The sequence below is a fragment of the Streptomyces sp. NPDC019937 genome (assembly GCF_040631655.1).
GTDB lineage: Bacteria > Actinomycetota > Actinomycetes > Streptomycetales > Streptomycetaceae > Streptomyces.
In genome coordinates, this window is sequence record NZ_JBEYAL010000016.1 from 1 (window position 1) to 55541 (window position 55541).

General features: G+C 69.3%; 53 protein-coding genes, 3 pseudogenes and 1 riboswitch (1 of these 57 running past the window's edge). Of the genes and pseudogenes, 27 read left to right on the forward strand and 29 right to left on the reverse strand.

Annotated elements, in window-relative coordinates; translation table 11 throughout:
* Positions 1 to 420 (forward strand): transposase family protein (locus tag ABZ562_RS17750; RefSeq protein WP_361479883.1); only part of this gene is annotated, 420 nt, incomplete at its 5' end.
* A 69-nt stretch (positions 421 to 489) separates the two neighbouring features.
* Here the strand turns inward: ABZ562_RS17750 and ABZ562_RS17755 are convergent.
* Together ABZ562_RS17755 and ABZ562_RS17760 are read right to left on the reverse strand one after the other, a co-directional pair.
* Complete coding sequence (locus tag ABZ562_RS17755) at positions 490 to 921, reverse strand: VOC family protein (protein WP_361479886.1); 432 nt, start codon at positions 919 to 921, stop codon at positions 490 to 492.
* Positions 922 to 1346: 425 nt separating this feature from the next.
* On the reverse strand, positions 1347 to 2339 hold the full coding sequence (locus ABZ562_RS17760; RefSeq protein WP_361479889.1) for a 4,5-dihydroxyphthalate decarboxylase: 993 nt from the start codon (positions 2337 to 2339) through the stop codon (positions 1347 to 1349).
* A 125-nt stretch (positions 2340 to 2464) separates the two neighbouring features.
* Here ABZ562_RS17760 and ABZ562_RS17765 point away from each other — a divergent pair, with 125 nt between their 5' ends.
* Both ABZ562_RS17765 and ABZ562_RS17770 read left to right on the forward strand, forming a co-directional pair.
* Positions 2465 to 3082, forward strand: coding sequence for a helix-turn-helix domain-containing protein (locus ABZ562_RS17765; protein ID WP_361479892.1), 618 nt, complete (start codon positions 2465 to 2467; stop codon positions 3080 to 3082).
* Positions 3083 to 3513: 431 nt separating this feature from the next.
* A complete protein-coding gene (locus ABZ562_RS17770; RefSeq protein ID WP_361479895.1) occupies positions 3514 to 4749 on the forward strand; it encodes an epoxide hydrolase in 1236 nt (411 codons plus the stop codon).
* Positions 4750 to 4798: 49 nt separating this feature from the next.
* Here the strand turns inward: ABZ562_RS17770 and ABZ562_RS17775 are convergent, their stop codons facing one another.
* Positions 4799 to 5218, reverse strand: coding sequence for a hypothetical protein (locus tag ABZ562_RS17775; RefSeq protein WP_361479898.1), 420 nt, complete (start codon positions 5216 to 5218; stop codon positions 4799 to 4801).
* Between the two features lie 451 nt (positions 5219 to 5669).
* Here ABZ562_RS17775 and ABZ562_RS17780 point away from each other — a divergent pair.
* Positions 5670 to 5771, forward strand: a pseudogene (locus ABZ562_RS17780) (amino acid transporter); the annotation flags it as partial.
* Positions 5772 to 5939: 168 nt separating this feature from the next.
* On the opposite strand, the gene ABZ562_RS17785 reads toward ABZ562_RS17780, so the two are convergent.
* The gene (locus tag ABZ562_RS17785) at positions 5940 to 7181 is read right to left on the reverse strand and encodes an MFS transporter (RefSeq protein WP_361479901.1); all 1242 of its coding nucleotides are present in this window, start codon (positions 7179 to 7181) and stop codon (positions 5940 to 5942) included.
* A gap of 135 nt (positions 7182 to 7316) precedes the next feature.
* Here ABZ562_RS17785 and ABZ562_RS17790 point away from each other — a divergent pair, with 135 nt between their 5' ends.
* Positions 7317 to 8252 carry a LysR family transcriptional regulator gene (locus ABZ562_RS17790; RefSeq protein ID WP_361479904.1) on the forward strand — a complete coding sequence of 312 codons (936 nt, stop codon included), beginning with the start codon at positions 7317 to 7319 and terminating at the stop codon, positions 8250 to 8252.
* Between the two features lie 279 nt (positions 8253 to 8531).
* On the opposite strand, the gene ABZ562_RS17795 is transcribed toward ABZ562_RS17790, so the two are convergent.
* Positions 8532 to 8942, reverse strand: a complete 411-nt coding sequence (locus tag ABZ562_RS17795; protein WP_361479907.1) for a CorA family divalent cation transporter — start codon at positions 8940 to 8942, stop codon at positions 8532 to 8534.
* 616 nt (positions 8943 to 9558) lie between these two features.
* Positions 9559 to 10653, reverse strand: coding sequence for a YihY/virulence factor BrkB family protein (locus tag ABZ562_RS17800; RefSeq protein ID WP_361479910.1), 1095 nt, complete (start codon positions 10651 to 10653; stop codon positions 9559 to 9561).
* 167 nt (positions 10654 to 10820) lie between these two features.
* On the opposite strand from ABZ562_RS17800, the gene ABZ562_RS17805 reads away from it, so the two are divergent.
* Positions 10821 to 11087, forward strand: a complete 267-nt coding sequence (locus ABZ562_RS17805) for a DUF4235 domain-containing protein (RefSeq protein ID WP_361479913.1) — start codon at positions 10821 to 10823, stop codon at positions 11085 to 11087.
* Between the two features lie 157 nt (positions 11088 to 11244).
* Here ABZ562_RS17805 and ABZ562_RS17810 read toward each other — a convergent pair whose 3' ends face one another.
* A complete protein-coding gene (locus tag ABZ562_RS17810; protein ID WP_361479916.1) occupies positions 11245 to 11535 on the reverse strand; it encodes a GlsB/YeaQ/YmgE family stress response membrane protein in 291 nt (96 codons plus the stop codon).
* A 573-nt stretch (positions 11536 to 12108) separates the two neighbouring features.
* Positions 12109 to 12908, reverse strand: a pseudogene (locus tag ABZ562_RS17815) (cation:dicarboxylase symporter family transporter); the annotation flags it as partial.
* Between the two features lie 83 nt (positions 12909 to 12991).
* On the opposite strand from ABZ562_RS17815, the gene ABZ562_RS17820 reads away from it, so the two are divergent.
* Positions 12992 to 13576, forward strand: a complete 585-nt coding sequence (locus ABZ562_RS17820; protein WP_361479919.1) for a short chain dehydrogenase — start codon at positions 12992 to 12994, stop codon at positions 13574 to 13576.
* Positions 13577 to 13647: 71 nt separating this feature from the next.
* Here ABZ562_RS17820 and ABZ562_RS17825 read toward each other — a convergent pair whose 3' ends face one another.
* The 3 genes from ABZ562_RS17825 to ABZ562_RS17835 all read right to left on the reverse strand — a co-directional run bounded on the left by ABZ562_RS17825 (position 13648) and on the right by ABZ562_RS17835 (position 15219).
* Positions 13648 to 14343 (reverse strand): type 1 glutamine amidotransferase domain-containing protein, encoded by a 696-nt coding sequence (locus tag ABZ562_RS17825; protein ID WP_266300656.1) that lies wholly within the window; start codon positions 14341 to 14343, stop codon positions 13648 to 13650.
* A 363-nt stretch (positions 14344 to 14706) separates the two neighbouring features.
* Positions 14707 to 15042 (reverse strand): MOSC domain-containing protein, encoded by a 336-nt coding sequence (locus ABZ562_RS17830; protein ID WP_361479923.1) that lies wholly within the window; start codon positions 15040 to 15042, stop codon positions 14707 to 14709.
* 6 nt (positions 15043 to 15048) lie between these two features.
* Positions 15049 to 15219, reverse strand: coding sequence for a hypothetical protein (locus ABZ562_RS17835; protein ID WP_361479926.1), 171 nt, complete (start codon positions 15217 to 15219; stop codon positions 15049 to 15051).
* 196 nt (positions 15220 to 15415) lie between these two features.
* On the opposite strand from ABZ562_RS17835, the gene ABZ562_RS17840 reads away from it, so the two are divergent.
* The 3 genes from ABZ562_RS17840 to ABZ562_RS17850 all read left to right on the forward strand — a co-directional run bounded on the left by ABZ562_RS17840 (position 15416) and on the right by ABZ562_RS17850 (position 17586).
* The gene (locus tag ABZ562_RS17840) at positions 15416 to 16129 is read left to right on the forward strand and encodes an SDR family oxidoreductase (protein WP_361480381.1); all 714 of its coding nucleotides are present in this window, start codon (positions 15416 to 15418) and stop codon (positions 16127 to 16129) included.
* Between the two features lie 28 nt (positions 16130 to 16157).
* The gene (locus ABZ562_RS17845; RefSeq protein WP_361479929.1) at positions 16158 to 16697 is read left to right on the forward strand and encodes a hypothetical protein; all 540 of its coding nucleotides are present in this window, start codon (positions 16158 to 16160) and stop codon (positions 16695 to 16697) included.
* A 418-nt stretch (positions 16698 to 17115) separates the two neighbouring features.
* Positions 17116 to 17586, forward strand: coding sequence for a VOC family protein (locus tag ABZ562_RS17850; RefSeq protein ID WP_359008639.1), 471 nt, complete (start codon positions 17116 to 17118; stop codon positions 17584 to 17586).
* 143 nt (positions 17587 to 17729) lie between these two features.
* Here the strand turns inward: ABZ562_RS17850 and ABZ562_RS17855 are convergent, their stop codons facing one another.
* From ABZ562_RS17855 to ABZ562_RS17865, 3 genes are all read right to left on the reverse strand, one after another.
* Positions 17730 to 17984 (reverse strand): hypothetical protein, encoded by a 255-nt coding sequence (locus ABZ562_RS17855; protein ID WP_361479932.1) that lies wholly within the window; start codon positions 17982 to 17984, stop codon positions 17730 to 17732.
* Complete coding sequence (locus ABZ562_RS17860) at positions 17981 to 18814, reverse strand: IS5 family transposase (protein ID WP_361479935.1); 834 nt, start codon at positions 18812 to 18814, stop codon at positions 17981 to 17983. The genes ABZ562_RS17855 and ABZ562_RS17860 overlap by 4 nt, the downstream gene beginning before the upstream one ends.
* A 240-nt stretch (positions 18815 to 19054) precedes the next feature.
* Positions 19055 to 20059 carry a D-glycerate dehydrogenase gene (locus ABZ562_RS17865; RefSeq protein ID WP_361479938.1) on the reverse strand — a complete coding sequence of 335 codons (1005 nt, stop codon included), beginning with the start codon at positions 20057 to 20059 and terminating at the stop codon, positions 19055 to 19057.
* Positions 20060 to 20188: 129 nt separating this feature from the next.
* Here ABZ562_RS17865 and ABZ562_RS17870 point away from each other — a divergent pair, with 129 nt between their 5' ends.
* Positions 20189 to 20956 (forward strand): IclR family transcriptional regulator, encoded by a 768-nt coding sequence (locus ABZ562_RS17870; protein WP_361479941.1) that lies wholly within the window; start codon positions 20189 to 20191, stop codon positions 20954 to 20956.
* Between the two features lie 283 nt (positions 20957 to 21239).
* Positions 21240 to 21836 carry a helix-turn-helix domain-containing protein gene (locus tag ABZ562_RS17875; protein ID WP_361479944.1) on the forward strand — a complete coding sequence of 199 codons (597 nt, stop codon included), beginning with the start codon at positions 21240 to 21242 and terminating at the stop codon, positions 21834 to 21836.
* A gap of 61 nt (positions 21837 to 21897) precedes the next feature.
* Here the strand turns inward: ABZ562_RS17875 and ABZ562_RS17880 are convergent, their stop codons facing one another.
* On the reverse strand, positions 21898 to 22143 hold the full coding sequence (locus ABZ562_RS17880; RefSeq protein WP_361479947.1) for a hypothetical protein: 246 nt from the start codon (positions 22141 to 22143) through the stop codon (positions 21898 to 21900).
* 195 nt (positions 22144 to 22338) lie between these two features.
* Here ABZ562_RS17880 and ABZ562_RS17885 point away from each other — a divergent pair, with 195 nt between their 5' ends.
* Positions 22339 to 22869: a hypothetical protein gene (locus ABZ562_RS17885; protein WP_361479950.1), complete on the forward strand. Its 531-nt coding sequence runs from the start codon at positions 22339 to 22341 to the stop codon at positions 22867 to 22869.
* 29 nt (positions 22870 to 22898) lie between these two features.
* Here the strand turns inward: ABZ562_RS17885 and ABZ562_RS17890 are convergent, their stop codons facing one another.
* On the reverse strand, positions 22899 to 24149 hold the full coding sequence (locus ABZ562_RS17890; RefSeq protein WP_361480384.1) for an MFS transporter: 1251 nt from the start codon (positions 24147 to 24149) through the stop codon (positions 22899 to 22901).
* A 385-nt stretch (positions 24150 to 24534) separates the two neighbouring features.
* Here ABZ562_RS17890 and ABZ562_RS17895 point away from each other — a divergent pair, with 385 nt between their 5' ends.
* Entirely contained in the window at positions 24535 to 25362 is an 828-nt protein-coding gene (locus tag ABZ562_RS17895) for an MOSC N-terminal beta barrel domain-containing protein (RefSeq protein ID WP_361479953.1), read from the forward strand.
* Between the two features lie 25 nt (positions 25363 to 25387).
* Positions 25388 to 25708 (forward strand): VOC family protein, encoded by a 321-nt coding sequence (locus tag ABZ562_RS17900; RefSeq protein WP_361479956.1) that lies wholly within the window; start codon positions 25388 to 25390, stop codon positions 25706 to 25708.
* 135 nt (positions 25709 to 25843) lie between these two features.
* Here ABZ562_RS17900 and ABZ562_RS17905 read toward each other — a convergent pair whose 3' ends face one another.
* From ABZ562_RS17905 to ABZ562_RS17920, 4 genes are all read right to left on the reverse strand, one after another.
* Positions 25844 to 28264 (reverse strand): Orn/Lys/Arg decarboxylase N-terminal domain-containing protein, encoded by a 2421-nt coding sequence (locus ABZ562_RS17905; protein ID WP_361479958.1) that lies wholly within the window; start codon positions 28262 to 28264, stop codon positions 25844 to 25846.
* A 122-nt stretch (positions 28265 to 28386) separates the two neighbouring features.
* Positions 28387 to 28941, reverse strand: coding sequence for a gamma-glutamyl-gamma-aminobutyrate hydrolase family protein (locus tag ABZ562_RS17910; RefSeq protein ID WP_361479961.1), 555 nt, complete (start codon positions 28939 to 28941; stop codon positions 28387 to 28389).
* A gap of 224 nt (positions 28942 to 29165) precedes the next feature.
* Complete coding sequence (locus ABZ562_RS17915) at positions 29166 to 29648, reverse strand: molybdopterin-dependent oxidoreductase (protein ID WP_361479964.1); 483 nt, start codon at positions 29646 to 29648, stop codon at positions 29166 to 29168.
* Between the two features lie 174 nt (positions 29649 to 29822).
* Complete coding sequence (locus tag ABZ562_RS17920) at positions 29823 to 29951, reverse strand: hypothetical protein (protein ID WP_361479967.1); 129 nt, start codon at positions 29949 to 29951, stop codon at positions 29823 to 29825.
* Here ABZ562_RS17920 and ABZ562_RS17925 point away from each other — a divergent pair.
* A complete protein-coding gene (locus ABZ562_RS17925; RefSeq protein WP_361479970.1) occupies positions 29942 to 30067 on the forward strand; it encodes a hypothetical protein in 126 nt (41 codons plus the stop codon). The genes ABZ562_RS17920 and ABZ562_RS17925 overlap by 10 nt on opposite strands.
* Positions 30068 to 30240: 173 nt before the next feature.
* Positions 30241 to 31224 (forward strand): peptidase, encoded by a 984-nt coding sequence (locus tag ABZ562_RS17930; protein WP_361479973.1) that lies wholly within the window; start codon positions 30241 to 30243, stop codon positions 31222 to 31224.
* A gap of 95 nt (positions 31225 to 31319) precedes the next feature.
* Here ABZ562_RS17930 and cobF read toward each other — a convergent pair whose 3' ends face one another.
* The 3 genes from cobF to ABZ562_RS17945 form a co-directional block, all read right to left on the reverse strand.
* The gene (gene cobF / locus ABZ562_RS17935; RefSeq protein ID WP_361479976.1) at positions 31320 to 32093 is read right to left on the reverse strand and encodes a precorrin-6A synthase (deacetylating); all 774 of its coding nucleotides are present in this window, start codon (positions 32091 to 32093) and stop codon (positions 31320 to 31322) included.
* Between the two features lie 111 nt (positions 32094 to 32204).
* Positions 32205 to 32960: a CbtA family protein gene (locus tag ABZ562_RS17940; RefSeq protein WP_361479979.1), complete on the reverse strand. Its 756-nt coding sequence runs from the start codon at positions 32958 to 32960 to the stop codon at positions 32205 to 32207.
* 20 nt (positions 32961 to 32980) lie between these two features.
* On the reverse strand, positions 32981 to 33202 hold the full coding sequence (locus ABZ562_RS17945; protein ID WP_361479981.1) for a CbtB-domain containing protein: 222 nt from the start codon (positions 33200 to 33202) through the stop codon (positions 32981 to 32983).
* A gap of 36 nt (positions 33203 to 33238) precedes the next feature.
* Positions 33239 to 33380: riboswitch (cobalamin riboswitch) on the reverse strand.
* A gap of 145 nt (positions 33381 to 33525) precedes the next feature.
* Here ABZ562_RS17945 and ABZ562_RS17950 point away from each other — a divergent pair.
* Positions 33526 to 35499: an amino acid transporter gene (locus ABZ562_RS17950; RefSeq protein ID WP_361479984.1), complete on the forward strand. Its 1974-nt coding sequence runs from the start codon at positions 33526 to 33528 to the stop codon at positions 35497 to 35499.
* Between the two features lie 66 nt (positions 35500 to 35565).
* Entirely contained in the window at positions 35566 to 36855 is a 1290-nt protein-coding gene (locus tag ABZ562_RS17955; RefSeq protein WP_361479987.1) for an MFS transporter, read from the forward strand.
* Here the strand turns inward: ABZ562_RS17955 and ABZ562_RS17960 are convergent, their stop codons facing one another.
* From ABZ562_RS17960 to ABZ562_RS17970, 3 genes and pseudogenes are all read right to left on the reverse strand, one after another.
* Entirely contained in the window at positions 36856 to 37902 is a 1047-nt protein-coding gene (locus ABZ562_RS17960; protein WP_361479990.1) for an LLM class flavin-dependent oxidoreductase, read from the reverse strand.
* 53 nt (positions 37903 to 37955) lie between these two features.
* Positions 37956 to 38078, reverse strand: a pseudogene (locus ABZ562_RS17965) (dipeptide/oligopeptide/nickel ABC transporter ATP-binding protein); the annotation flags it as partial.
* Positions 38079 to 38457: 379 nt separating this feature from the next.
* The gene (locus ABZ562_RS17970; protein WP_361479992.1) at positions 38458 to 39417 is read right to left on the reverse strand and encodes a chlorophyllase; all 960 of its coding nucleotides are present in this window, start codon (positions 39415 to 39417) and stop codon (positions 38458 to 38460) included.
* Between the two features lie 404 nt (positions 39418 to 39821).
* On the opposite strand from ABZ562_RS17970, the gene ABZ562_RS17975 reads away from it, so the two are divergent.
* From ABZ562_RS17975 to ABZ562_RS17995, 5 genes are all read left to right on the forward strand, one after another.
* Positions 39822 to 41231: a family 2B encapsulin nanocompartment shell protein gene (locus ABZ562_RS17975; RefSeq protein WP_361479995.1), complete on the forward strand. Its 1410-nt coding sequence runs from the start codon at positions 39822 to 39824 to the stop codon at positions 41229 to 41231.
* 123 nt (positions 41232 to 41354) lie between these two features.
* Positions 41355 to 42497, forward strand: coding sequence for a family 2 encapsulin nanocompartment cargo protein terpene cyclase (locus ABZ562_RS17980; RefSeq protein ID WP_361479998.1), 1143 nt, complete (start codon positions 41355 to 41357; stop codon positions 42495 to 42497).
* Positions 42498 to 42515: 18 nt separating this feature from the next.
* Complete coding sequence (locus ABZ562_RS17985; protein WP_361480001.1) at positions 42516 to 43394, forward strand: geranyl diphosphate 2-C-methyltransferase; 879 nt, start codon at positions 42516 to 42518, stop codon at positions 43392 to 43394.
* A gap of 177 nt (positions 43395 to 43571) precedes the next feature.
* Positions 43572 to 47168 (forward strand): trypsin-like peptidase domain-containing protein, encoded by a 3597-nt coding sequence (locus ABZ562_RS17990; protein WP_361480004.1) that lies wholly within the window; start codon positions 43572 to 43574, stop codon positions 47166 to 47168.
* Positions 47169 to 47174: 6 nt separating this feature from the next.
* Entirely contained in the window at positions 47175 to 47531 is a 357-nt protein-coding gene (locus tag ABZ562_RS17995) for a CU044_2847 family protein (protein WP_361480007.1), read from the forward strand.
* 27 nt (positions 47532 to 47558) lie between these two features.
* Here ABZ562_RS17995 and ABZ562_RS18000 read toward each other — a convergent pair whose 3' ends face one another.
* Complete coding sequence (locus ABZ562_RS18000) at positions 47559 to 48458, reverse strand: LysR family transcriptional regulator (protein ID WP_361480010.1); 900 nt, start codon at positions 48456 to 48458, stop codon at positions 47559 to 47561.
* A gap of 80 nt (positions 48459 to 48538) precedes the next feature.
* Between ABZ562_RS18000 and ABZ562_RS18005 the strand changes: the two genes are divergently transcribed.
* Positions 48539 to 49801, forward strand: coding sequence for an MFS transporter (locus ABZ562_RS18005; protein WP_361480013.1), 1263 nt, complete (start codon positions 48539 to 48541; stop codon positions 49799 to 49801).
* A gap of 13 nt (positions 49802 to 49814) precedes the next feature.
* Here the strand turns inward: ABZ562_RS18005 and ABZ562_RS18010 are convergent, their stop codons facing one another.
* Complete coding sequence (locus tag ABZ562_RS18010) at positions 49815 to 50015, reverse strand: DUF4236 domain-containing protein (protein WP_361480016.1); 201 nt, start codon at positions 50013 to 50015, stop codon at positions 49815 to 49817.
* A gap of 157 nt (positions 50016 to 50172) precedes the next feature.
* On the opposite strand from ABZ562_RS18010, the gene ABZ562_RS18015 reads away from it, so the two are divergent.
* Together ABZ562_RS18015 and ABZ562_RS18020 are read left to right on the forward strand one after the other, a co-directional pair.
* Complete coding sequence (locus ABZ562_RS18015) at positions 50173 to 54297, forward strand: HPC2 multi-domain protein (RefSeq protein ID WP_361480019.1); 4125 nt, start codon at positions 50173 to 50175, stop codon at positions 54295 to 54297.
* Positions 54297 to 54857: a hypothetical protein gene (locus ABZ562_RS18020; protein ID WP_361480022.1), complete on the forward strand. Its 561-nt coding sequence runs from the start codon at positions 54297 to 54299 to the stop codon at positions 54855 to 54857. The genes ABZ562_RS18015 and ABZ562_RS18020 overlap by 1 nt, the downstream gene beginning before the upstream one ends.
* Positions 54858 to 55310: 453 nt before the next feature.
* Here ABZ562_RS18020 and ABZ562_RS18025 read toward each other — a convergent pair whose 3' ends face one another.
* Positions 55311 to 55541, reverse strand: the 3' portion of a protein-coding gene (locus tag ABZ562_RS18025; protein ID WP_361480025.1) for a hypothetical protein. 78 nt of this gene lie beyond the right edge of the window; the window shows 231 of its 309 coding nt (coding positions 79-309); the start codon falls outside the window, past its right edge — the gene reads right to left on this strand; it ends in the stop codon at positions 55311 to 55313.

A 55541-nucleotide genomic window follows, 5' to 3' on the forward strand; every position in this document is an offset into this window, starting at 1 on the left:
CTGACCAGCCCAGACACACCCCAGACCCAGAACACCACCACCGACACTCACCACCACCGACACCAAACCAAGAGATCGCACGTCACGGTGGGCCGACCGCTGCCGGGCAACCGGCACGACAGCCGGGCCTGGGCCGAGTCCGGCGCCAAGGCCGCCGTCGGCAACACCACCACGATCGCCGACGGCGGCTACCCGGGCACCGGCCTGGTGATGCCGCACCGCCGCCGCCCGGGCGAGGAGCTGCCCGACTGGAAGCAGGCCCACAACAAATCGCACAAGCAAGTCCGCGCCCGCGTCGAGCACTGCTTCGCCCGCATGAAGCCGTGGAAGATCCTCCGCGACTGCCGCCTGCGCGGCGACGGCGTCCATCACGCCATGCCCGGCATCGCCCGCCTACACAACCTTGCTCCCACGGGATAGCTCCTGCCGCATGCGGGTCCTGAGAGGTCCACGGGAGACGACTCCCCACCTCGCAGTCTTGGAGGAGATTCAGGCGAGGCAGAACTCGTTGCCCTCGATGTCCTGCATCGTGATGCACGACTCGTTGACGCCATCGGCGCGCTGCGTCAGCACGTGTTTCGCGCCGAGAGCCATCAGCCGTGCGCATTCGGCCTCGAGTGTGGCCAGGCGCTCGTCACCCACGAGCCCGGCGCCGGCCCGCACACAGAGATGCACCCGGTTCTTGACGACCTTGCCTTCGGGAACTCGCTGGAAGAGCAGGCGTGGACCCACACCGGAGGGATCAGTGCACGCGAAGTAGATCTCGTCCTCAGGCGGCAGCGAGCGGTGGTATTCCTCCCACGTGGCAGAGCCCTCCGGGACCGTCGGTACAACGTATCCCAGCACCTCGCACCAGAAAGCGGCGAGGCGCGCAGGTTCCGCGCAGTCGAAGGTCACTTGGAACTGTTTGATCGTTGACATCGGCGCATGATAACAGGGGTCCTGCTCATCTCCCTGGGGTCGTAGGTCCGCACGTTGTCGGGAGGAGGGCCCCTGCTGTCCGCTGCTGTGTCGTGCGGTCCCAGGAGTGAACCGAGGCCGGTGCCTCCCAAAAAAAGGGGGGATCTGGGATGCGATCCCGGCCGGCCACTCTCGTGCTGCCAAAGATCAGTTACGGGACAACCCTAAGACCGGCGCCTTCCACGGCTTCACCGGGGTGGCCCCTCATGCCGCCATCTCCAAGACGAAGGAACCGCAAGGCCGCAATGGCTACGCGGACTCCTCGCCAACCAGGGCGTGTTGTGAAAGAACTGGTGAGAGCCACTTGTTGATAACTGCGGCCAGCGCGGTCGCGGGGTAGCGGGGTAGCGGAATCGGCACAACCCGAAACATCGCTGCCACTGGACTCAGGTGTCGAGGAGTTCCGGCACGAAGATGTCCTCGCACGTCAGCCGGCGCTTCGACAGACCCTGCTCATGGTGGTAGCGCAAGAAGGTGTCGATGGCCTTGCGGTTCGCGCCGACCCCGTAGGGCCACCAGTCGTCGCCGAGCAGCCGGCGGTTCTCCTCGAACAGCACGCTGAACCACGGCGTGATGACGCTCATATGCTGCTTCACAGCACCGACCAGGTACTTCCGCTCGGCGAGTTCCTTGGCTTCCGTGAAGGCGTCGTAGACGGCCCGTGCGAGGCCCGGCCGCTGTGCCAGTTCCCTGCGGATCGCGACGATGTGCATCGGGGGGAAGATTCCGGTGCGGCGGTAGTAGTCGCGCTCGACGGCCTCGTAGTCGGGGAACAGGCGGGCGACCTTCGGTGAGCCATCCAGCACCGCCTGTGGCACGTCGATGGAGATCAGTGCGTCGATCTCGCCGGATTCGAGCATGGCGCCCAGGGTCTGGCCGTCCTGCGCGTGGCGCACGTCGACGCCGTCCGGGACGGGTTGCGGGATCCAGTCGCAGGCGGGGATGGGGTGGTTGGTGCCTCCGATGACCCAGCGGCACTGGTCGGGGGTCACGCCGTACTCGTCGGCCAGGATGCCCTTCGGCCAGACCCCGGCGTCGTGGCCGTAGAGCGCGAACTCGCCGACGGTCCGGCCGACGAGGTCCTGGGGCTTCTCGACGCCGCTGGCGGTGTTCACGAAGATCGCCGAGTGGCGGAAGTTGCGGTTGGGCAGGATCGGCAGCGCCAGGAACGGCGCATCATCGAGGTCGAAGGTGCGCAGGAAGTAGGTGAGACCGAGCTCGGCAAGATCGTAGTGCCCCTCAACGGTGCGACGGAAGATGTCCGATACGAGGGGTGCCGTCTCGAACTCCGCCTCCACCCCGCCGACCACGACCCGGCCGTCGAACAGTGCCTCGGTGTGTTCGTAGGCGTAGACGCCGATGCTCAGCTTCGCAGTCATCAGTGGATCCCTCCTCTGGGAGTTCACGGGAAGCCCGCTTCCGTAAATGATTGTTCACTTTTATAGTGAACCCGGGACAGACGAGCCGTCAAGGTGAATGTTCATTCACGATGAAAGGGGTCACCATGCCGCGCATCACAGCCGAGCGCCGCGAAGCCAAGCGCGCCGAGATCGTCGCGGCGGCCCGCCGCTGCTTCTCCCGCGACGGGTTCCACCAGAGCACGATGCCGGACATCGCGGCGGAGGCAGGCGTCTCGGCCGGCGCGCCCTACCGCTACTTCACGAGCAAGGAGGAGATCATCCTCGCTATCGCGGGCGACGCGTTCCGGCTGATCTTCGAACCGGTTGAGCGCCTGGCCAACAGCACGGACGCCCCGACCGTCGCGGAACTGGTGGCCGCCGCGCTCGACACGATCAGCGGCGAGACAGTGCAGGACGCGGCGGGGCACACCGTCGCAGTCGACGAGCTACTGCGCTGCGTCGTGCAGACGTGGTCGGAGGTGCTGCGCAACGACCAGCTGCGTGGCCCGGCCGCGGAGGGCTTCGAGAAGGTCCGAGCCAGTATCGCCGACGCGCTGCGCCGCGGCCGGGCCGCAGACGCCGTTCCCCCCACCGTGGACCCGGACCGCGGAGCCCGCGTGGTGATGGGGCTGCTGCACGGGTTCCTGCTCCAGCGCGTGACCTTCGGACTCACGGACACGGCCGGCTTCGCAGACGACCTGCGTGCCGGGCTGATCTTGTGATGAGCGACGACTGCGCCACGCCGGCGATCGGCTCAAGCAACGCGACATGGGCATCGAGGCCAGACCCCGACACATCGTGTACACCTCGGGTGTCGACTGCCGGATCATTCCTCCAGACCATTGCTGCCTGATGGAGCGGCTCACGCGGCAGGCACTCGGCGGAACGGCAGATGCGTGAGCGAGGACGAGCAGGCGTTGTCCGCCGTTGGCTGGTGCACATCACGGCGGCCGGTGCCAAGGTGGTGGAGACGCGGCGAAAGGAGCGCTTGACGGCCTGTCCACCCTGCCCGTCCGCCCGCCTCGACAGGGGTCAGCGGCGATCGATCGCGTCCGCCGCGCTCCCGGCGCTGCGAGAAGGGGCTGCGCCCGGTCCCCCATCGCGACGGCGAGTCACCTGCGCCGCTGCGCCCTTCATGGTAAGGAACCTCCCTATGAACACCCCTCGGCCCTTTCCTCTGGAACCCGACCCGATCCACGTCCCCGACGAAGTCCTCGACGATCTGCGGGCCCGGCTCGCACTGACCCGGCCACCGGTGGACGAGGCCAACGAGGACTGGTCCTACGGCGTCCCGCGTACGTATCTCGACGAGTTGGTCGCCTACTGGCGGGACCAGTTCGACTGGCGCAAGGCCGAGGCCGCGATCAACGCGTACGAGCACTACCGGGTCACCGTGGCCGGAGTCCCGCTGCACTTCATGCGCAAGCCGGGTGTCGGCCCCGCGCCCGTCCCGCTCATCCTCACCCACGGGTGGCCGTGGACCTTCTGGCACTGGTCCAAGGTCATGGACCCGCTCGCCGACCCCGCCGCCTTCGGTGGCGACCCCGCCGACGCCTTCGACGTCCTCGTGCCCTCGTTGCCCGGGTTCGGTTTCCCCGGCCCGCTCACCGGCTTCCCCGACGTCAACTTCTGGAAGGTCTCCGACCTCTGGCACACCCTGATGACCGAGACTCTCGGGTACGAGAAGTACGCGGCCGGCGGCTGCGACATCGGCGGGATCGTCTCCAGCCAGCTCGGCCACAAATATCCGGACGAGCTCTACGGCATCCACATCGGCTCCGGGCTCCCGCTCGACTTCTTCACCGGCCCCCGCGCCTGGGACTTCGCCCGGAACCGCCCCCTCACCGATGACCAGCCCCCGGAGGTCCGCAGCCGCATCATCGAGTTCGATCACCGCTCAGCCGTCCACCTCGCCGTCCACATGCTCGACGGCGCCACGCTCGCCCACGGCCTCAGCGACTCACCCGCCGGGCTCCTCGCCTGGCTCCTGGAACGCTGGAACTCCTGGAGCGAGACCGGCGGCGACGTCGAGTCCGTCTTCACCAAGGACGACCTGCTCACCCACGCCACGATCTACTGGGCGAACAACTCCATCGCCACGTCGATGCGCTATTACGCCAACGCCAACCGCTACCCCTGGGCCCCGGCCCACGACCGCACCCCCGTCGTCCAGGCGCCCGTCGGGCTCACCTTTGTCGGCCATGAGAACCCGCCGGGCATCCACACCGCCGCCGAACGCGTCCAGGCATTCATCAACGGTCCCCAGGCCGCCTGGTTCAACCACGTCAACGTCAACGCCCATGACCACGGCGGTCACTTCATCCCCTGGGAGAATCCGGACGCCTGGGTCACCGACCTCCGCACCACCTTCCGGGGCCGCCGCCCCTGACCTTTCGACCGCAGACACGGTACTCACTCCCCCACACAGGCAGTTCGACTCACATCACCTCACACCCTTCTGTCCACGCCAAAATCCCGACGGCTCCCTGACGGACAGCTGCTTCCGGGTCCCCGGCGAGCTGCCCGCAGATTGCCGAGATATCAGGCACACCGCCCGGTCCGGCGAGCGCGTCATGCAGCCCGGTCTGCATCCAGTCGGCATGGTTGTCGTCGGCCTCGGCAACCGCCAGGGCGATGAGCCTCACGGCGGCCACCGTCCCCACCCGGGCCAGCGCCTCAGCCGTCTTCCGGGTCACCGACGTGTCCGCGGTGTCCAACAGAAGCCCCACCAACGCTTCCGCGGCCTCAGGAACCTCAGCGAAGGAGGCAAGGTCACGCCCGGCACGGCCCCGTTGCCACCACGAAGGAGACGAAGCCTCAGCCAAGGCTGTCTGCAACCCATTCATCGTCTTTGCCACAACCAGACGGTCTCATGCTTTCCGGCCACCGTCTTCCCACCGCCCGAGACCCCTGCCCTGACTGTCATCGTCACGGAACGGCAGAAGGACTTCAAGCCTCGTACCTCGCGGCCGGGCTCGGTGCGGCTGGCGGCGGAGCGCAGACTCGAGGAGATACGCGATGGCCTCGGTGATTGGACCGTCGCCGAAATCAGGGACGCCGGGGCTCGGGTGGGATACGTCGCCGTGGTCGTGGCCGACGACAACGGCATGCTCGCTGGCCGCATCGGCGACCTCCGGGTCGGGTCGACGCGTCCTGCGTTGGCCGGGGACATGAGCAGGCCGCCCGCGCCTGGAGGGGCTTCACCCGGCCGGGCCAAGTTGATCCGGGCCGTGGCGGACTTTGCGGTGGCAGGTGGGCCCCTCTGGGGGCGATTCGGCGGCGGGCCATCGGCTCCGAAGCCATGGCGGCATTGATGTGCTCCTGCTGCGGCGTGGCCAGCTCGCTTCCCAGCGGGTCCTGGCGGGTCGGCAGGGGTGGTGTGCCGGCCCGCCGGGGAGCTTGCGTCCGTGGGAGCGACGGTGGCTCGCCGACGCGATCACCGAGACGTACGGACCTCACCCAAGGATCAAGCGCCTGCTGGCGTAAGCCCAAGGTCTGGGAAGGTCGGGCGGTGCGGGGCGGCGGATCACCGGTGCAGTCCACACCGGCGCCGTCCGCGCGGACGGCCTGCGGGGTGGGTTATGAGTGGCTACTGGCCACGTCCGGCTCGGACGCGACGTGATCTCGTCGGGGAAGCAGGAGCGGGGTGGTCAGGATGAGCAGTCCCGCGACTGTGAGAGCGGTGCGTGGGGTGGTTGCGTCGGCGAGCAGTCCGGCGAGCGCGGTGAGGATGGCGATGGACGCCTGCTGGCCGATCGACCAGGCCGACAGGGTGCGGGCGACCAGATGGTTGGGGGTGTGCTCGAGCCGGTAGGTGGCGAGTACCGGGGTGTACAGACTCATGTTGATGATGATCGCCAGCTCGACGGCTATCACGGTGACGAAGCCGATGACGCCGGGGTGGACGAAGGCCAGGCCGATCAGCCAGATGGCGCGCAGGGTGCCGACGGTCCGGAAGACCCTGTACTGGCCGTAGCGTGCCACGACACGGCGGGCCAGCCGGGAGCCGATCAGTCCGCCGACGCAGGGGGCGGCGAAGGCGAGACCGTACTGCCAGGGTGGGAAACCGAGCTGGCGGAGCAGGAGCACGGCCAGCAGCGGCTCGGTGGCCATGATCAGACCGGCGACGAGCATGTTGTTCAGGTAGAGCGCCCGCAAGCCGGGGTGGCCCAGGATGTGTCGCCAGCCGTCAAGCAATGCGCCTGCGCGGATCAGACTTTGGGTGGCTGTTCGCGGCGCGTCTTCTCGGCCCCGAATCGCGGTGATGCCCAGCGCGGAGAACAGGTAGCTGAGCGCGTCGGCCACCACGGTGGTAACCGGACCGAACAGGCCGATCGCCGCTCCGCCCAGCGGTGGTCCGACCGCGATGGAGCTCCAGTTCGTGGACTCGAATCGCGCGTTGGCCACGAGGAGGTCATCCGGCCGGACGAGGGCCTTGAGGTAGGCACCGCTGGCCGCGCTGAAGGCGATCTTGGCTGCGGCGACCACGGTCGAGGTCACGAGCAGCTGGACGAAACCGAGCCATCCGAAGGCGTAGGCGACCGGGATCGTCGCCATGACCGCGAACCGGGTCAGGTCCATCGCGATCATGACCGGGCGCTTGCGCCGGCATTCCACCCACGGCGCGAGTGGCACCGCGATCAGCGCGCCCACCGCAGGACCCACCGCGGACAGCGCGGACACCTCAGCGGGGCCGGCATGCAACGCCAGCACGGCGATCAGAGGAAGCGCCCCGAACCCCAGTCCGGACCCATAGGCGCTTACCGCGTATGCCGCCCACAACCAGCCGAACTGCCGGCCCAACCGTCTCCTGCCCACCATGCTCAGCGCCCCCTGATGGCCACCCGCACAAACCGACGTTGACCTGTGAGAGCTAAGCGAGTCACCCAGTGGCAGGTCAAACAACTGTCCCGCCGACCGGCCACAACCATCCGTTGTTCACTAAGGTGAATCGGCGTGGACCTCGAAGCAGTACGTACCTTCGTCGCCGTCGCGGAAGCGGGCCAGTTCCAGAAAGCCGCCGCCGACCGGTCGATCACGCAGCAGGCTGTCTCCAAGCGCATCGCCGCGCTGGAGCGCCATCTCGGCGCGAGGCTGTTCACCCGCACGCCGCGGGGCGCCGAGCTCACCATCGACGGGCAGGCGTTCCTGCCCCACGCGCGCGAGCTACTGCGCGTCGCCGAGCGCGCGGTCACATCCGTGCACACCGGCCGCCGCCCGCTGCGCGTCGACATCATCGCCTCGCGCGGCGCGCCGTCGGGCATGATGCGCGGCTTCCATCGCGCGTACCCCGAGATCGAGCTCGACGTGGTGTGGCTGTTCGACGTCGAGACGGCCGTCGCCGCCATCCGGTCCGGTGAGATCGATGCGTCCTTCCGCGCCGTCGCCGCGCCCGGCCGGCCCCTTCCCGAGGACATCGAGTCCGTCCGGGTGCTCGACGAGCCGCTCCGGCTCGTCACCGGCCCGGCCCACGCTCTGGCGAATGCCCGGTCGGTGCCCCTCGCCCAGCTCACCGGGCACCGGATCTGGATGCCCGGCATCGTCCCCGGGACCGAGTGGGCCGCCTACTACGACGACCTCGTCGCCGAGTTCGACCTCACCATCGAGGCGACCGGCCCCAACTTCGGCTCCGACGCGCTCCTCGACACCGTCGCCGACACCCCGGCCCTGGCCACCTTCATGAGCGAGCAGACCCGCCTCGTCTGGCCCGCCGGCCACGGCCTGCGCCGCATCCCGGTCACCGACCCCACTCCCGTCTACCCGCACTCGCTCCTGTGGCACCGCGACAACCCCCACCCGGCCCTGGCCACCCTGCGCGCCCACCTCACCGCCGCGGCGGCCGGGCACGACGCCGCCGGGACCTGGGTGCCGGGCTGGGTGATTCCGCGCTGAACGCCTCCGCGCCTTCGGCCATCTTCGTGCAGGTCCCGGCCCGCCACCGGGCGGCGGTCACGTACGGGTTCGACCGGAGATGCAGCGCGAGGTCCACATCGGTGACCGGTGCAGGCCTCCCGGACACCGCCAGGTCAGTGGCCTGCGGCAGTCTCGGACAACGCCTGACAACGCCCGGACAGCCGAATCCCTTGCTCCGCCGGCCGCCCCACCCCACGCTCGAACCACCGAAAAGGGGATGAAAGCGATGCGAATCCGCCGCGGCCACGTGCGACGTGGTCATACGGACGGACGCCGGATCCGGTGCAGCAAGCCGGCCGCGGTGGCCATCACGGTGAGGGTGAAGGGAAAGCCGAACCTCCAGTCCAGTTCCGGCTTGTGGGCGAAGTTCATGCCGTAGATACCGGCGATGAGGGTCGGGCCGGCAAGGATCGCGGCCCAGGCGGAGATGCGGCGGATGTCGTCGTTCTGCCAGGTCCCGACGCGTGCGAGGTGGGCGTCGAGGGCGGAGTTGAGCAGCTCATCCAGCGAGCGCACCTCGCTGTCGGTGCGGTGCAGGTGATCAGCGACGTCAGCGAAGTACGGCAGCGAGCCGTCCTCGACGTACCACAGCGTTTTCAGCGCGACGGCGAGCACGTCCCCGTACCGCTCGCGTTTGGGCCGCTGATGTGCCTGGACGGGGTCCTCCACCGTCAGCGGATGCAGCCCCCCACGGGCCTGCCAGCTCTTCCAGGTCGCCGGGACGCGGCTGGTCCAGGTGCACCCAGCAGAAATCCTGCTCGCCGGCTTCGTTCAGACGGTCCAGCACTTCGGCCCGGCAGTCTCCGGCCCGCAGTCCACCTGCTCCAGCTCGTCCGCCGACTCACGGTAAACGACACACCTCATCATTCCCGGTTGCACCACCGCGCCCCGTGCACTCCTCTCCTCCAGGGACCGAGCAGCCTCGGGCGTAACGTCTGCACACATTGGTCACCTTGCCTTCACCTCATCGGGCTTTCCGTCGGCCCAGGCGGGTTACCCGAAGAGTAGGAGCGGTCTTCCAGAGGAGTCGTCGTGGTCTTCATCGCCGTCCTGCTTCCGCCCGGAATGATGTGCCTGGCACTGGCCATGGGTCGCTATGAGGAGTGGTTGCTCAAGCAACCGGCACCCGTACGGCCGACGAGCCATGTTCATAGGCGTCATCTGTCCCTCGTTCCTCGCTCCGGTCCCACCGACCGGGCGGTCGAGAACGAGGCGGGGCGCGAGCCGGGGCGGCGGAGCGCTGACGCGGCCTGATGGGCCGGGCGCCACTCCGAGCCGGCCGCGGTCAGGTCTTGTCCATGCGGCGCAGATCCTGGTCATCCCACTTCCGGGTGTCGCGCGGTTCGACGTAGGGCTCGGCGTACGGCGGGTGGCCGCCGGCGATCGCGCGCTGACGTGCTGTCTCCGCGTCGAACTCCAAGCCCAGCAAAATCGCCAGGTTGCTGATCCACAGCCAGACCAGGAACACGATGACACCCGCCATCGTGCCGTAGGTCTTGTTGTAGGACGCGAAGTTGGCGACGTAGAACGTAAACCCGCCGGAGACGACCATCCAGATCACCAGAGCCAGAAGGCTGCCGGGCGTAATCCACTTGAACGTCTTCACCTTGGCGTTCGGAGCGGCCCAGTAGAGGATCGCGATCATGATCGTGACCAGGATGACCAGGACGGGCCACTTGGCGATGGACCACACCGACAGTGCGGTGTCCCCGATCCCCAGGGCCGCCCCGGCCTGGCGGGCCAGGCCGCCGGTGAAGACGACCATCAGCGCGCTGGCCACGGCCAGCAACATGAGCACGACGGTCACCCCGACCCGCACGGGGAGGATCTTCCATACCGGGCGCCCCTCGGGCATGTCGTAGACGGCGTTGGACGCGCGGATGAACGCCGCCACGTACCCGGACGCCGACCAGACCGCCAGCACCAGGCCGATGATGGCCATGACGGAGCCGGTGCCGGCGTTGCCCTGCAGTTGCTCCACCGTCCGGGTGATGATGTCGCGCGCCGAGCCGGGGGCGAGTTTTCTGAGGTTGTTCAGCACCTCGTCCGTAGCGGACTTGCCGGCGATGCCCAGCAGGGAGACCAGCACCAACAGCGCCGGGAACAGCGACAGCACCCCGTAGTGGGTCAGCGCGGCGGCCCGGTCGGTGAGCTCGTCGTCCTTGAATTCCCTCAGGCTGCCCCTGAACACCGCGACCCAGGACCGTTTCGGCAGATCGGCCGGAGTGTCCGGCGCGCGCCGTTCCACCTGCTCGTCGGGGCCGCAGGAGTGCCCCGGGTGTGCCGGTGACCCAGGGGCGGCAGTCCCCGGATCCGCCTCCGCGGTCTGGTCCGAACGCAGCTGGTGACTTTCGTGTCCCGGTTCTGGTAGCCCCACCATGGGTGCGAGGTACCCCCTTGGCGGCGGGCCACGCGCCGTGGCCGCCGGTGCGTGCGGCTCTTTCGCGGTGTGCTCTGAACTCGTTCGCCGTGGGTACCCGTGAACCCGCTCTGAAGTGGAAGGGCACCGTCAACGCAGCGTCGCCACAGGAAAGGATGGAACGGAACGTGAAGGCATCGAAGGTGGCCTACAAGCCAGTCGGACTGGCGCTGGGATTCGTGAGCGGCATGATCGCCAGCAGGCTGTTCAGGCAGGCGTGGAAGGTGCTCGGCAACGAGCAGGACGCGCCCGACGCCACCGACGAAGAACGGACCTGGGGCGAGGTACTGCTCGCCGCCACCCTCCAGGGCGCCGTCTTCTCCGCGGTCAAGGCGGCCGTCGACCGAGCCGGTGCCACCGTCACGCGCAGGCTGACCGGCACCTGGCCCGGCTGACCGCCTCAGCCCTGTGGCGGCGGGCCCTTTCCGGAGGCGAAGGCCCCGCCGCCAGATCTGCGAGCGGCCTCCCGTGGGGGGACGGGAGGCCGCTCGCGTGTACTTCACTTCCCGTGGCGCGTGTCACCGCACCCGGCCACTGTTGCTGCCCAGGGCTTTACGCGTGGGCGTGTCCACGCCGGTGTCCGCGTCCACGACCGGTGACCAGCCGGTACAGCGCGAGAAGAATGACGGACCCGACGATGGCCGCGATCCACGTGGACAGATCGAAGAAGCCGTCGATCGATTCGACTCCGAAGATCACCTTGCCGAGGAAGCCTCCGAGCAGGCCTCCGGCGATACCGATGAGCATGGTGATGATGATTCCGCCCGGATCCTTGCCGGGCATGAGCGCCTTGGCGATGGCCCCGGCGAGCAGACCGATAACTATCCACGCGATGATGCCCATGGTGAAGTATCTCCTTACTTCCGGTTCCTTCCGGCTCGCGAGACGTGTTTCCAACGAACACATCGCCAAACCGCCGTCAGGCGCCTCGGCATACCGTCCACGCCCACCCGTGCGGGGACGTACGCAACCCGCCGGACCGGCCGTCCACGCGCCCATCGACCACGGTGTGGCACGGTGTCGGTTCCGGCTCACGCGTCGGGGGTTTGAGTCGCGTGGTGAAGGCCGCCGCGGCGTCTCCCGGGAGACGCCGCGGCCCGCTCCGGTTCGGTGGGCAGCAGCCCCCGACCGGCCACTCCCCCGCGGAGAGCCTGCCCATGAGGTCGTCCGCAATGGCCACGTACAATGACGCGCGCACGAAAACGTCCCCAGCCGATTCGGTATGGTCCCGGAACAGAAGACCAGATCACCGGGCATCCCGGATCACGGTGGTGCCGCCCATGGCGCTCCCGGGACGCGACCGCTCTACGACGAACCCTCCGGTGCGCCGATGTGGGCGTCCCGTTTGGCCTCCGAGCGGTCCACGACGGCGGCGGCCAGCGCGTTCCCGACGACGTTCACCGCGGTACGCGCCATGTCGACGATGAAGTCGACGCCGACCAGGAGTGCGACTCCCTCGGGCGGGATGCCCATCGTCTTGCCCGCGGCGAGGAGCACCACGATGGAGGCCGAGTGACGCCCGCCATCCCCTTGGACAGGACCACCAGGACACCGACCATGAGCAGCAGGGACGGTATCGAGGTGTCCGCACCGTAGGCGTGGGCGAGATACACCAGGGCGGTGGCCTGGTAGAGCACGGAGCCGTCGGAGTTGAAGGAGTAGCCGAGGGGGACCACGAACGAGGACGTCGAGCGGCTGATGCCGAAGGCTTCGAGCTTGCCCATCAGCGGGGCCAGCACCGCTTCGGAGCTGCGCGTGACGAAGGCGAGCCCGACGAGTCCGCCGATCTGCTTGAGCAGGTCCACGTACCGGATGCGGTAGATCAGCGCGATGACCGGGAAGACCACGCCGAGGACGATGGCCAGGCCTGCGTAGACCACGGCGATGAAGCCGACCAGGCTCTTGAGGTTGCCGAATCCGTAGTGCGCCACGTCGTAGCTGATGAAGCCGAGGACGCCCAGGGGAGCGACGCGGATGACGTAGCCGACGACCTTGAACATGGCCGAGGAGACGGACTCCAGGACCGATGCGAAGGGTGCGGACTTCTCGCCGACGGCGGCCATCCCGACGCCGAGGAAGAGGGCGAAGACGATCGCGGCGAGCAGGTTGCCCTCGGTGAACGCGGCGATGGCTTCGTTCACTTCAAGCAGCAGCGTTTGTCTACCGGTTTGGTCAGCAGTTAGCGATCTTGAGGCTCGTTGTTGTTCACGAGAAATGACGTCAGTGAGACCAGGCGGCCCCGTGTAGGGGCATTGATCCCTACGGCACTCGGGGTGTCACCACTGGCAAGATCAGTGACATGAAAGTACTTGTGATCGGGGCGACCGGAACGGTCGGCACAGCTGTCGCCAGCGCGTTAGAGGCCTCTCATCAGGTTGTGAAGGCTTCGCGTAGAGGCCCGGTGAAGGTGGATCTGGAAGATCCTTCCTCTCTGGATACGCTCTTCGAGGAGTTGCCGGACCTCGACGCGGTGGTGTGTTGTGCCTCCAGTGGCCCGTTGGTGGATTTGGCGTCAGTGGCGGACGACGAGATCGTTGCAGGAGTGCAAGGCAAGCTCTTGGGACAGGTCGCCCTGGCCCGACGAGCCGTGCGTCATCTCCGGGATGGCGGTTCCGTCACGCTGACCGGAGGCACCTTCTCCGCTCCGCTGGCCGGTGGATCGCTGGGGGCTCTCATCAACTCTGACTTGGAGGGGTTCGTCCGCAATGCGGCTGCCGAGTTGCCGCGGAGCCTGCGCATCAACCTCGTCAGCCCGGGTTGGATCAAGGAGACCCTGCAAAGCATGGGGGCGGACTCGGCTGACGTTACTCCTGTCTCCGAGGTAGCCGGTGCGTATGTGGAGACCGTGGAGGGCACCGCGCAGGGGCAAACCATACGTCCGTAGTTATCAGAGGGCGGTACGTGACGTGATGTCCGTTTCGGTGCCGCCAGATCGTGTGACTGTGGAACCTTGGGTCACTTGAGGATCTCCAGCATCCGGTTCCCGAGGACCGCGGCCGAGGCCGGGTTCTGTCCGGTCACCAGGTTTCGGTCCTCGACCATGTAGGGCTCCCAGACCGGACCACGACTGAACTTGACCCCGACCTTCGCCTTCACGTCGGTCTCCAGCAGCCATGGTGCCTTGGCTGCCAGTCCGACGCCATCCTCCTCCTCGTCGGTGAAGCAGGTGATGTTGTGGCTCTTGAACGGCGATTCACCGTGGATCCTGGTGGCCAGCATCGCGGCGGGACCGTGACAGACGATGAACAGCGGGTTGCCCGAGGCCAACTGCTGGGTCAGCAGCCGCCCCACGTCGGCGTCCCACGCCAGGTCTGCCATCGGACCGTGACCGCCCGGCAGGTAGACCGCGTCGTAGTCCTCCAGGCGCACGTCTGACAGCTGCAGCGGTCGACGCATCACCTCCGCGGAACGGATGACGGCCTCCAGCTCCAGGGCGCTGTCGTTTCCGCCGACCATCTCGGGACGCAGGCTCATCATGTCGACGGTCGGAGTCACACCGTTCGGCGTCGCGACGACGACGTCGTGACCGGCGTCCGTGAGGATCTTGTACGGGTTCGCGAATTCCTCGGCCCAGTAGCCGGTCGCGTGTCGCGTGCCGTCCTTCAACACCCAGTAGGTGGCTCCGCTGACGATGAAGAGCACCTTTGCCATGGCAGAAATCCCCTTTCGGGCGCATGCCAGGAGTGGTTTCGGCGGGATGCCCCACGCAACCGACTCGCCCCGCCGGTGATCTCTCCCTCCCCACCACAACCACGCTAGGCAGCTGCGCCGACCGCACGCAACCCGAGGCTCCGTCGGCGGACTCGGACTCGTCTCGCGCCGTCGGCGGTGGTGCCCTCGACCACGGACGCATCCGGTCACACGTCCAGGACCACGTCGGTCGGCTCGGCCGGCCGGGCCGCGGCCGGGGGCGTCGAACAGCAGATGAGCGCGCTTCCTCCAGCGGGGGTCCCGGGACTGCGGGGCGTACTCGACGTGGCCGCAGGTAGAGCAGCGCGTCGATCTCCGCGACGGTCATCTCCTCAGACCCGAGGAGACTTCACGATCTTGTCCCCGGCCCGCACCCGCCCTTCGGTCAGCACCCGCATGGAGAGGGCCCGGGTGCCGATGGGACAGCAGCAGGGCGGCCATCTGTGGCTCGCCGAGCCGCAACCCCACGCGGTAGCACGTCAACCGGGGTTGGTTGACTTCGACGACCGCACCGCCGATCTGGTGGCGGTCACCGATGCACACCTCGTCGTCGGCGAGTCGGTCCACGGTGAGGTTCTCGCCGAACTGGCCGTACGTGAAGTCGTTCCGTTCCAGGGAGTGCTGCCAATGGCGGTAGGAGCTCAACTGGTGGACCAGCACGGCACGCTACTCGTCGGCGTGCCCGGCAAGGTCACCTTGGCCGTCGCCGTCCAGGTCGAGCCGGCGCGCCATCACGGGCCCGGCGACGGGGTGCTTCCAGATGCCGCTGCGGGTGGTCCTGCCGTGCCAGGGGACGCCCCTCGGCGTGCCGACGTTCACGGCGATCAGAGCGGCCATGACCTGTGCTCCTCCCACGCTCGGCAGGGCGGTGCGTCCAGCGTCGTGCGGTCGGCCGCCGGCCGTACCCGATGAGCTCCACGCGGGCGCCGGGGCTCGGCCGGACGTAGGGTGAGAGCCGGTGGGCGCAGTCGTCGTGCGCGGCCCGCCGTGAGCCGGAGACTTCCAGCGTGAGCACCTCAGCTTGGACATGCCGATGAGCTCGGAGAAGAAGGTGGCAATCGTCACCGGTGCGTCACAAGGCATCGGTGCGGCCCTCGCTGACGCGTACCGCGGGCGTGGGTACGCCGTCGTCGCGACCGCGCGGTCCATCCCCTCGTCGCACGATGCGGACGTGCTCGCCGTGCCCGGCGACCTGAGCCGGCCCGGTACCGGTGCACAGATCGTCGAGCGGGCGCTGGATCGCTTCGGGCGGATCGACACGCTGGTGAACAACGCCGGCGTCTACATGGAGAAACCGTTCACCGACTACACCGACGCCGACTACGACCTGGTGACTGGCGTCAACCTGCGCGGCTTCTTCGACGTCACGCGCAGCGCCATCCCTGCGATGCTCGCCGGCGGCGATGGCGGGCACGTCCTGTGCGTGTCGACGTCGCTGGTCGACCGCGCCAACGCACGCATACCCGCGGCGCTCACCTCGCTGACCAAAGGCGGCCTGGCCGCAGCGACGAAGGAACTGGCCATCGAATACGCGGCGCGCCGGATCCGCGCCAACGCCGTCTCACTCGGCGTCATCCGCACTCCGCTGCACCCGGACGACCCGGGCGGCACGCTCGCCGCGCTGCACCCGCTCGGGCGGATGGGCGAGATCGAGGACGTCGTCGAGGCGGTCATGTACCTCGAACAGGCCTCGTTCGTCACCGGCGAGATCCTGCACGTCGACGGCGGCCAGAGCGCCGGCTTCTGAAAGAACCGGGATCGGGAGTGATCGACCCATGCGCACGCGCAAGCAGCTGACTCCGCTCGGCGCCGTTGGTGCGGGTCTGGCGGCGGGAGTGATCGGCACCGTCTGCATGGACACCGTGCGGTTCCTGCGCCAGCGACGAGCCGGCGGCGAACACAACGCCCTGCATTGGGAGTTCGCCCCGGTTCGCAGCTGGCAGGAGGCGCCGGATCCCGGCCAGGTCGCCAAGCGCCTGGCCGAGGCCTTCACCCAGAGCGAGCTGCCGGACGGCGCGGCGTTCCCCGTCAGCACGTTCATGCACTGGGCCTTCGGAGTAGGCAACGCTGCCTTCTACGGCATTGTCAGCGCCTCGCTGCGCAAGCCCCACGTCCTCTACGGGCTCCCGTACGGCGCGCTCGTGTGGCTCAGCGGATACGTGGTACTTCCGATCGCGGGACTCTACAAACCCATCTGGACCTACGATGCGAAGACGCTGGGTGATGATCTGACCGCCCACCTCGCCTACGGCGTCGGCACGAGCAGCGCTTTCTGGTTGCTGAGCAGGGCTTCCGTGTTCTCGCGGCAACTGTAGTCCGCGATCCGCGGTGACGGCGTGCCGATCGTCACCGCCGAGATGACTTACCGATACGGCCCGGACTGGACCGGACCTCGGTGCCCGAATACCGCTCGCCCGGTACAACCTTGCCGCCGGACCGACCTTCCTCGTCCGCGAGGGACCGGCCGCCCGCAGCCACGACGGGTGCGCGAGGTCCGCCAGCCGTTACCCACCTTCTGAAGGCGCCTCACAACGCGATCCTGGCCGAGCGGCCCCGGCCAGTGCCAGCGTTCGGTGACTTGCGGCGACACCCGCGCATCTGCCGGAAGGGTGATGCCGTGAATTATTGGCTTCTTCGAGGGAATGCTGGAGCAACGCTGAATCCCGCTCATGTCAACGCCGCCTGCAGGCCTCGCGGTCAACGGGCTATGAGACCGACCTGCGGAGGTACCAGATGGCCGAGCTCCCCCCACCGCCAGAAGGAATTGTGCTGGCCCACTTCATCGTCTCGGACGATGTCGAGCGCTCTCGGCGCTTCTACACCGAAGTACTCGGCGGCCGGGTGGCCTACTCCGGCCCCGGAGGGCTGACCTATGTCGCCCTGGCCAACAGCTGGATCATCATCAATGTCGGCGGCGGCCCGACCGACGACAAGCCGTCGGTCACCCTGGCCACGCCACGCGATCCCGACCGGGTCAGCAGCTTCCTCAATATCCGGGTCAAGGACGTCCACGCCTTGTACGCGGAGTGGAGCGCCCGGGGCGCCCAGTTTCTGACACCGCCGAAACAGCACGAGTACGAGATCCGCTGCTACATCCGCGATCCCGACGGCCACCTGATCGAAGTAGGGCAGACTACCGACCCCGAGGGAGACTGGTCGCCCGCTCACTGGCCGTCAAGTACGCGCGCTGGCGATTCGGAGTGAATGCCGGGGTCCCGGCCACACTCGGCGAGTCCCACCTGCCCGCGAATCGCGGGAGATGGAAGCCCGATCTGGGCCGAGAAGAGGATCGGAATTTCAGAGAACAAGCTGTCGCAAGGTAATGCTATGCATGCAGAGGGTCATGTCTACTTCGATCCGGTCGTCAGTGGGATGACACAAGCCAGTGGGGGTGTCAGATGGTCGAGCTCCCGCCGCCCATCGATGGGGTTCTGCTGGGACACTTCATCGTCTCGGACGATGTAGAGCGCTCCCGGCGGACAGAGACCCAAATCCAGCACAGCGGTGAGCTGCGTGATCTGCTCGGCCTGCGCGGCGATCTCCCGCTCGCGCTCCTCCAGTCGTGCCAGCACCGCACCCAGGGTCAGTTCCCCACCGGTCATCCGCCGCGCCAGGATAGGGTCGCGCTGCCCGTCAGCCGACGGGTCATCACGTCGCTTATCGCCCAGTACACCCGGGATTCGGCCGAGGACGGGCGGTGCTCGTAGTCGCGCACCAGCCGCCGGTGCAGCATCAAGATCCCGTTCGTCTGCTCCACGCGCCACCGGATCGGCTGCGGGACGAACCCGGCATCGGCAGGGTTGCGCTCGACAACCTCGACCTCGATGCCCACCTGCCTGCCGTGGTCCACGACGGTCTTCTTGAATCCCTGGTCCACCAGGGCCTTCGTCACGGTGCCGGCGGCACTGGCGGCGACCTTGTCGAGCAGGGCGGTGCCGAAGGCGTTGTCGTGGACGGAGGCAGCCAGCACCACCACGGCGATCACCAGACCCAGCACGTCCACAGCAAGTCCCCGCTTGCGACCGGGCACCTTCTTCGCCGCATCCCGCCCCGTCGTCTCCGCGGGCACCCCGGCCGCGGCGTGCAGGCTCTGCGTGTCCAACACCACCAGGCTGGGGTCGGCTAATCGGCCCCTCTTCTCGCGGACCTGCCAGCGCAGCAGGTCGTGAATGACCTGGTCGGTGCCGTCGTCACGCCATGTGTAGAAGTAGTACTTCACCGCTCCGGCGGGCGGTAGGTCGTGCGGGAGGTAGTCCCACTGGCAGCCGGTCCGAGACTGGTAAAGCAGCGCGTTGACGATCTCCCTCATCGCGTATCGGCCCTGGTGTCCGCTGACGGAGAGGTGCTGGGCCTTCCACGAGGTGATCACCGGCTCGACCAGCGCCCAGCGTTCGTCGGATAGGTCGCTCTTGTAGGGCTTGCGGTCACTCACGCACCCACCTCAACATGCCAGCCGCCCCGTGACCGGCGGGAGTGCAACAAGGCCACACTTTCCGGGACGACAGAACGGACATAATCTCTCATTCCGCCCTCTCAGTTCCTGATCAGGCCGGCGTGGCCACCCGGCTACCGCCCCTGCCGGAGGCCGATTGCCGGGAAGAGGGACCGCGGGCGGCGGACAGGATCCGGGCCGCCCGCTTTCGTCCGATTGACGCGGACGGTTCGGTGGGGGTCAGGCGCGGGGTGCCAGGACGCCCGGCAGGGCCGCGCTGCCCGGCAGCGGTGTGGCCGCCGGGCGGCCCGCGAGTACTTCGAGGATGTTGTCGACGGCGAGATCGACCATGGCGGCCCTGGTGGCGTCGGTGGCCGAGCCGATGTGCGGAAGCGTCACGACATGCGGCTCGGAGGCCAGGGGCGACAGGTCGGCGCCCATGGGTTCGCGTTCGTAGACATCCAGGCCCGCCGAGTGGATGACTCCCCCGCGCACGGCGTGGAGCAGGGCGTCCTCGTCGATGACACCGCCCCGGGAGGTGCTGACCAAGGTCGCGGTGGACTTCATGGCCGCCAGCTCCGCGGCGCCGATGAGGTGGCGGGTCTGCGGTGTCAGCGGGACGTGCAGCGAGACCACGTCGGCCTCGGCGAGCAGGGTGGCCAGATCCACGGCCGTGGAGGGCGGGTCCTGGGTGTCATCGGGCGCGAAGGGGTCATGGTGCAGCACGCGCATGCCGAAGCCCTGGGCGCGGCGTGCCACCGCGCGCCCGATCTGGCCGAAGCCGACCAGTCCGAGGGTGGCGCCGTGGATGTCCAGGCCCAGGTAGTCGTCCATGCGGAACAGGCCCCACTGTCCGGCGGCGAGTGAGTCGCGGGCGGCGCCGAGCCGCCTGCGGGCCATGAGGATGAGGGCGAAGGTGAGATCGGCGGTGGTCTCGGCGAGGACACCGGGGGTGTGGGTGACCACGACTCCGCGCTCGGCCGCCGCGTCCCGGTCGACGGCGTCGAATCCCATGCTGGCCAGCCCGACGACCTTCAGCGACGGTCCGGCGGCGTCGAGGAGGGCGGCGTCCACCCGGTCGTTGCCCAGGCAGAGGATGCCGCTGGCGCCGGCGGCGAGGGCGTGCAGCTCGGCCGGCTCGGGCTTGCCCTCGCCGTCCCAGCGCACCAGCTCCGACTGGGCCGCCAGCCGGTCCAGGCCGCCACCGGGCAGGGCGGGCCGGGTGGTGAGCACTCGCTGCGTCATACGCCACTCCTCGATTTTTCCACTGAATGGAAATACTATCTATTCAACGGAAAGCATCGTCAGGAGCGGAGCAGGGCGATGTCAACCACTGGATGAAAATCGATTCCGCCAAGTGGTAATTTGCACAGCGTGAGCACCAGCGACGTACCGGCCGATGTCGTCGGCCGGGCGATCCGGCTGCTCGTCCTGGTCGGCGAGCATCCACACGGCATCACGCTGTCGGCACTGGCCCGCGAGAGCGGCGTCCCCGTCAGCACATCACACCGGTTGGTCAACTCCCTGTGCCGGGAAGGTCTGGTGGAGTTCGAGACCGCCGGCAAGCGCTACAAACCAGGGCTGCGGCTGTTCCAGCTCGGCCAGCAGGCGGGCCAGGTGTACGGATTCGCCGGCACCGCCCTCCCCGTGATGCAGCGCGTGACGCGGCAGACCGAGGAAACCACCCTCATGTCCGTCCTCGACGGCGCCCGCCACCTGTACGTGCACTACGTGGACGGCCCCCAGCCGGTCGGCGTGCGCAGCGATCCAGGCCGCCACGGCCCGCTGCACTGCACCTCGATGGGCAAGGTCCTCATGGCCTTCGCCCCCGACGACGTACGCACCGACCTCCTGGAGCGTGTCGAGCTCACCCCGCACGGGCCGAACAGCATCACCGACCGCGGCGTCCTGCGCGAAGCCGTCGCCCGAGCCGCCGAGCGCGGCTACGCCACCGCCGACGAGGAACACCACCGCGGGCTGCGCGCCGTCGCCGTCCCCGTCCTGCGGCCGGACGGCAGCGTCTTCGCCGCCCTGTCCACCGCCGCGCCCGCCTTCCGCCGCAGCATGGACGATCTGGTCGCCATGGTGCCTCTGCTTCAGGCGGCGGCCTCCGAGCTGGGCGTCCGGCTGCCTGCCCGCTGATCCGGCCGGCCGTCGGTCCGCCTCCTGGATCCACAACGTACGAAGAACCCGAGGGCGCTTTCTGCGTGTTGCCGTCGTACGCCGTGGACCTGCCCTCGGTGCAGGGCACGAGCACGGCGTCGCCGTGCGGCCGGGCAGCGAATTCGACGCGCGGGACGAGGGCCCTCTGCGATTGTCGTACGCTGCCAGCCCGGAATCCATCACCGAGGGCGTCCGCCGACTGGCTCGCGGGCTCTCGGCCCTCCGCTGAACGGTGGTTCACATGTGACAGGAGCGTCGGCCGATGCGCAGCGACACCGAGCGCAACCGCAGGCAGCTCATCAAGGCCGCCGCGCGGCTGTTCGAGAACTCGCCGACCCAGGTCAGCCTGGCCGACATCGCCAAGCACGCCGAGGTGTCCACCGCGACGGCGTACCGGCACTTCTCCTCCGTCGAGGAGATCCTGCACGCCTTCCGGTCGCAGGTGGGATCCGAACTGCGCGAGTTCAGCGCGCGGCAGACCACCACCGGCATGGTCAAGCTGGAGGCGGTCTCCCGCTACTGGGTGTCGCTGGTGCTGGAGCGCGGCGGGGCGATGGCGCAGATGCGCTCGCACCGCGGCTACCTCGAACGACTGCGCGAGGGCACCGGCTATCTCGCTCCACAGGCCGAGGCGCTTGCGGAACCCTTGCGGCAGACCGCCGAGGAACTCGGCCTCGAGGACCCGGGGGACGAGGCCCTGTACCTGTGGAACGCCCTGTTCGACCCCCGCGACATCCTCGACCTCGTCAAGAGCGGACGGACGGAGGACGAGGCCGCCACCCGGCTGGTGGCCGCACTGCGCGGCGCTCTCATCGGCTGGTCCACGACCACGGACCAGGAGGGCGGAGGCTCCGGCTGAAACGGCCAGGCGATGGCTGCGTCCACGTCATGTGCTGGGCCGTCGTCCGGTCTGTTCGCGCTCAGGGGGTGCCCCAGCTGTGCATGTGCCGCTCCACTTTCTCCTGCACTTGCCGTCGCAGCTGGTCGTCTTGGCCGGGGTGGTCCATCCCCTCTGCCTCGAAGACGGCGTCGGTGAAGCGGTGCGCGTCGGCGGGCGGCGCCTGCAGCAGACGTCGCTGCTCGTGCGGTGGTAGGCAGAAGCCGAGGTCGACACAGAGTTCGTAGAGGAGTCGCTGGACATCGTCCTTCCGGTGGTGTCGGGGCATGAACACAGCTTGGTGGCAAGCCCGGTTGGCTCGCCACCGACTTATTGGCTTCATCGACGAGTCGTGGGCAGGCGACGGCAGCACCGAACGTCAGTGCATACCGCGTCGCACACGGCGCTTGTGGCGGGTGCTAGCGTGAAGCGGACTGGGCCGGTCCATCCGGCGAACCTGTGTCCTGACGGGGGACCTTTCAGCATGCACCGCCTTCCTCGCACCGCCGTGTTCGGCGCGGTCGCCGCCTCCGCCCTCCTCGCCCTCACGGCCTGCTCCGGCAGCGGGTCGGACGACGCGCCGTCCGCCGGTCAGGACGGCAAGAAGGACACCAGCAGCAGCGGCTCGCCGAGCTCGACGGCCACATCGTCGCGGTCCGCCGCGAAGGGCGAGCCGACCGGCGGATCCGGCAGCGGATCCGGCGCCGCCCAGGCCGTGACGTCCAAGGCCGAAGTGAGCGTCAAGTCGTGCCAGTTGCGCGACGCGTCCAAGCTGTTCGCGGTCGTCCAGCTCAACAACGCCAATGGCGCGGCGGATTATGCCTACACCGTCAAGATCCGTTTCCTGAACTCGGCACACCCCGACCAGGCGATTTACACCACCCTCGACCACCAGCCCGTCCAAGCCGGAGCCATGAGGAGCGCACTCGCGTCCACCGCTTGGAAGGGCGACTCCGCCGCGATGCCGAAGACCTGCCAGGTGGCCAAGGCCACCAAGGTGAAGACGGCCGGCTGACACCGGGCGCGGTACGAAGGCGGTCGCCGTCACCGTCGAGGTCCCGGGCGGCTGGTGGTGTGCCGGGGTGCCTGGTCCGGCCGGGCGTTGCCGGTTGCCTGGCCAGGGCCGGCCGGCGCGGATGAGGTGGCAGGCCCGGTGCGCGCGGTGACCACCATGACGGCGAGGCCGAGCGTCACGACCGCGGCGCCTGCGTACAGCGGCGCGGTGTAGCCCAGGCCCGCGCTGATCGCGAGGCCGCCGAGCCAGGCGCCCAGGGCGTTGCCTACGTTGGACGCCGAGACGTTGGCGCTGGCGGCGAGCGGCGCGCCGCCGGCGGCGTCCGTGACGCGGGTGATCATGCCAGGGACACCGGCGAACCCGAAAACGCCCATCAGGAAGACCAGGACCACCGACGCGACCCGTCCGTCGGCCAGCAGACCGAACGCCGCGAGCGTGGCGGCGAGCCCGGCCAGGGACACGATCAGCGTACGGTCGCGGTCGCGGTCGGCCGCCCGGCCCCCGGCGACGTTGCCGATGACCAGGCCGCTGCCGTAGACGACGAGCAACCAGGCGACGTCGGTACTGGAAAAGCCGGTGACCTCGGTGAAGGTGTACGCGAGGTAGCTGAACGCCCCGAACATGCCGCCGTAGCCGAGGGCGGTGGCGGCCAGGGTCAGCCACACCTGCCGGGAGCGGAAGGCGCGTAGCTGGGGGCGCAGGCCCACCGTCCGGTGGGCCTCGTCCACGGCGCCCGCCCAGGCCGGGACCCAGACGGCGATGGCGGCCACGGCCAGCACGCCGATCCCGGTGATCGCCCAGAACGTGGCGCGCCAGCCGAAGCGTTCGCCGACCAGGGCACCGAACGGGACGCCCAGTACGTTGGCGACCGTCAGCCCGGCGAACATCACGGCGACCGCGCGCGAGGCCCGCCCCGGCGGGACCATACGGCGGGCGACGAGCGAGCCGATGCCGAAGAAGGAGCCATGACACAGGGCGGCGACGACGCGGCCGAGCAGTGCCACGGCGTAGGTGGGCGCGACGGCGGACAGCAGGTTGCCAAGGACGAACAGCGCCACCAACCCGACGAGGACGGCCTTGCGGTGGATGCGGGTGGTGGCGGCGGTCAGCAGGATGGCGCCGATCGCGACGCTCAGCGCGTATCCCGAGATGAGCCACCCGGCCGCGGCCTCGGAGACATCCAGGTCGCGGCTCACCTGGGGCAGCAGGCCCGCGATCACGAACTCGGTCAGGCCGATACCGAAGCTGCCGAGCGCGAGCGCGACCAACCCGGCGGGCATCCTCCGCGCGTCCCCGTCCGGTTGGATGTTCACGCAAACATCATAGGGGCGGGTTCGTTAAACCGGGCTCGGCACGGGGGCGGCTGATGTCGGGTACGCGCCCTCGTTCCGGCACCGGTGACGATCCACTCCGGGACCGGGTGGGCCCTCCCCCGCAGCTGACTGGCGACCGCGCCGGCTCGTGGCAGTGATCACCGGCGTGCCCGTCCTGATGGCGCCACGGGCGATCGCGTGGCAGAACATGACCCGTAGCAGCCGTGCTTCGGGGTTTCCGGTGGGATGGGCCGACTCGTGGGCGAGCCGCCCCGTGTATTTCGATTGCCTCGCGGCCACAGGTCCATAGGATCACGGCGGTATGACATGTGCGCGGACGAGGGGAAAGCATGTGGCCAAGGTCGTGGAGCTGCTGTCCTATCCCGTCAAGGGGTGCGCCGGGATGTCGGCGCACGCCGCAGTGCTGACGCCCGCCGGTCTGGCCCATGACCGCGGTTTCATGGTCATCAGCGAGGAAGGTGTCTTCCGCAGCCAACGGCGCCACCCGCGGCTGGCCTTGATCCGCCCCTGGATCGGCGCCGACGGGCAACGGCTCACGCTGGGTGCCCCGGACGCGGACCCGGTCGTGATCGATGTCGACGCCTCCGGACCGCTGCGTGAGGTCGAGTTGTTCGGGGCACCGTTCAGGGGCGTCGACCAAGGCGACGCAGCCGCCGCGTGGTTGTCCGGTGTCCTCGGCGTGCCGAGCCGTCTGGTGCGCGTTCCGGACGACCACGAGCGGGTCACCGATGGCCGCACGCCCGGCACCTCCGGGTACGCCGACAGCTGTGCCGTCCACATCCTCTCCCGGGCCACCCTGGATCTGCTGAACGAGCGGCTGGACGAGCGCGGCGCCCCGCCCCTCCCCATGGACCGCTTCCGCCCGAACATCGTCGTCGACGGCTGGAACACCCCTCACACCGAGGACCGCGCCCACCGCATCACCATCGGCGACACGGAACTCGGCTACGCCAAGCTCGCCATCCGCTGCGCCGTCACCATGGTCGACCAGCGGTCGGGCGCCAAGGCGGGCCCCGAGCCGCTGCGCACCCTGGCCGCCTACCGCCGGGCCGCCGAGGGCGGCGTCGCGTTCGGCACGAAGTACGCCGTGCTGCGCCCCGGCAAGCTGTCCGTGGGCGACGAAGTGCACGTCACCTCATGGGGGGCGTCGGAGTTCTGACACGAACGAACCAGTACGGAGCCTCATGTCTGCCACGTCCGCCGAAGCCGCCCGCATCGCACTCCTGGTCCTCTACACCGACCACTTGGAGGAGTCCCGCGCGTTCTACACCGGTCTGGGACTGTCCTTCGTCCCGGAACAGCACGGGCGCGGGCCCACCCACTACGCCGCCACCCTGCCGGACGGCACGGTGATCGAGCTCTATCCCGCCACCGCCAAGCGGCCCGTCTCCAGTGTGCGGCTGGGCTTCACCGTCGAGGGCCGGGCTGTGACGCCGCCGCTGGCCCCTGGCCGCCACGTAGTGGAAGACCCGGATGGGCGTGCCGTGGAGCTGTACGCGTCATGAAGTCCTGAGGCGAGCGGCTGCTCGCGGGGCGCGCGTGACGGGCACACCCGCCCGGAGCATCGAGTCGTCCGTGGCCGCTCGCCGGGACTTCTCCCTGGGCCGAGCGGCCGGCTCAGCCACTCGGGCACAGCGTTCTCAGGGCCGGGGCCGGCCTTTCGTATCCGCGGGCACGGTGTCCTCGGCAAGGGCCGGGGCCGGGACGACGATCTTGCGGGGCTCGGCCAGAGCGGCGTGGTGGGCTTCCTCGTCCCGGGTCAGACACTCGATCAGATAGTCGCCGGTCTCGGGGTCGATGGTCACCCCGTGGGTCTCGCTGCGGAATCCGGGGAAGCGGCGGTCGAACGACTCCAGGGCCGTCAGATAGCGCAGCAGCGGACCGTTCACGGTGCCGGTGCCCTCGCCGGGCATCAGCACCGGGATACCGGGCGGCGTGACGGTGACCATGGCCGCGGCCACCCGGCCCGCCGCGTCGGCCAGCCGCACCCGCTCCGTGCCGCCGCGGATCAGTCGCTGGTAGCAGAGCTGCGGAGGGGCGACCGGCTCCGGGAGATCCTGGAAGGCGGTGTCCAGCAGCTGGACCAGGTCCACCTCGCGCAGGTAGTCGTGCATCTCCTGGCACAGACCGCGCAGGGTCCCGCCGGTGTAGCGGTTGGGGTGGGTGGTGACCAGCCCGGGCAGGACGCGGTCCAGTGGCGCGTCCTCGTCGTAGAGGGACTTGAAGTCCATCAGGGCGTCCAGGAGCGTGCCCCACTTGCCCTTGGTGATGCCCATGGAGAACAGGACCAGGGTGGTGTAGCTGTCGGTCTTCTCCACCACCACGTTCCGGGTGGCGAGGTAGGAGGTGAGGACCCGGGCGGGGATGCCCCAGTCGGCCATGTGGCCGCTTGCGTCGATTCCCGGGCAGGTCACGGTGACCTTGAGGGGGTCGAGCATGCAGTAGCCCTGGCCGAGCCCGGGGAATCCGTGCCAATCCGCGTCGGGTTCCAGCTCCCAGCACGACGGTTCCGTGCGCAGCAGCTCGGCCGGGGCCTCGTCGAAGGGCAGCCGCTCACCACTGGACGGGTCGGTCACCGTCTCCGGCTGCCAGACCCCGAAGAACCAGGCGGGACGGTCACCGGCGGCCTTGACGCGACGGCCGATCCGCACCACCGCCTGGCGGAAGCGGACCGCCTCGGTCACCGCCTCGTCGATCAGCCAGCGGCCTTGTGGGCCGTCCATCATCGCGGTGGCGACATCCAGGGAGGCGATCATCGGATACAGCGGAGAGGTGGTGCCGTGCATCATCAGCGCCTCGTTGAACCGGTCGTGCTCCACCGGGGCCCGGGGTGCGGGCTTGATGTGCACCATGGCGCTCTGCGACAGGGCGGCCAGCAGCTTGTGGGTGGACTGGGTGGCGAAGACGGTGGGGCGGTCCGGGCCGGGGAAGGTGTCGGGTCCTACCGACATCCCGTAGCGCCCGGCGTAGAGGGGGTGGAAGCGGGCGTAGGCGAACCACGCCTCGTCGAAGTGGACCCGGGGTGTGCTGGCCGAGAACGCCCGGGCGACCTGGACCGCGTCGTAACACAGGCCGTCGTAGGTGGAGTTGGTGAAGACCGCGTACTGGGCCCGGGGGGAGAGCGCGCCCTGCGCCAGCGGGTTTCCCCCGACGCGGGCGGCCACGGTGTCCGCCTGGACCTCGCCCGGGGGCAGCGGCCCGGAGAGGCCGTAGCCATTGCGTGTGGGGATCAGATACACCGGCCGTGAGCCGGAGATGACCAGGCCGTGGAGCACCGACTTGTGGCAGTTCCGGTCCACGAGGGCGATCTCGTCGCGGGTCACGCTGAAGTGGCCGACCAGGCGATCGCAGGTCGAATCGCCGTGGAGGACGAAGTATGTGAGGTCGGCGCCGAAGACCCGGGCGGCGTTCCGCTCCGCCTCGCCGATGGGCCCCGTGTGCTCGAACAGGGAGCCGAGCGCCTCGACCGAGATGGACAGGTCGCTGCGGAACAGGCGCTCCCCGAAGTAGTCGTGGAAGGCGCGGCCCACCGGTGACTTGAGGAAGGCGACGCCACCGGCGTGGGCGGGGGTGTGCCAGGAGTACTCGTGCGTATCGTCGAAGCGGCGCAGCGCCTTGAAGAACGGCGGCAGAACGGCTTCGCGGTAGGCGCGGGCGGCACTGGAGATACGCCCGGCGATGAAGGCGGCGGTGTCCTCCTCCGGCCAGACGTACCCGACGACGGTCTCCGACACCCACAGCGGCAGGTCCTCGAAGCCTTCGTCGGCCGCGCTGAGGAAGACCGGCAGGCCCTGGAAGCGCCGGCCGATGTCGCGCAGCACCGCGGCGCCGCCGGGTTCGCCGTCCGGACCGCCTCCCGGGTCGAGCTCCCAGTCCACCAACGCGGCTGCCAGACCGGCCTCGGTGCGCAGCACCGTCCGGGCCTCGGCGCCTGTTCCGGCCCACCGCACGGCGAACCCGGCGGTCTCGATGGCCTCATGGATCCTGCGGAGCTGCTCGGCCCCGGCCGTGTCGCCGCCGGAGTGCTCCCGTACCGCGAACAGAACGGTGTTGCCCGCCATATCCCCCTCCTCAGCCTGCTGACTCTGCTCTTCGGAGTCAGAGCCCTTCAGCGTCAGAAGTGTGCGGGGGCGGGCCCGCGCATGACGGAACAACGAAGGAAGACCACCCGAAAGAAGGAAAATCACCTCGCATCGCCCGGGTTCAGCCGTGGCGCGCCGCCCGGGCCAGGAAGTGGTGTGGCGCGTCCTCGTAGCGGTCCAGGTCCCAGCCCGTCACGCGGAGCGCGGGGCGCAGGTACTCCTCGGCCGGCAGGTCGTCGGGGTCCAGGGGCGGCCGTGGCTAAGGCGTCGACGGCCTCGCTGTCCACCTCCAGGTGGAACCGCAGCCCCCAGGCCGAGCCGCCGGTCCGGAACGCCTGGACCGGGTAGCGGTCGCAGGAGGCCAGCAGGGTGGCACCGGCCGGGGTCCATGGTGTCGCCGTGCCGGTGCAGCACGCGCAGGTGTTCGGGTGCCGCGGCAACAGCGGGTCGGCGGGCGCGGCCGGGGTCGTCCGTACCGCTCCCCCGCCGATCTGCTGACCGTCGCCGGGCCGGGCCACGGCGCCGGCCGCCACCGCGAGCAGTCGCGCGCCGAGGCACACCCCGAGCACGGGGACCTCCGCCTCCAGCGCGGCCCGCAGCAGCGCCGGCTCGGCCGTGAGGGCCGGGACTGCCGGGGAGTCGTCGTACGCCGCCATCGGTCCGCCCCTCACCACCGGGGCCGCCAGTCCGTCCGGCGATTCCGGGGGCCGGGTCCCCGGCCCAGGTCCGGCACGTCCGCACCGGCAGCCCGGCCGCCTCCGGCGCGGTGCCGATGGCGTACGGGCCCTCGTGCGGCAGATGCTGGACGACCAGGACGCCCGTCGGTTTCGCCCAGCTCACCGGTCCCGCTTCACTGTTGGGGTACCGGTATCGCCTGGCGTCAGGTCCACGAGCTGTAGCCGCCGTCCACGCGGATGGCGGTGATGCCGCTGATGTGCCGGGCCCCGCAGCGGTCCTGGGGCAGGACGAGTTGGGGACCCGCGCGGTCGAGCGGGGTGTCGTCGATGCGGACCGCGAGCAGGACGGGGGCTCGGCCGAAGTCGGGGTCGATCTCGCCCCAGGACAGCAGGGCGTGGTGGCCGTCCGTGCCGGAGACCGCGATAAGGAAGCGCAGGCGGTCCTTGCGGCGGGCGGGGTCGAAGCCCGGGCCAGCGGCCGCCAGCACGTCGTGCAGCAGTGGTCCGGTGAAGCGGTGGTGCCGGATTCCGCTGGTGGCGCATTCGAAGCTGACGTCGGCCTCGTGCTGGGGCCAGGCCAGCAGGTCGGGCACCGTGAGCCGGGCCGGACGGTTCAGATCGCCGGTGAGGACAAGGGCCGCCATCGGGCGGGCGGCCGTACCGGCGGCGACGCGGGACTGACTCACGGGCTACCACCTCCCGGATGACCGTACCCGGAGCCACGTCACGTACAAACGCACATGCCAACCTCGCCGATCACAGGTCCGGCTCTTGCGATGGCACAGGACGCCTATCCCTCGCAGATGCGGCAGGGGCATCGGCATCCGCATACCCGCCGGGGCCGGGGTACGGGGCGGTGGTCAGGGCCAGGCCGCGAGCCCCGTGGGTGACAGGGCGCGTTCCACGGGCAGACAGCCGGCCCCGAGCAGGTCGTCCTGGAGGATGGCGAGGGCGCCGCCGACCACGATGAGCCGGGGTTGTGGAAGCACACCATGGCGGCGAGGACTTCGCCGAGGCGTTCACCGGCTTCTCGTACGACGCGCAGGGTGCGGGGGGCGTTCTGCGCCCTTTCCGCGGCATCCTCGGAGGGTCGGTCAAGGGCTGAACCGCCACGTGCCCGGCCACACCGACGGCGTCCGGCCGGAAAATGCCTCAACGCGCCCCTGACAAGTCAGGATTCCCGTGGCACGCTGCCTCACGCACGTCTATCCGCACCGCTCTTCGTTCCCCCACCCTGCCCGGACGCAATCCGCCCGGGCACGGCAGAAGGAGACATGCGTGAGACGCCATCGCACTGCCGCGGGCATTCTGCTGGCCGTCGGAGCCCTGTTCAGCGGCGGCCTGCTGGGTACCGGCGCGGCCACCGCGGCAACCCCCGCATCGGCCTCCGGGCCGTCGGTAGCGGCCCGCACCGCATCGCCGGCCGAACAGCACAGGGCGCGCGCCTTCTGGACCGCCGAGCGGATGCGCGCGGCCACCCCGCTCGATGTGCTGCTGACCCGGAAGCCCGCCAAGCGCCTGACGACTCCCGAGGCCGGCGGGCCGTCGACGACCGTCGACCCCACCGCCGCCCCCGCGTCCTTCCCGCAGGCCGGTGGTCCGTGGACCGGCAGCGGGGCCGTCGTCTCCACCTCGGGCCGGGTGTTCTTCACCTTCCAGGGGCGTACCGCGTCCTGCACCGGCAATGCCGTGACCAGCCAGAACGCCAGCACCGTCATCACAGCCGGGCACTGTGTGAAGTACCAGGGCAGCTGGCACACCAACTGGGTCTTCGTGCCCGGCTACAACAACGGCAACGCGCCGTACGGCCAGTGGACCGCGGCCACGACACTCACCACCCCGCAGTGGGAAGCGAGTGAGGACATGAACTACGACATCGGCGCCGCGGTCGTCGCCCCGCTGAACGGCAAGAAGCTCACCTCGGTCGTCGGCGCGCAGGGAATCCAGTTCAACGGCGGCTACAACAAGCAGATGTACTCCTTCGGCTTCCCCGCCGCCTCGCCGTACGACGGCACGAAGCTCATCTACTGCAGCGGCAACAGCTCGAAGGACTTCCTCCTCACGCAGGACCACGGCCTGGCCTGCAACATGACGGGCGGCTCCAGCGGCGGCCCCTGGCTCACCGGCTTCAGTGAGGCCACCGGCACCGGGCTGCAGGTCTCCGTGAACAGCTTCGGCTACGTCTTCCTGCCGAACACGATGTTCGGCCCGTACTTCGGCGACGAGGCGAAGGCCCTGTACGACAAGGCCCAGGCTTCCTAGCGGCCGGCCGCGGGGGCAAGGCATCGGCGTGGGTGGCGGGAAGCGCGGAGACCGCGCTTCCCGCCACCGGCTCCGTCACACCGGTACGGCCCCGGTCACTCCACGACGCGCAGCAGATACGTGTCCATGATCCATCCATGCCGGTCGCGTGCCTCGGCGCGCACCCGCCGGATGCGGTCGGACACCTCTCGCAGCGGCCCGGCGACCAGGAGTTCGTCCGGCGTGCCGAGGTAGGCGCCCCAGTAGATCCAGACGTCGCCTCCGGCCTGGGTGAACGACTCGTGCGCGTCGAGCAGCACGACGATGTCTCCGTCGTCGTTCCGGCCCACGTCGGAGAGCCGGCGGGCCGGGGTGATGTGCAGCGGCCGGCCCACCCGGTTCAGGGGGATGCGGTGCCGCGCGGCGAGCGACGAGACGCTGCTGATGCCGGGGATGACCTCGACGTCGACGGAGACGGAGCCACGTGCCTCGATGGCGGCGAGGATCCCGAGGGTGCTGTCGTACAGCGACGGGTCGCCCCACACCAGGAACGCCGCGGTCTCGTCGGCCGTCATCTCGTCCCGTAGCAGGCCTTCGAAGATGTCCGCGCGACGGGCGCGCCAGTCGTGGACGGCGGTCGTGTAGTCGCCGCGCCCCATCGGGCGCCGGTCGCGGCTCGGGTCGTCCACCTCCACCACGCGGTAGGGCGCCCGCGCGTGCTCGTCCAGCATGCGGTGGCGGAGATCGGTGAGTGCGGAGGTGTCGGCCCCCTTGCCGACGATGAAGAAGACGTCGGCGCGGCCCATCGCCTTCACCGCCCCGAGCGTCAGGTAGTCGGGGTCACCCGCTCCGATGCCGATGACGAGGATCCGGCGTTGCTGCGTGGTCATGGGACGCAGTCTCGCAGGCGGGGGCCCGGCCGGCGGCTCGGTCCGCCTGGCCCGAGGAACGCGGGAGGGCCCGCGGATGGCTCCGCGGGCCCTCGTACGCCTCGGTAGGGGTCAGTTCGGGGCGGCCGCCATCGGGCGGGGCGCCTCGGCCTTCGCGGCCCGCGGGTTCAGCAGCCGCTCGGCCAACTCGCCGAAGATGAGCCCGAATCCGCCCCACAGGGTGAGCTGCATGGCGAGGGCGGACAGCCGGAACCGCCACAGCACGGTGGCGGGGAAGCCCCCCGGCACCTCGTTGACCACCGGCAGGAAGGCGTACGCCAGCCCGATCGCGACGGCGAAGGCGGCCACCGCGGCGACGGTGGCGTACCAGGTGCCGAACTTCGGGGCGAGCCGCTTGCCCAGGAGGGTGGCGCCGATCGTGAGGAGGATGCTGAGCAGCATCATCAGGAAGTACAGCGTCGTTCGTTTGCCGATGGTGTCGGCGTTGCCGACCGCGGGCGGGTTGGCCGGGTACTTCAGGAACGGCACGACGTAGACCGCGAGCAGCGCGCAGCCGGAGAGCAGCAGCGCGGTGGCCCGGGGGCTGAAACGGCCGACGCGGCCGAGGGCGAAGCAGTAGGCGAGGGCGGCGACGCCGCCGAAGGTGACCCCGTAGATCAGGACACCGGTGGCCAGGCCCGCGGTGGACTGCAGGCTACGGGAGACGAGCTCGACCTCGTGCCCGTGGGCGTGGGCCTCCTCGAAGCTGATCGCGCTGTCGACGTTCGGCTCACCGAGGAAGTACGCGGCGATCAGCGCGAGCAGGCCGGCGCCCAGGCCCGCGAACATGCCCCGGACCAGGAGATTTCTTACCGTTGCGGAGTTCATGAGTGCGTGGCGTCCCTCGCTCAGTGGCAGGGGAAGCCGAGCAGGTGGCGGGCGTCGTGCACCCACTCGTGAACGCTCTCGCCGGAGACGACAGCGGTGGCGCCCTGCTCGGCGCCGACGAAGTACAGCAGGACCAGCATCAGGATGCCGAAGAAGACCGCCCAGGGAGCTATCGCCTTGAGCGGCAGCGGGGCGGGGAGAGCGGGGGTGGCGGGTGTCGGCTGGGCGACTGGCTGCGCCATGGCAGGGCCTCCTCTGGGAGTTCGCGTCCCATCTCGGTGGTGCACAGGACGACTGCTACGGGTCTGACTCACCACCACCTCCCGCGAGGCGATGGCACACAGTGGCGCGACCGTGCCGGATTCCCACCGGCTTCCGTCTTGCCGTCGTCGATATCGCAGCGACGATACCGCGCGGCACGTGCGTGGCCAAGACCGGCCACCTGGCCTGATCGTTTCTCGGGCCGGGCATGCCGCCGTCACGCTCGGCGCGGGTCCCGCTTACCCTGATTCGGTCGTTTGTTCCTGGGCGGCGCTCTGTAACGCTATGTGATCGGGAGTACGTGATGGCCACCTCCACCGACGTGGAGACCCGCCCGGAGGGGGCCCGCAAGGGAGGTCGGCTCCGGAGCTGGCTGCTGGAGGGCCTGTCCGATATGGCCAAGCAGCAGCCCGGGCCCCATGCCCAGGTCCCGGAGGGACACAAGGGGCAGCGGTGGTGGCGGGTGATGTGCCTGACCGGTGTGGACTACTTCTCCACGCTCGGTTACCAGCCCGGTATCGCCGCTCTCGCGGCCGGGCTGCTGTCCCCCGTCGCCACCATCGTGCTGGTGGCGGTGACCCTGGCGGGGGCGCTGCCGGTGTACCGGCGGGTGGCCAAGGAGAGCCCGCATGGTGAGGGGTCGATCGCGATGCTGGAGCGGCTGCTGTCGTTCTGGCAGGGCAAGCTGTTCGTTCTGACACTGCTGGGGTTCGCGGCCACCGACTTTTTGATCACCATCACCCTCTCGGCCGCCGACGCCTCCACCCACCTGGTGGAGAACCCGCACTTCACCAGCGTTCTGCAGGGTCACGAGGTGGCCATCACGCTGGGGCTGGTCGCCCTGCTCGGCGCCGTCTTCCTCAAGGGCTTCATGGAAGCCATCGGGGTGGCGGTGGTGCTCGTGGGCGGCTATCTGGCGCTGAACGTGGTCGTCGTGATCGTCGGGCTGTGGCATGTGGCCACCGCCTCCCATGTGGTCACCGACTGGTCCCGGGCGCTGACCGAACAGCACAGCAACCCGCTGGTCATGGTCGGTCTGGCGCTGGTGGTGTTCCCCAAACTCGCACTGGGCCTGTCCGGCTTCGAGACCGGCGTGGCCGTCATGCCTCATGTGCAGGGCGACCCGGGTGACACCGAGGAGCGGCCCACCGGGCGGATCCGGGACACCAGGAAGCTGCTCACCACCGCCGCCGTGATCATGAGCGCCTTCCTGATCACCACGAGCTTCATCACCACCGTGCTCATCCCGCAGGACGAGTTCAAGGCCGGCGGCAAGGCCAACGGGCGAGCGCTGGCGTATCTCGCGCACCACTATCTGGGGTCCGTCTTCGGCAGCGTCTACGACGCCGCGACCATCGGCATCCTGTGGTTCGCGGGCGCCTCCGCCATGGCCGGACTGCTCAACCTCATGCCGCGCTATCTGCCCCGCTACGGCATGGCCCCGCACTGGGCCCGCGCGGTGCGTCCCATGGTGCTGGTCTTCACCCTGATCGCCTTCCTGGTCACCTGGATCTTCAACGCCGATGTGGACGCCCAGGGCGGCGCGTACGCCACCGGGGTGCTGGTCCTGATGACCTCCGCCGCCGTCGCCGTCACGATCGCCGCCCGCCGCGCCGGGCAGCGGGGCTGGACCGTCGGCTTCGGCGTGATCTCCGCGGTCTTCGTCTACACCACGGCGGTCAACGTCGTGGAACGCCCCGACGGCGTGAAGATCGGCGCGTGTTTCATCGCGGGCATCATCGCGGTGTCGCTGCTGTCCCGGCTCGCCCGTGCTTTCGAGCTACGGGTCACCGACATGGACCTGGACGACATGGCCCGGCGTTTCGTCCGTGACTGCGCCACCCGCCGCATACGGTTCATCGCCAACGAGCCGGACCACCGGGACGCGACCGAGTACCGCGACAAGATCCTGCAGATCCGGGCCGACAACGACATCCCGGACGAGGAGGACCTGGTCTTCGTCGAGGTCACCGTCCGCGACCCCTCCGACTTCGAATCGGCGCTGCGCGTGCACGGCGAGGTGCTGCACGGCCGCTACCGTGTCCTGACCCTCGACGGCTCCAGCATCCCCAACTCGCTGGCCGCGCTGCTGCTGCACGTCCGGGATGTGACCGGGTGCAGGCCGCACATCTACTTCGAGTGGACCGAGGGCAGCCCCTTCGCCCAGTTCCTGCGGTTCTTCCTCTTCGGCCAGGGAGAGGTCGCTCCGGTCACGCGAGAGGTGCTGCGCGAGGCCGAGCCGGACCGGGCCCGGCGGCCTCATGTTCATGTCGGCTGAGTGCCGGGGCGGAGCCCCGTGGCGAGCCGGGCGCCGTTGGGGAGGGCAGCGATGAGTGGACACCCGATGGCCGATCCCCTCCGCCGAGTCCTGACCCGGACCGGCCGGACCGCCCGGGCCCCCAAGCCGCCGCGCGAACGGACCTGGAAGGACCTGTCACCGCTGCTGCGGCTGCTGATCCTCACGCAGCTCGCCTTCAACATCGGTTTCTACGCCGTGCTGCCGTTCCTCGCCGAGCACCTCGGCACCGCGATCGGCATGGCGGGCTGGCTGGTCGGCTTCGTCCTGGGGTTGCGGACCTTCAGCCAGCAGGGCCTGTTCGTGGTCGGCGGCTGGCTGGTGGACCGGCACGGCGTGCGGCCGGTCGTACTGGCCGGGTGCGTGCTGCGGATCGCGGGGTTCGCCTGGCTGGGGTACGCGGAGTCGAGCTGGGCCGTGGTCGGCGCGGTGCTGCTGATCGGTTTCGCCGCCGCTCTGTTCTCCCCGGCGGTGGAGTCCGAGGTGGCCCGGCAGGCGGTGATCTGGGAGCGGGAGGGCCGTGGTCCCCGTACCCGGGTGCTGGCCCTGTTCAGCGCGGCGGGGCAGGCCGGGGCCTTCGTCGGGCCGCTGCTCGGCGGTCTGCTGCTGGTCGTGGACTTCCGCACCGCGTGCCTGGCCGGAGCGGGGGTCTTCGTCCTCGTCCTCGCCGGGCACGCGCGGCTGATGCCACGGCACATCCCCGGCCGGGCCCGCACCCGGGAGCGGGGCGGGGTGCGGGCGATGCTGGCGAACCGCCGCTTCCTCGCCCTGTGCTGCGCGTACGGCAGCTATCTGCTCGCCTACAACCAGCTCTACCTCGCCCTGCCGGAGGAGGTGGAGCGCGCGACGGGGTCGCAGGCTCCCCTGTCCTGGCTGTTCGCGCTGTCCTCCCTGCTGGTCGTGTGCGCCCAGCTGCCGGTGACCCGCTGGGCGGGCGACCGGCTCGATCTGCGCCGCTCGATGGCGGGCGGGCTGCTGCTCGTCGCGGCCGGTTTCGCGGTGGTGGCCGCCGCCCGCCCGGCAGGGTGGTCGGGGGCCGCGGGACTGCTGCCCGCGGCGGGGTTCGTCGTCCTGCTCACCCTGGGGCAGATGCTGGTCGTCCCGGCCGCCCGCGCCTGGGTGCCCGACCTCGCCGAGGACGGACGGCTCGGCCTCTATACCGGGGCGCTGTCGTCCGTATCCGGCCTGATCGTCCTCATCGGCAGCTCGGCCACCGGCTCCCTGCTCGACCTGGGTCTCCCCGCCGCCGTGCCCTGGCTGGTCCTCGCCGCCGTCCCGGCCCTCGCGGTGGCGGCGCTGCCCCGCCGCCGGGGACCGGCCGGGGCGGCGGACGCGTGATCAGGCGGCCCGGCCGGGCGGCTGCCAGCCCAGGACCGGGCCGAGCCTGGTGGCGATGTCGGTGAGGATCTGGACGTAGTCCTCGTGCTCGAAGGTGAACGGCAGCGCGAACGCGACCTCCTCCACCTCCCGGAAGGCGGCGTGGGAGGCGAGCCGTTCGGCGATCTCCTGCGATGTGCCGACGAGGTCGGGGGCGAACATCATGCGCGCCGGGCCCTGTGGCGTGGCGGTCCTCGGCATCCGTTTCCGGGCGTACCGCTCGTATTTCGCGCGCTGCTCCGGCGAGGCGGTGTCGGTGGGGATGACGACGAGCCCCTGGGAGACCCGGGCGCGGTCGCCGTCGGGGTGGTGGGCGCGGAAGGCGCGTATGTGGGACAGCTGGATCTCGGCGAAGTCCTCGGACTCCTCCGCCTTCACGACGCTGCTGGTGAGCAGGTTCATTCCCTGGTCGCCGGCCCAGCGGGCCGACCGCAGGCTGCCGCCGCCGTACCACATGCGGCGGCCGAGGCCCGGGGCGTGCGGCTGGACACGGTCGGAGAACACCTCGAAGCCCTCGACACCGCTGAAGTCGGTGGCCGGTTCGCCGCGTACGAAGTCCAGCAGCCGTCGCACCCGCTCGTGACTGAAGTCCTCGGCGTCGGCCGTGTCCGGGTAGAGGGCGCCCTTGACCTGGTCGTAGTGGTTCGGCGGGCCGACGCTGACCCCCGGGTTGAGGCGCCCCCGGGACAGGATGTCGACCGTCGCCAGGTCTTCGGCCAGCCGTAGCGGATTCTCCCATCCGACGGGTATGACGGCTGTGCCCAGCTCGATGCGGCTGGTGCGTTGCGTCGCCGCCGCCAGGACGGCGACGGGCGAGGAGATGCCGTATTGCAGATGCCGGTGGCGCACCCAGGCGCTGTCGAATCCCAGGCGTTCACCCAGTTCGATGATCTCCAGTGTCGACTCATGGCCCCGGCGGGGGTCGGCCTCGTCGAACAGCCCTATCGTCAAGAAGCCGAGCTTCCGCAAGGGCTTCGGGCTCACCGGCGTCTGCTTGTGTGTCGTCATACCGCAGGAGTCTCCAGTATCCGCGCGGCACCGGTGCGGGATCGGGTGACGCCCTGCCGTACGACCGCCAGGTCGTGGGCGATGAACAGCAGCGCCAGGCCGAGGTCACGCCGCAGGTCGGCCAGGAGGTTGACGATCTGGGCCTGCACCGAGACGTCGAGCGCCGAGACGGGTTCCAGCAGGCCACGCCCCCGCCGGCCAGGGGCGACACCTCGGTCCGGCACTGCTCGTCCGCCGCCGCGCACCGCTGTGCGAACGCGCAGCCGGCGAGCGGCAGCGACAGGTCGGGCGGTGCGCCGGGGATGCCGGTGAGCCTCCTGCCCGCCAGCGCGTCGTCGAGCGTGTGCCGGCCCGATGATCACGAACTCGAAGAGGTCGAACAGTGGTCACGTCGTCGCGCAGCCTGAGCGTGATGCTCCGTCCGTCGGCGGCATACCTCCACGACGTGGCCACCTCCGGCTGGGGCCGCAACCGGTCGTCGTAGCGGATCAGGCGGCCCGCAGGGCGGTGCGCCGGGACAGCGGGAGGAGTGGGTCGAACGCCCACCGGGTGCGCTCACTTGGCTTCCACTCGCCCGACCGGGTGGGGGCCGGCCGTCAGCGTGTCACGCGCCGCTTGCCAAGCGGGCTCCCCCGGGTACAGCTCGGTGCGGAGGTAGGCCCAGGTGAGCCGCTGGACGGCGGATACGCGCTCGGGGTTCTCGTCCGTGGTTTCGGCGACGTCATACCCGGAGACTCCGCCGAGCCCGTGCTCCGCGTCGAACAGGGTGAGCAGGGTCTTGGGGCCCGGGGCGAGGGTGTACGGGTCGGCGTGCCAGTCCGGGCCCATGACCGTCAGATGGGCGGAGGTGTCCTTATCGCCGGCGACCACGAGGGCGGGGGTCGTCATCGTGGAGAAGTCCATGGTCGAGAAGAAGGAAAGGTTCTCTGACGCGAACGGGCTGAGCGCGTCGCCGCCTCTGCCGGGCGCGGCGAGCAGGACGCCTGCCTTGATGCGGGGTTCGGCCAGGTTCACTTCCGTACCGTCGTGCGGGTCGGTGAGCCGGGCGCCCAGCAGCAGGCTCGCGGTGTGCCCGCCCATCGAGTGCCCGGCCACGGCCACCCTGCCGTGGTCCAGTCGCCCGGCGAGCTGCGGCACGGCGGACTCGATCACATCGAGCTGGTCGAGGATGCGCTTCATGTCCTCGGCCCGTGATCGCCAGAACAGGGGCGCCCCGGGGGTGGCGGGGTCCAGGCTCAGCGTCCTGGAACTCAGATGGGTGGGCTGGATGACGACGAAGCCGTGCGCCGCCCAGTAGTTGGCGAGCGGGGCGTAGCCGTTCAGCGAGGACAGGTGGTTCGAGGGGCCCTGGCCGTGCGAGAGGAGGATGACGGGCAGGTCGCTCCCGGTCACCGGTGCAGAGACGCGCATCTCCAGATCCACGGCCCGGTCCGGAGCGGACAGCACCACCGGGCTGACCGAGAGGACGGGGGCGGAGGAGCTGAACGTATCGGCTGTGTACGTCGGTTCACTCATGACGCGTGTTTCCCTTCCATGACGACATATGGCCACACATGGCCACAGAAAAAGCGGAGCGTCGTTCCGGATCAATATACGGAGCAACGTTCCGCTTCGTCAACGGCCTTGGGAACAGGCGCAGGAGACAGGGGAGTTCACTCGGTGAGGCGTAGAGAGGGAGGCGCCGCACATCGGGGGCCGCCGACGATCGCTTCTGAGTACCGCCGGCCACTCCGGCAAACCCCACGCAGGCCACGATCATCTTATCGAGTTAATGCTGACGGCTTCCCCGGGCCAAGTGGCCTACCAGCCACTACTGTTCCCCGGGTCCGGACGGGATCCCGGACGCCCGCCCCCTTCTCTTTTCCGGTGACGCGCCTGCGCGCGCGAAGCCACCGCCGTCACGAAGGAGAGCTCGCCCGATGACTGTTGGAACCAGCTCGGAAACACCTCGGGAGCCGACTCGGCAGTCCAGCCTGAGCACGGCGGCTGCCCGCAACCTTGCCACCACGACCAAGTCCGCGCCGCAGATGCAGGGCATCACCTCCCGCTGGCTGCTGCGGACGCTGCCCTGGGTCGAGGTCAAGGGGGGCACCTACCGGGTGAACCGCCGGCTGACCTACACCGTCGGCGACGGGCGTGTGGAGTTCGTACAGGACGGTGCCACGGTCCGGGTGATCCCCCGCGAGCTGGGCGAACTGGCCCTGCTGCGCGGCTTCGAGGACGTGGAGGTGCTGACCGCGATCGCCGACCGGTGCGTCCAGCACGACTTCCGTCCCGGTGAAACGCTGGTCGAGCGCGGTGCGCCCGCCGAGCAGTTCTACATGATCGCCCACGGCCGGGTGAGCCGGAGCACGGTCGGCAAGTACGGCGACGAGGTCTCCGTAGCCGTTCTCGCCGACGGCGACCGGTTCGGTGAGGACGCCCTGCTGGACGGGGACGCCCGGTGGGACTCCACCGCCACCGCCGAGACCTCCGGCACCCTCCTCACTCTGTCCCGCGCCGACTTCGACGCCGTGCTGTCCACGGCACCGAGCCTGCAGGCCCACGTCCAGGAGTTCCGCTCACGTCTCGGCCAGCGGCAGAACCGGCGCGGTGAGGCCGAGATCGCCCTGTCGGCCGGACATTCGGGTGAGCCCGCGCTGCCCGGCACGTTCGTCGACTACGAGCTGAAGCCGCGCGAGTACGAACTCTCCGTGGCGCAGACGGTTCTGCGGATCCACACCAGGGTCGCCGACCTCTACAACGAGCCGATGAACCAGACCGAGGAGCAGCTCAGGCTCATCATCGAGGCGCTGCGTGAGCGCCAGGAGCACGAGCTGATCAACAACCGGGAGTTCGGGCTGCTCCACAACGCCGACTTCAAGCAGCGCATCCAGACCCATTCCGGCCCGCCCACCCCGGACGACCTCGACGAGCTGCTCTGCCGCCGCCGCGGCTCCAAGTTCTTCCTCGCCCACCCCCGGACGATCGCGGCGATCGGGCGGGAGTTCAACGCCCGCGGGCTCTATCCGACCCACGTCGACCTCGGCGGGCAGCAGGTCCCGGCCTGGCGCGGCGTTCCGATCCTGCCCTGCAACAAGATCCCCATCACCAAGGAGAACACCAGCTCCGTCCTCGTCATGCGCACCGGCGAGGACAACCAGGGGGTCATCGGTCTGCGGCAGACCGGTCTGCCGGAGGAGTACGAACCGGGGCTGTCGGTGCGTTTCATGGGCATCGACGAGAAGGCGATCATCTCCTACCTCGTCAGCGCCTACTACTCCGCCGCCATCCTGGTGCCGGACGCCCTCGGTGTACTGGAGAACGTGCAGATCGCCCGCACCCCCTAGGGCCTCCCCCGCCGGGCGACGACGACGGCCCGGCCCCCCTCTCCGGGCGCCCGGCCGTCTCCGGGCGGGCCGAGCGTGCCCGGGGTCCGTCCGGGACAGCCCCCACCCACCGAGGAGCCATGGATGCCTGCGCCTGAGATTCCCCCCGCGACTTCACTGCCCGCCCCGCCATCCGCCGACCTGGAACGGATCCTGCGCGGCCCGAGCGGCCTGGGCACGGCGAGCCTCCACCCGGCCCGGCGCGAGCAGCCGCCGGCTCCGCCGACGCCGCCGGAGGAGCCCGCGGAAGGCGTCCCGGTCCCGGGCCTCTACTACCACCCGGTGCCGGAGCCCGACCCCGCGCGCGTGGAGGAGGTCAGCCGCCGGATCAAGGCCTGGGCGCTGGACGAGGTCGATCTGTATCCCGAGGACTGGGAGGACCAGTTCGACGGCTTCTCCGTCGGTCGCTACATGGTCGCCTGCCACCCGGACGCGCCCACCGTCGACCATCTGATGCTCGCAACGCGCCTGATGGTCGCCGAGAACGCGGTGGACGACTGCTACTGCGAGGACCACGGCGGCTCGCCCATCGGCCTCGGCGGTCGCCTGCTGCTGGCGCACACCGCCCTCGATCCGTTGCACACCTCGAAGGAGTACCAGCCGCAGTGGGCGGAGTCGCTCCACTCGGACGCGCCCCGGCGCGCCTACCGCTCGGCCATGGAGTACTTCGTCCAAGGGGCCAGCCCCTCCCAGGCCGACCGGTACCGGCACGACATGGCCCGTCTGCACATGGGGTACCTCGCCGAGGCCGCCTGGGCCCAGACGGACCACGTCCCCGAGGTGTGGGAATACCTGGCGATGCGCCAGTTCAACAACTTCCGGCCCTGCCCCACCATCACCGACACCGTCGGCGGCTACGAACTACCGGCGGACCTGCACGCCCGGCCCGAAATGCAGCGGGTCATCGCGCTCGCCGGAAACGCCACCACCATCGTGAACGACCTGTACTCGTACACCAAGGAACTCGCCGGCCCCGGCCGGCACCTGAACCTGCCCGTGGTCATCGCCGAACGTGAGGGCGTCTCCGACCGCGAGGCCTATCTGAAGGCGGTCGAGGTCCACAACGACCTCATGCACGACTTCGAGTCCGAAGCCGCGGCCGTGGCCGCCGCCTGTCCCGTCCCGCCGGTGCAGCGCTTTCTGCGGGGCGTGGCCGCGTGGGTCGACGGCAACCACTACTGGCACCAGACCAATACCTACCGCTACAGCCTGCCCGACTTCTGGTAACGAGAAATGGACTCAGCCATGACCAGCACCGAATTCACCACCGCCGGCTCCCCGTTCATCCCCACCCCGGCGACGCCCTACCAGGGGGACATCGCCCGCTACTGGGATGGTGAGGCCAGGCCCGTGAATCTGCGCCTCGGCGATGTGGACGGCCTGTACCACCACCACTACGGCATCGGCGACGTCGACCACACCGCCCTCGGGGACAGCGCCGACAGCGAGTACGAGAAGAAGCTGATCGCCGAGCTGCACCGCCTGGAGTCGGCACAGGCCGAACTTCTCCTGGACCACCTCGGCCCCATCGAGCGCGGCGACCGGCTCGTGGACGCCGGATGCGGCCGCGGCGGCTCGATGGTCATGGCCCACCAGCGTTTCGGATGCAAGGTCGACGGCGTCACGCTGTCGGCCAAGCAGGCCGACTTCGCCAACCGGCGGGCACGCGAACTCAGGATCGAGGACCACGTCCGCGCCCACGTGTGCAACATGCTCGGTATGCCCTTCGAGACCGGGCAGGCAGCGGCCTCCTGGAACAACGAGTCGACCATGTACGTCGACCTGCACGACCTCTTCGCCGAGCACTCCCGCATCCTGGCGGTCGGTGGCCGCTACGTGACCATCACCGGTTGCTGGAACCCGCGTTACGGCCAGCCCTCGAAGTGGGTGTCCCAGATCAACGCGCACTTCGAGTGCAACATCCACTCCCGGCGGGAGTACCTGCGCGCCATGGCCGACAATCGCCTCGTACCGCAGGCCGTCATCGACCTGACCGCCGCGACCCTGCCGTACTGGGAGCTGCGGGCCACGTCCTCGCTGGTCACCGGCATCGAGGAAGCGTTCATCAACTCCTACAAGGACGGCTCCTTCCAGTACCTCCTGATCGCGGCCGACCGCGTCTGACCGCATGCGGGCTGAGAAAGGCCGCTCCCGGCCCTTTTCAGCCCGCTGCCTGTCGTGTTCGTCGCCCCCTTCTTCGCCCGTCACCGTCAATGCGATTGCCGTATCAAGCTGGCGACAGCCACACTTGTCCCGTCCAATCGCTTGATAAAGCAGTGTGCGGGGATGTTCGGGGGCCTCATGACACAGGACAGAGCCGCGCCGAGTGACGCCTCGGTGGTGAGGATCCTCGACGCCGACGGGTGGCCGCAGGGAGCCGGGTTCCTCACCGGACACCGTGAAGTGATCACCTGCGCCCATGTAGTGGCCAGAGCCATGGGCGCGCCATTCGAGGAGTTCACGGAGGCGCCGCGGGGGCGCTTATGGGTCGACTTCCCGCTCGCCGAGCCCGGTCGGCACATGGAGGTGCGGATCGAGTCCTGGAGCCCGGCCCGGGCCGACAGATCCGGTGATGTCGCCGTACTCCGCCTGCTCGCCGATCCGCCGGTCAGGGCAACGGTCGCCCGGCTCGTGGAAGACGTGGCCGAACCGGAACGCCGGGTACGCACCTTCGGCTTCCCCGAGGCCCACGACGACGGTGTGTGGAGCGTCGGCTGGTTACGCGGACGAACCGGCGCCGGCTGGTTGCAATACGAGACCGACCCGTCCAGCGAGCACCGCGTCCAGCGCGGCTTCTCCGGCGCTCCGGTCTGGGATGTGGCCGAAGGCGGCGTGGTCGGGATGGTCGTCGCCGCCTACGACGCCAAGGGCGCCCGCACGGCGTACCTCATCCCGACGCAGACGCTGCGAGAGAGCTCGTCGACTCTGGGCGCAAGGGCGCTCCCGGCCTGCCCGTTCCGAGCCCTGGACCCCTTCGAGGAGCGTGACGCCCGGCTGTTCCACGGTCGCGAGGAGCCGGCCCGGCGCATCGTCGACCTGCTCGGTTACGCCCCGGCGGTCAGCCTGGTCGGCCCGTCCGGCTGCGGCAAGTCCTCCTTGCTGCACGCCGGAGCGCTGCCCCGGCTGCGCGACCGCCGGGACCTGGAAATCGTGGTCTTCCGGCCCGGACAAGTGGGCCACAGCCCGCTCGCCGCCCTGGCCCTCGCCCTGCTCCCGCGCCTCGAACCAGACCTGACCGAGACCGCGCGCCTGGCCGAGCTGCCCGGCCTGACGGACCTGCTGCGCGCGGGCCACCTGCCCCCGGTCGTCGACCGGCTGCTCGCCCGCCAGGGCAGGGACCGGATGCTGGTGGTCGCCGACCAGTTCGAAGAAGCGCTCATCGGCACGGAACAGACGGAGCTGGACGCCCTGGCGGGCGCGCTCGGACACGCTCTGCATCCCGGGTCGCGGCTTCAGATCGCGACGACTTTGCGCGCCGACTTCCTCACTCCCGCCCTCAACCACCCCGGGCTCGCGCCGCTGTTCGCCGGCGACCGGCTGTTCACGGTGGGCGCGATGTCCGACGAGGAGCTGCGCGCGGCCATCGAGCGGCCGCTGCACCACACCGGCGTCCGCTATGAACCGGGACTGGTGGACCGGATCCTGGGTGACCTCGGTAGCGACCCGGGCCGGCTGCCACTGCTGGAATTCACCCTCACCAAGCTGTGGGAACTCCAGCAACAAGACGGCACGGGCATCATCGGGCACGCCACATACGAGTCCCTGGGCCGCGTCAACGACGCACTGGTCACCCACGCGGAACAGATCTGGACCGGAGCCCTGACCGAGGAGGAGCACCGTGCCGCCCGCGCGCTGCTCGTTCAGCTCATCCACCCTGGCGACGGCCGGGTCGCGCCCAGCCGCCGCACTCTGACCCGCTCCGAACTGCCCCCTCAGCAGTGGCGGATCGCCCAGCGGCTGATGACCACCCGCCTGGTCGTGCCCGGCGAAGAGTACCGCTCCGGCGACGGGTCGCCCGAGGAGACGGTGGAACTCGCCCATGAGACGCTGCTGACGCACTGGGGCCGGCTGCGCGCCTTCTTCGAGGCCGACCGCGACTTCCGCGTATGGCAGGAGGACCTGCGACGGCGGATCGCCCAGTGGACCACCGACCGGCGCCCCCGGGGCCGACTGCTGCGCGGGGCGGATCTGCGGGACGCCCGGGAGTGGCGCGCGCGCCGAGGGGACGAACTGCTCCCGGCGGAGACGGAGTACATCGACACGAGCCTCCGCGGCGCGCGCCGCCGCCTCATGGCGGTCATCGCCATCGTCGTCGCGCTCGGCCTCGTCGGAGGGGCCGTGGGGCTGACGGTCCGGGCCCGGCAGCACGACGCCGGCAGGAAATCGGCCACCCAGGCATCCCGGGTCCTGCTACAGCAGTCGCGCGACGCCGAGAACTCCGCCGGCGACACCGGGGCCGCGTACACGGCACTGCTGCTGGCCCTGCGCGCCTACCGCACCCAGGACACCGGGCAAACCCGGGCGCGCCTCGCTGAGATGTACGCACGGTACGGGTTCGCCGACCTGCTCGCCCCGCGGTACACATCGGCGAACGCGCTCCTCACGGAGTCGACGGTGATGGGCCCCCTGCAGGACTCTTCCCTCACCGACGCCGAGGGGCGGGTGATCGTCGCACGGGACGCCGCCGGCAAGGCGATCGTGCTGGAGCGTACCGACGGGAAGAAGCCGCGCCGGCTGCCGGTCGGCCGCGAGGTGGACACCACGGCGGTCAGCCCGGACGGCTCCCTGGTCGCCATGGTCAAGGCACCGCTCTCCTTCACTCCCGGCGCCATGCCGTCGACCCCGTCGGCGGACCCGCGAGGCCTTCCGGTACGCCTGTACGAGGTACGGACCGACAAGACCCGAACCCTCGAGCGCCCCGAGAAGGGCGATCCCTTTTCTGACGAGTCGCAGGAGTTACCGGAATTTCCCGGCCTTGGAATACCCGACCTGGAACTCCCCGATATCCCCGGCCTGACGATGCCGACGACGTACGCGCGGCTGGCCTTCTCCCCCGACGGTTCGGTGCTGCTGGGCCAGACCGGTCTCCTCGGCGAAGGCGGACGGCTCGTGCTCTGGGACACCGCCACCGGCCGAATCAAGAAGATCATGCCCGGCCTGCCGGAGTCGGTCAGCACGCTGTGGCTGGACAGCGGCGGGAAACGCCTCATCACGCTGGCCGAGGCGGCGGTGAAGGGGTCGTATCTGGAGTCGACCACCTCGGTGAAGCAGTGGGACCTGAGCGGGGCGTCACCGCGCGGGAAGGAATTGTTCGCCTTCAAGAACTCGGACAAGAACCTCGCGGTGGCGGACGTGAGTCCGGACCTCACCCGGGCGATCGTCGCGGAGACCCGTATCAGCGATCTGAAAGCCGAACATCGGCTGTCCGTCTACCAACTGCCGGGCGGAAAGCTCCTCCGACGGGAGCGGTCCTCTCAGCAGGAGTTGCCGAACGGGGTCACCGTGTCCGCCGGCGGCTCGAGCATTCTGGTCTACGGCGGGACCTCCACCGGGTCCGTCTCGTCCTCCCCCGGCTCCTCGGCCGGCTCCGCCGACGATGACTTCGTCACCAGGGTCGAGAGCCCATGGAAGATCGACCTGCTCGGCCCGGACGGCGCCCCGTCCGCGATCCTGTCCGCGAACGGCCTGCTCGCCGTCGTCGGCCGCGGCAAGGGCGGCCCGCTGCACCGGCTGCCCGGATCCACCGGGACACCTGCCAACACCCCGTCCGCTGCCGAGGCCAAGCGGTGGATGGCGCACCTGTGCGGCATCCTCGGCGACGAGACGCTGCCGCAGGCCGCCCGCGAGAAACTGCCTCCCGGTGCGTACCGGGAAGCGTTGTGCCCGAAGAAAGGGTAGAGACACATGGCCGAGACGCAGCTCATCTGGGTGCCGTTGAACGACTCCGAGGACTCCAGCGGCGACGGTCGGGTGATGATGGAGGTCGAGCGAGTCACCTCCGGCATCGTGCGCGCCGCCCGGCCGGGCGAGGTCGCGGGAACCGCCGCGCGGACGCTGAGCGAGAGCTTCGACCAGGTGCGGGCGGCGGCCGCGGCACTTCTGGACCGGCTGACGCTGCTTCCCAGCCCACCGAGCACGGTCGAGGTGGAACTCGGCGTGAAGATCAACGCCGAGGCCGGAGCGGTTATCGCCAAGACGGCGGCCGAGGGAAACTTCACGGTCAGACTGACCTGGCAGCGGGGCGACGACCTCGGACCGTGAGAGGTACCTGCGGCTCTGATCGCGGTCTCAGCTGTGCGCTGTCCAGTGGTGCCGGGCGAGGTCGGCCAGGGTGCTGAGAACGGTGCTGGGCAGGCGGTCCTTGTGGCGCAGATAGTGGATGCCGAGGACGGGTTCGCTGGTCCAGGGCAGAAGTGCCACTTCGCCGCGGGCGAGTTCGTCGGCAACGGCGGCCGCGGGGAGCAGGGCGACGCCCAGCCCTGCCGCAGCGCAGCGTTTGAGTGCTTCCACGCTCACGAACTCCATGGTGGTGGGGTGGATGGCCGCGTTTCCCAATTCGCGTTCCATGACATCGCGTTGGGCGCATCCGGACTCGATGAGGAGCAGGGTTTCGTCGGCGAGGTCGGTGGTGTCGACGTGGTCGCGGTGCAGGAGCGGGTGGCCGGGGTGGGCGATCAGTTGCAGGGGTTGCCGGGCGAGGAGTTCGGTGGTGGCCATGGGGGCTTGGATGTGTTCTTCGAGGAGGAACCCGGCGTCCAGGGTCCCGTCGTTCAGGGAGGTCAGCAGGGTGTTTCGGCCGGCGGGGCCGAAGACCACACGAAGGTGGGGGAAGTGGTCCATCAGGGCGCGGAGCACCGGCGGCAGAAGGTGGGCGCACAGGCTTTCGGGGGCGGCGATGCGCAGGGTGCCGCGGATGCTGCGGGGATCGCCACTGGCACCTTGGACGGCCTGGCGGGCCTGTTCCGCCTGGAGGGCGAGTTGCCGGGCGTGGGGAAGCAGCTCGCGGCCGGCATGGGTGAGGGCGATGCGCCGCCCCAGGCGTTCGAAGAGTGCGGCGCCCAAGTCCTGCTCGAGGGCTTTGATGTGTGCGGTGACGCTTGACTGGACGTAGTCCAGCTCCTGGGCGGCTCGGGTGAAGCTCATGTGGCGGGCGACGGCAAGGAACGTCGCGAGGTGCTTCAGCTCCATTAACTCATCGCAATCAGTGATGGTTTGGATCGGAGATGTTCGTTGGACCCGATGGGCCGGGGCGGCCTACAAGTTGAGTCATGGCCCTCTTCACCTTTCCGCGCCGGACCGACCCGACGCAACGGCGCTCCCCCACCGGGCTGGCGGGGCGGGACTTCCTCCTGCTGCTCGTCGCCACGCTGGGGACCTTCTCCAATTACGCGCCACTGCTGTCGGTGGTCTCCCTGTGGTCGGCCGAGGGCGGCTCCGGACTCGGCGGGGTGGGTGCGGCCACCGGAGTGACCATGGCCACCACGGTGGGCATCCAGCTGGTGATGGGCCGCCTGCTGCGCCGATACGGACTGCGCCGGATCCTGGCCGCCGGGGCCCTGCTGCTGGGACTGCCCACCTTCGCTTATCCCGTCTCCTCCGGCCTGGAATGGGTCCTTGCCGTCTCGGCGGTGCGGGGTGTGGGCTTCGGCATGATCACGGTGGCCGGCAGCGCCCTGGTGGCCGAGCTGGTGCCGCCGGGCCGGCGCGGCCGGGCGGTGGGCCGGTACGGCATCGCCGTGGGTCTGCCGCAGGTCGTCTGTCTGCCGGCGGGGGTGTGGTGTGCCCAGCAGTTCGGCTTCACCGCCGTCTTCGTCGTCACCGGAGCCGTGAGCGTGCTGGCGGCTCCCCTGACCGGGCTGATGTCGGGCGAGCGGGTGGGTGAGGAGACGTCGTCTGGACGAGAGTCCTCGGGGCAGGGCGGTACGAGCCATACCCCTGGGGGTCTGCGCCCGCTGGCCGGGCCGTGGGCGATGCTCATCGTCTCCGCGTGTGCTCTGGGCGGGATGGCCTCCTTCCTCCCACTCACCCTGGAGGGGGACGCGACCGCCCCGGCCGCGCTGTTCGTGCTGTCCGCGGCGGTGATCGTGGGCCGCTGGGCAGCCGGGGCGTTCAACGACCGCGCCGGATCGGGGCGGCTGCTGGTGCCCGGGGTGCTGGCCTGTGCGCTCGGCACGGCGGGGGTTGCCGGGGCGGCTGCCGGTCTGCCCGCCCCCGCTGTGCTCGCCTCGGTGGCGGCAGGGCTGTACGGGCTGGGTTTCGGTGCCCTGCAGAACGACACTCTGGTGATGATGTTCCACCGGGCGGGCCCGCAGGGGCATGGCGTGGCCAGCGCGGTGTGGAACATGGCCTACGACGCGGGCACCGGGATCGGCGCCGTGGCCGTGGGCGTGGTCTCCCAAGTGGTCGGCGTGGACGGCGCCTTCGCGGCGGCGGCCGTCCTGATCGGGCTGGTCGGCCCGCTCGCCCGGCACGAGCGCATCCACGAGACCGCCCAGCGGGTTACCCCGGCTCCGGCGGGCGAGACCTGCTGAACATCGGGAGTCGTCAGTGGCGTGAGGTGCTCTTGGTGGTGGTCTTGCGGTAGCCGAAGGGTCCGGGCAGGTCCATCGAGGTCGTCCTGCGGCCGGTGGAGGAGTAGGTGCGCTTGGCGTCGCCCTTTCCGAGCGTGACGGAGACGGACTTGCGGTTGATGTTGAGCCGGACGCCGGGAAGTATGCGGAAGCTCTTGCGGAAGGTGACGGGCACGGTAACTCCTTTCCTCGGTTCTTCGCGTTCCCCGCACGCGCGTTCGTACGCGGCCCGGCCTCCCGGAGACGCTTCGGGGACAGGAGAGTGACGGCCTCGTCACGCCCGTCCTGCCACCCTTCACGGGAAGAATGTGCCGTGGGAGGGGTTCCGTCCTATGCCACCGCCAAAGGCCCTCTCGCTGCGGCCACGGACGTCGAAGAAGGCCCCCGCCCCGGCGCAGGAGCGGCCGGACGTACGCAACCCCGCGGGACCCTCGTACCCTCCGTCCAACGCGGCGGTATCGTCCGCATTGGCCGGTGGACGCGGACCGGCGCCGCTTCCCCCGCTATCGGCCAAGGTGCCGCCTGCCGGGCAGGACACGGTCGGCAATGGTGCGGTCGCGGCGGCCCGTCGCGCCGAGCCCGCCGACCGGCAGCCGCCCGCGGCCGAAGCGGCACCGGCGGAGGCTCCCGCTGCGCCCGGTGGCGCGTCGGAAGTGACGGCCCCGGATGCAAAGGCGCGTCCCGGCCCGGACGCGGATCCGAAGTTCGGGGCACTGAAGAAGGACGTACGGCACAAGAAGCGCTCGGTGGCCTCCTCCCACCCACCTCCGAGGACCGAGGCGGCGGCGGCACAGGACGCCGCCCTGCCGCCCAAGGACGACGAAGAGGCGCAGGGCAAGACCGCCAACGCCGAGAAGATGGCCGAGGCCAAGCCGAAGGAGTTCGACAAGGACGCGTTCATCAGGGCGGTCGAGAAGGCGATCGCCGAGAAGGCACCGAAGAACCTGGACGAGGCGGACAAGTTCGCCGACTCCGGAAAGGCCGAAGAGGTACGGGCTGAGGTGCAAGGCCAGGTCGGCCAGGGCAAGTCGGACTCGGCCGAGCAGATCGCCACGACGACCGCCGCTCCCCCGGACACCTCGGCGGCCGTTCCCAAGAAGGTCGTACCGATGACTCCGGACCGGCCGCCCGGGGCCCCGGGTACGCCGAATCCGGCGAACGCCGTACCGGACAAACTGCCGCAGTCGGCCACCGACTTGTCCGCCGGCCCTGCCCAGGTCAACCATCAGATGGCCGACGCGCAGGTCACCGAGACGCAGCTGAAGAAGTCCAACGAGCCGACGTTCAAGAACGCCCTGGGCGAGAAGAAGGCCGCCGAGCGGCACTCCGAGGTGGCCCCCGGCCGGATGCGCGGGCACGAGAAGAAGGAGCTGCGTGCCGCCACCGCACGGGCCCAGCGGCTCGGCGCCGCCGCCATGGGCGCGATCGGCGCCCAGCGGGTGCGGACCGGACAGCAGGTCGGTACAGGCAAGTCCGGTGCCAAGGGCCGGGACGAGGAGAAGCGGGCCCAGGTCACGTCGATCCTGCAGGGCGTCTTCGACACCATGAAGAAGGAAGTCGAGGCGATCCTCGACGGCCTTGACAAGCTCGTCGACGACCAGTTCGGCAGGGAAGAGAAGGCGGCGCGGGACGCGTTCACCGCCGAGCACAAGCGGAAGATGGAGGAGTACAAGGACCGGCGGTACTCGGGCTGGTCCGGCAAGGCTCGCTGGCTCCGGGACTTGTTCGCCGGGCTGCCCGCCGAAGCCGACAAGATCTTCGAGCAAGCCCGCGACAACTACGTCCGCCGGATGCGGCAGGTCATCTCCAACGTCGCCGACACCATCGGCACTGAGCTGAACCGGGCCAAGCGGCGCATCGCCCAGGGCCGGACCGAAATGCAGGCCGCGGTGCGCAAGCTCCCGGCCGACCTGCGGTCCATCGGGCAGCAGGCGGCCGCCGAGTTCACCGACAAGTTCGACGAACTCACCCAGTCCGTGGACGACAAGGGCACCCAGCTCGTCGACACGCTGGCCACCAAGTACACCGACGCGCTGAAGTCGGTCGACGACGAGATCGCGGCGGAGAAGGAGAAGAACAAGGGCCTGGTGGCCAAGGCCGTGGACGCGGTCAAGTCCGTCATCAACACCATCATGGAGCTGAAGCGGCTGCTGCTGTCGGTCCTCGCCAAGGCCGCGCAGGCGGTCATGCTGATCCTCAAGGACCCGATCGGCTTCCTGCGCAACCTGGTCTCGGCCGTCGGCGCCGGCCTGCGGCAGTTCCTGGCGAACATCGGCCGACATCTGCAACAGGGCATCATGTCCTGGCTGCTGGGCAAGACCGCCGAGGCGGGCATCGAACTGCCGTCGAAGTTCGACGCGCAGGGCGTCCTGAAGATGCTGGCCTCGCTGCTCGGGCTGACCTGGCAGAACATCCGCTCCCGGATCGTCCGCAAGGTGCCGAAGATGGAACCGGCCGTCACGGCGGCCGAAACCGCGGTGCCGCTGGTCTCGGAGGTCCGCAAGCGGGGCGTCGCGGGGATGTGGGACGACCTCAAGGCCCGCGTGGGCGACCTGAAGAAGGACCTGCTCGACAAGGTCATCGCGTATGTGACACCCACGATCATCCAGGCCGGGATCATGTGGGTGCTCTCCCTGCTCAACCCGGCATCCGCCTTCGTGCGGGCGGTGAAGCTGATCATCGACTTCGTCCGCTTCATCGTCACCCAGGCGCGCCAGATCTTCGAGTTCGTGAACTCCGTGCTGGATGCGGTCATCGCGATCGCGAGAGGCGGCAGCGGCGGCGTCCCCGCCCTGATCGAACGCGCCCTGGCCCGCTCCATCCCGGTCCTGCTGGGCGTCCTGGCCGCGATCCTGGGCGTGGGCGGCATCGCGGCCAGGGTCAAGCAGATCGTCCAGGCGATGTCCAAGCCGGTGAACCGGGCGGTGGACTGGGTGATCGACAAGATCGTCGGCCTGGTGAAGAAGCTCTGGGCCAAGATCAAGCCGAAGAAGCCGAAGAAACCGAAGAAACCGAAGAAGCCAAAGGACCCGAAGAAGCCGAAGGAATCGAAAAAGCCCAAGAAGCCCAGGACACCCAAGACGAAGCGCCCCGACAAGCGGTCCGACAAGGCCAAGAAGCGCGCTCTCGACGCCGCCGTTCGCGACGCGACGCGACTACTCAAGGACGACACGGCCACGGTGGAATCCGTACGGCGAGGGCTTCCGGCTATCAAGAAACGGCACCGCCTCACGCGGATCCAACTCAAGGAGGGGGCGGGAGGAAAGCATCGAATCACGCTTGCCATCAACCCGACGGCACAGACACAGGCCGAGCATCTGGAAATAATAAAGGCCATAAAGGGGCAGCTGAAGAAATTTGGACCGATCTTTATTGGAAAGGTTCACAATCATTGGTGGGATCACCAGCTGAGGACGCCGAACACAGACTCCGGCCCCGTGTGGAAAAAGACAGTACTTCAGGGCACCGACAAGGACGCACTGAATCTCCTCGGCAAGGACAGCACTGCACAGGACGTCAAGAAGGGGTACTACGACGGCACCAATCGTGACGCCAATGCTGCCGCCTTCGAAAAGTACGTCTTCGGGGTCAAGAGCGCACTACGCTCGAGTGTCGTAAAAATGCTCGGGAACAAGGCCCTGCCCGAGCTCAAGAGCGAGGGGCAACAGTCAGCCAGCAACCATCCGGAGACCGTCAAGATCATACAGTCGATGGGGTTCTTCCCCGACCAGGACGTCTACGGCGAGTTCAAAGATCTGCCTGATTCGTCCGAGGAGAAGGAACACACCGATTTCCGTCCGGTGAACACACACACCGAAAACGTCGGAGGCAAGCAGGTAACCACCGTCACCATGGCCAACGGCAAGAGCTACACCGTGACGGACCCCGATCCCGCGAGCTCGATGAAGATTCAGGTACGGAACGTCGACCTGCGACTAAAGGATCCTGGCGCCCCACGTGGCGTGACTCAGGATTCTCCGGGAATGATAACCAATCAGAATCTCAACCGCTCGCACATCATCGCCGACTGGTTCGGCGGCTCCGGCTACCGAGATTCGCTCAACCTGGTGACGGCCAGCGAGCGCTACAACAAGGTAATAATGGGCGATGCGGAATCACAGATCGCCAACGAGATAATTACTTTTGCCGAGAAGCACGGGCTGGATCGGGGCCAGGTGTCAATGGATCTGACTGTCACGGTTTCCTTCGGCGAACTGCTGGCTCAAGTCTTCATGAGGAAAATCAAGAATCAAACGTGGTACCAGGCCGGCGACCCGGCCGCAGAGGCTGAGCTCAAGAAATTGTTAGCCAAACTGCTCAACCCTCCGGTGCGTCGCGTGACCGGAGTGAAGTACAAATATACGCTGACTTCTACCGTCGACCACACGCAAAGGAAGTCGCGGTCCATCCGCATCGGATCCGACGATTGGTTGTTCAACAAGAGGAGCGCGACCTGATGGCTCAAATGGAAGATGTCGTGAAGTTCTTTAATTCCTTCCTGGACATCTACTATGCGGGTACCGTGGCGGTGTATTCGGAATCGGATGCGGTGTTGGATGAGCGCCGAGCCGCAAGTATGAAATTTGTGCATGCCGTTCCAGGCGTCATCATGTCCCCCTTGTTCGGAAGGGAGAGGGACCTGCCGGCCGATGAGTTGGCAGAGCTCGCAGAGGAAATGGATGTGACGCGCCGGGCTCTCTTCCTGGTCGCCGAGTACCGCCATCCGTCCTGGGGTGCTCTGTACGGCGGGTACATCGGAGATGACAGTTCCGATACGGCCGGCTCCTACGGTGGCTTGCTGTACGCGACTGAGATTGATCGCGAACTGAAGATCATCGCGATCTACCGGGAGGACTTCGACAAGGCGTCTCCGCCCGTGCGCTGGCGGCACAGCCAAGGAGCGGAGATCGGAGACCCTGGGAAGCCCGTGGCCGTTCGTCCCCTGGAAGCGCCGACAGAGCGGGCAGCCCACCGGCAGGACTGGGAAAGCCTCAGGGCGTTTACAAAGTCCCGATGATCTGATGAGGGTGCAGGTCACGGCAGCATGTCGATGCCGGGCGGATGCGCGATCACATGCAACGATGCTCCGTTGTGGAGGTGACCTTGCCAAGTCCTTTGGCACGACGGAGCATCGATGTGCCGTCAGTCTGCCACCGTCCGTCTGGTCAAGTCGCCCACCCGTCGGCAGCGCGCGACAGGGCCGTTGGCCGAGCGGCTGGCCACGCCGGCCGATCCACAGTGCCGACGCAGGAAGCGTCACCCGTTCGTGGCAGTGCTGCTGATCGCCTGCTCCGCCGTAGTGACCGGGGCGAGGAGCTTCGTGGCGATCGAGGAGTGGGACGGCCGACGCGCCGCAGGATGTCCTGGCCCGGCTTGGTGCGGCTCCTGATAGCCCCGTACTTTCCATCGCGGTTGACGTCGGCCGTGCTCGGCCATCACTCCCCTGCTGCCGGCGATCCTGTCAGTGGGCTCACCGATTCTGTGCGTCCTCACAAGGCGACTTCATCGGCACGAAGAACAGCCGTGGAGCCGGGGCCGCCTGTGCGGCCGCTTTGGTTGTGGCCGCGTTGCCGAGCTGGTCCTGGGCAGCGGTCGGTGGTGTCTTCGCCAGCGGGTGCAGGGTGTGGGCCACCGTCGCATTGCTCACCGGCACCGGCACTACCTGTACCGGCGCCGGCGCCGGCACCTGGTGGGTGGCGGC

Excerpts from the sequence above, each read along its gene's own strand:
- ABZ562_RS17980 (WP_361479998.1), top strand. The coding sequence starts at position 41,355 with ATGCCTGCGCCTGAGATTCCCCCCGCGACTTCACTGCCCGCCCCGCCA.
- ABZ562_RS17845 (WP_361479929.1), top strand. The coding sequence starts at position 16,158 with ATGCGCACGCGCAAGCAGCTGACTCCGCTCGGCGCCGTTGGTGCGGGT.
- ABZ562_RS17875 (WP_361479944.1), top strand. The coding sequence starts at position 21,240 with ATGCGCAGCGACACCGAGCGCAACCGCAGGCAGCTCATCAAGGCCGCC.
- ABZ562_RS17835 (WP_361479926.1), bottom strand. The coding sequence starts at position 15,219 with ATGGCCGCTCTGATCGCCGTGAACGTCGGCACGCCGAGGGGCGTCCCC.
- ABZ562_RS17760 (WP_361479889.1), bottom strand. The coding sequence starts at position 2,339 with ATGACTGCGAAGCTGAGCATCGGCGTCTACGCCTACGAACACACCGAG.
- ABZ562_RS17975 (WP_361479995.1), top strand. The coding sequence starts at position 39,822 with ATGACTGTTGGAACCAGCTCGGAAACACCTCGGGAGCCGACTCGGCAG.
- ABZ562_RS17945 (WP_361479981.1), bottom strand. The coding sequence starts at position 33,202 with ATGGCGCAGCCAGTCGCCCAGCCGACACCCGCCACCCCCGCTCTCCCC.
- ABZ562_RS17890 (WP_361480384.1), bottom strand. The coding sequence starts at position 24,149 with ATGCCCGCCGGGTTGGTCGCGCTCGCGCTCGGCAGCTTCGGTATCGGC.
- ABZ562_RS17900 (WP_361479956.1), top strand. The coding sequence starts at position 25,388 with ATGTCTGCCACGTCCGCCGAAGCCGCCCGCATCGCACTCCTGGTCCTC.
- ABZ562_RS17950 (WP_361479984.1), top strand. The coding sequence starts at position 33,526 with ATGGCCACCTCCACCGACGTGGAGACCCGCCCGGAGGGGGCCCGCAAG.
- ABZ562_RS17885 (WP_361479950.1), top strand. The coding sequence starts at position 22,339 with ATGCACCGCCTTCCTCGCACCGCCGTGTTCGGCGCGGTCGCCGCCTCC.
- ABZ562_RS17910 (WP_361479961.1), bottom strand. The coding sequence starts at position 28,941 with ATGGCGGCGTACGACGACTCCCCGGCAGTCCCGGCCCTCACGGCCGAG.
- ABZ562_RS17960 (WP_361479990.1), bottom strand. The coding sequence starts at position 37,902 with ATGACGACACACAAGCAGACGCCGGTGAGCCCGAAGCCCTTGCGGAAG.
- ABZ562_RS17840 (WP_361480381.1), top strand. The coding sequence starts at position 15,416 with ATGAGCTCGGAGAAGAAGGTGGCAATCGTCACCGGTGCGTCACAAGGC.
- ABZ562_RS17995 (WP_361480007.1), top strand. The coding sequence starts at position 47,175 with ATGGCCGAGACGCAGCTCATCTGGGTGCCGTTGAACGACTCCGAGGAC.
- ABZ562_RS17850 (WP_359008639.1), top strand. The coding sequence starts at position 17,116 with ATGGCCGAGCTCCCCCCACCGCCAGAAGGAATTGTGCTGGCCCACTTC.
- ABZ562_RS17800 (WP_361479910.1), bottom strand. The coding sequence starts at position 10,653 with ATGGTGGGGCTACCAGAACCGGGACACGAAAGTCACCAGCTGCGTTCG.
- ABZ562_RS17955 (WP_361479987.1), top strand. The coding sequence starts at position 35,566 with ATGGCCGATCCCCTCCGCCGAGTCCTGACCCGGACCGGCCGGACCGCC.
- ABZ562_RS17990 (WP_361480004.1), top strand. The coding sequence starts at position 43,572 with ATGACACAGGACAGAGCCGCGCCGAGTGACGCCTCGGTGGTGAGGATC.
- ABZ562_RS17825 (WP_266300656.1), bottom strand. The coding sequence starts at position 14,343 with ATGGCAAAGGTGCTCTTCATCGTCAGCGGAGCCACCTACTGGGTGTTG.
- ABZ562_RS17905 (WP_361479958.1), bottom strand. The coding sequence starts at position 28,264 with ATGGCGGGCAACACCGTTCTGTTCGCGGTACGGGAGCACTCCGGCGGC.
- ABZ562_RS17820 (WP_361479919.1), top strand. The coding sequence starts at position 12,992 with ATGAAAGTACTTGTGATCGGGGCGACCGGAACGGTCGGCACAGCTGTC.
- ABZ562_RS17765 (WP_361479892.1), top strand. The coding sequence starts at position 2,465 with ATGCCGCGCATCACAGCCGAGCGCCGCGAAGCCAAGCGCGCCGAGATC.
- cobF (WP_361479976.1), bottom strand. The coding sequence starts at position 32,093 with ATGACCACGCAGCAACGCCGGATCCTCGTCATCGGCATCGGAGCGGGT.
- ABZ562_RS17985 (WP_361480001.1), top strand. The coding sequence starts at position 42,516 with ATGACCAGCACCGAATTCACCACCGCCGGCTCCCCGTTCATCCCCACC.
- ABZ562_RS17755 (WP_361479886.1), bottom strand. The coding sequence starts at position 921 with ATGTCAACGATCAAACAGTTCCAAGTGACCTTCGACTGCGCGGAACCT.
- ABZ562_RS17880 (WP_361479947.1), bottom strand. The coding sequence starts at position 22,143 with ATGCCCCGACACCACCGGAAGGACGATGTCCAGCGACTCCTCTACGAA.
- ABZ562_RS18020 (WP_361480022.1), top strand. The coding sequence starts at position 54,297 with ATGGCTCAAATGGAAGATGTCGTGAAGTTCTTTAATTCCTTCCTGGAC.
- ABZ562_RS18005 (WP_361480013.1), top strand. The coding sequence starts at position 48,539 with ATGGCCCTCTTCACCTTTCCGCGCCGGACCGACCCGACGCAACGGCGC.
- ABZ562_RS17940 (WP_361479979.1), bottom strand. The coding sequence starts at position 32,960 with ATGAACTCCGCAACGGTAAGAAATCTCCTGGTCCGGGGCATGTTCGCG.
- ABZ562_RS17865 (WP_361479938.1), bottom strand. The coding sequence starts at position 20,059 with ATGACGCAGCGAGTGCTCACCACCCGGCCCGCCCTGCCCGGTGGCGGC.
- ABZ562_RS17970 (WP_361479992.1), bottom strand. The coding sequence starts at position 39,417 with ATGAGTGAACCGACGTACACAGCCGATACGTTCAGCTCCTCCGCCCCC.
- ABZ562_RS17810 (WP_361479916.1), bottom strand. The coding sequence starts at position 11,535 with ATGGGCATCATCGCGTGGATAGTTATCGGTCTGCTCGCCGGGGCCATC.
- ABZ562_RS17770 (WP_361479895.1), top strand. The coding sequence starts at position 3,514 with ATGAACACCCCTCGGCCCTTTCCTCTGGAACCCGACCCGATCCACGTC.
- ABZ562_RS18015 (WP_361480019.1), top strand. The coding sequence starts at position 50,173 with ATGCCACCGCCAAAGGCCCTCTCGCTGCGGCCACGGACGTCGAAGAAG.
- ABZ562_RS18000 (WP_361480010.1), bottom strand. The coding sequence starts at position 48,458 with ATGGAGCTGAAGCACCTCGCGACGTTCCTTGCCGTCGCCCGCCACATG.
- ABZ562_RS17855 (WP_361479932.1), bottom strand. The coding sequence starts at position 17,984 with ATGACCGGTGGGGAACTGACCCTGGGTGCGGTGCTGGCACGACTGGAG.
- ABZ562_RS17785 (WP_361479901.1), bottom strand. The coding sequence starts at position 7,181 with ATGGTGGGCAGGAGACGGTTGGGCCGGCAGTTCGGCTGGTTGTGGGCG.